Annotated in this window: 41 protein-coding genes and 1 pseudogene (1 of these 42 running past the window's edge); 19 read left to right on the top strand and 23 right to left on the bottom strand. The window is 75.3% G+C overall.

Annotated elements, in window-relative coordinates; all coding sequences use genetic code 11:
* The first annotated feature begins 462 nt into the window (after nt 1-462).
* Entirely contained in the window at nt 463-1,893 is a 1,431-nt protein-coding gene (gene rox, locus ACZ6ZI_RS34035) for a rifampin monooxygenase (protein ID WP_469527550.1), read from the top strand.
* A 39-nt stretch (nt 1,894-1,932) separates the two neighbouring features.
* On the opposite strand, the gene ACZ6ZI_RS34030 is transcribed toward rox, so the two are convergent.
* A complete protein-coding gene (locus ACZ6ZI_RS34030; RefSeq protein WP_469527548.1) occupies nt 1,933-2,682 on the bottom strand; it encodes an SDR family oxidoreductase in 750 nt (249 codons plus the stop codon).
* A gap of 116 nt (nt 2,683-2,798) precedes the next feature.
* Here ACZ6ZI_RS34030 and ACZ6ZI_RS34025 point away from each other — a divergent pair, with 116 nt between their 5' ends.
* Complete coding sequence (locus tag ACZ6ZI_RS34025; RefSeq protein ID WP_469527545.1) at nt 2,799-3,290, top strand: RrF2 family transcriptional regulator; 492 nt, start codon at nt 2,799-2,801, stop codon at nt 3,288-3,290.
* Between the two features lie 132 nt (nt 3,291-3,422).
* On the opposite strand, the gene ACZ6ZI_RS34020 is transcribed toward ACZ6ZI_RS34025, so the two are convergent.
* The 6 genes from ACZ6ZI_RS34020 to ACZ6ZI_RS33995 form a co-directional block, all read right to left on the bottom strand.
* Nucleotides 3,423-5,987 (bottom strand): acyl-CoA reductase, encoded by a 2,565-nt coding sequence (locus ACZ6ZI_RS34020; protein WP_469527543.1) that lies wholly within the window; start codon nt 5,985-5,987, stop codon nt 3,423-3,425.
* Nucleotides 5,988-5,989: 2 nt separating this feature from the next.
* The gene (locus tag ACZ6ZI_RS34015) at nt 5,990-7,138 is read right to left on the bottom strand and encodes a LuxE/PaaK family acyltransferase (RefSeq protein WP_469527541.1); all 1,149 of its coding nucleotides are present in this window, start codon (nt 7,136-7,138) and stop codon (nt 5,990-5,992) included.
* The gene (locus tag ACZ6ZI_RS34010; RefSeq protein WP_469527538.1) at nt 7,135-8,280 is read right to left on the bottom strand and encodes a GNAT family N-acetyltransferase; all 1,146 of its coding nucleotides are present in this window, start codon (nt 8,278-8,280) and stop codon (nt 7,135-7,137) included. Before ACZ6ZI_RS34010 ends, ACZ6ZI_RS34015 begins: the two co-directional genes overlap by 4 nt.
* Complete coding sequence (locus tag ACZ6ZI_RS34005) at nt 8,277-9,656, bottom strand: MFS transporter (protein ID WP_469527535.1); 1,380 nt, start codon at nt 9,654-9,656, stop codon at nt 8,277-8,279. The genes ACZ6ZI_RS34010 and ACZ6ZI_RS34005 overlap by 4 nt, the downstream gene beginning before the upstream one ends.
* The gene (locus tag ACZ6ZI_RS34000; RefSeq protein WP_469527533.1) at nt 9,653-10,936 is read right to left on the bottom strand and encodes a phenylacetate--CoA ligase family protein; all 1,284 of its coding nucleotides are present in this window, start codon (nt 10,934-10,936) and stop codon (nt 9,653-9,655) included. The genes ACZ6ZI_RS34005 and ACZ6ZI_RS34000 overlap by 4 nt, the downstream gene beginning before the upstream one ends.
* A gap of 380 nt (nt 10,937-11,316) precedes the next feature.
* The gene (locus ACZ6ZI_RS33995) at nt 11,317-12,276 is read right to left on the bottom strand and encodes a nucleoside hydrolase (protein WP_469527531.1); all 960 of its coding nucleotides are present in this window, start codon (nt 12,274-12,276) and stop codon (nt 11,317-11,319) included.
* A 243-nt stretch (nt 12,277-12,519) separates the two neighbouring features.
* On the opposite strand from ACZ6ZI_RS33995, the gene ACZ6ZI_RS33990 reads away from it, so the two are divergent.
* From ACZ6ZI_RS33990 to ACZ6ZI_RS33975, 4 genes are all read left to right on the top strand, one after another.
* Nucleotides 12,520-13,167: a HemK2/MTQ2 family protein methyltransferase gene (locus ACZ6ZI_RS33990; protein WP_469527529.1), complete on the top strand. Its 648-nt coding sequence runs from the start codon at nt 12,520-12,522 to the stop codon at nt 13,165-13,167.
* Nucleotides 13,151-13,414, top strand: coding sequence for a CDGSH iron-sulfur domain-containing protein (locus tag ACZ6ZI_RS33985; protein WP_469527524.1), 264 nt, complete (start codon nt 13,151-13,153; stop codon nt 13,412-13,414). The genes ACZ6ZI_RS33990 and ACZ6ZI_RS33985 overlap by 17 nt, the downstream gene beginning before the upstream one ends.
* Nucleotides 13,411-14,439: an iron-containing redox enzyme family protein gene (locus tag ACZ6ZI_RS33980; protein ID WP_469527522.1), complete on the top strand. Its 1,029-nt coding sequence runs from the start codon at nt 13,411-13,413 to the stop codon at nt 14,437-14,439. Before ACZ6ZI_RS33985 ends, ACZ6ZI_RS33980 begins: the two co-directional genes overlap by 4 nt.
* Nucleotides 14,440-14,541: 102 nt before the next feature.
* Complete coding sequence (locus ACZ6ZI_RS33975; protein WP_363062610.1) at nt 14,542-14,733, top strand: CsbD family protein; 192 nt, start codon at nt 14,542-14,544, stop codon at nt 14,731-14,733.
* Nucleotides 14,734-14,841: 108 nt separating this feature from the next.
* Here the strand turns inward: ACZ6ZI_RS33975 and ACZ6ZI_RS33970 are convergent, their stop codons facing one another.
* The 3 genes from ACZ6ZI_RS33970 to ACZ6ZI_RS33960 all read right to left on the bottom strand — a co-directional run bounded on the left by ACZ6ZI_RS33970 (nt 14,842) and on the right by ACZ6ZI_RS33960 (nt 17,328).
* Nucleotides 14,842-14,997: a DUF6131 family protein gene (locus ACZ6ZI_RS33970; protein ID WP_363064208.1), complete on the bottom strand. Its 156-nt coding sequence runs from the start codon at nt 14,995-14,997 to the stop codon at nt 14,842-14,844.
* A 107-nt stretch (nt 14,998-15,104) separates the two neighbouring features.
* On the bottom strand, nt 15,105-15,974 hold the full coding sequence (locus ACZ6ZI_RS33965) for a class I SAM-dependent methyltransferase (RefSeq protein ID WP_469527519.1): 870 nt from the start codon (nt 15,972-15,974) through the stop codon (nt 15,105-15,107).
* 127 nt (nt 15,975-16,101) lie between these two features.
* The gene (locus ACZ6ZI_RS33960; protein WP_469527516.1) at nt 16,102-17,328 is read right to left on the bottom strand and encodes a cytochrome P450; all 1,227 of its coding nucleotides are present in this window, start codon (nt 17,326-17,328) and stop codon (nt 16,102-16,104) included.
* Between the two features lie 251 nt (nt 17,329-17,579).
* Here ACZ6ZI_RS33960 and ACZ6ZI_RS33955 point away from each other — a divergent pair, with 251 nt between their 5' ends.
* Together ACZ6ZI_RS33955 and ACZ6ZI_RS33950 are read left to right on the top strand one after the other, a co-directional pair.
* The gene (locus tag ACZ6ZI_RS33955; protein WP_469527513.1) at nt 17,580-19,547 is read left to right on the top strand and encodes an acyl-CoA dehydrogenase family protein; all 1,968 of its coding nucleotides are present in this window, start codon (nt 17,580-17,582) and stop codon (nt 19,545-19,547) included.
* Between the two features lie 103 nt (nt 19,548-19,650).
* The gene (locus ACZ6ZI_RS33950; protein ID WP_469527511.1) at nt 19,651-20,532 is read left to right on the top strand and encodes a DMT family transporter; all 882 of its coding nucleotides are present in this window, start codon (nt 19,651-19,653) and stop codon (nt 20,530-20,532) included.
* Here the strand turns inward: ACZ6ZI_RS33950 and ACZ6ZI_RS33945 are convergent.
* The 3 genes from ACZ6ZI_RS33945 to nadE all read right to left on the bottom strand — a co-directional run bounded on the left by ACZ6ZI_RS33945 (nt 20,529) and on the right by nadE (nt 23,757).
* Nucleotides 20,529-22,046, bottom strand: a complete 1,518-nt coding sequence (locus ACZ6ZI_RS33945; protein WP_469527509.1) for a carotenoid oxygenase family protein — start codon at nt 22,044-22,046, stop codon at nt 20,529-20,531. The two genes, ACZ6ZI_RS33950 and ACZ6ZI_RS33945, sit on opposite strands and share 4 nt — an antisense overlap.
* 145 nt (nt 22,047-22,191) lie before the next feature.
* Nucleotides 22,192-22,773: a DUF4232 domain-containing protein gene (locus tag ACZ6ZI_RS33940; RefSeq protein ID WP_469527507.1), complete on the bottom strand. Its 582-nt coding sequence runs from the start codon at nt 22,771-22,773 to the stop codon at nt 22,192-22,194.
* Between the two features lie 153 nt (nt 22,774-22,926).
* Complete coding sequence (nadE, locus tag ACZ6ZI_RS33935) at nt 22,927-23,757, bottom strand: ammonia-dependent NAD(+) synthetase (protein ID WP_469527505.1); 831 nt, start codon at nt 23,755-23,757, stop codon at nt 22,927-22,929.
* A 268-nt stretch (nt 23,758-24,025) separates the two neighbouring features.
* Between nadE and ACZ6ZI_RS33930 the strand changes: the two genes are divergently transcribed.
* Nucleotides 24,026-25,066, top strand: a complete 1,041-nt coding sequence (locus ACZ6ZI_RS33930; RefSeq protein WP_469527501.1) for a zinc-binding dehydrogenase — start codon at nt 24,026-24,028, stop codon at nt 25,064-25,066.
* 122 nt (nt 25,067-25,188) lie between these two features.
* Here ACZ6ZI_RS33930 and ACZ6ZI_RS33925 read toward each other — a convergent pair whose 3' ends face one another.
* On the bottom strand, nt 25,189-26,103 hold the full coding sequence (locus ACZ6ZI_RS33925; protein WP_469527499.1) for a LysR family transcriptional regulator: 915 nt from the start codon (nt 26,101-26,103) through the stop codon (nt 25,189-25,191).
* A gap of 171 nt (nt 26,104-26,274) precedes the next feature.
* On the opposite strand from ACZ6ZI_RS33925, the gene ACZ6ZI_RS33920 reads away from it, so the two are divergent.
* Genes ACZ6ZI_RS33920 through ACZ6ZI_RS33910 form a run of 3 tightly spaced genes read left to right on the top strand, consistent with a single transcriptional unit; the run spans nt 26,275 to nt 28,802 of the window.
* Nucleotides 26,275-27,174 carry an NAD-dependent epimerase/dehydratase family protein gene (locus ACZ6ZI_RS33920; protein ID WP_469527496.1) on the top strand — a complete coding sequence of 300 codons (900 nt, stop codon included), beginning with the start codon at nt 26,275-26,277 and terminating at the stop codon, nt 27,172-27,174.
* Nucleotides 27,171-28,085 carry an aldo/keto reductase gene (locus ACZ6ZI_RS33915; protein ID WP_469527494.1) on the top strand — a complete coding sequence of 305 codons (915 nt, stop codon included), beginning with the start codon at nt 27,171-27,173 and terminating at the stop codon, nt 28,083-28,085. Before ACZ6ZI_RS33920 ends, ACZ6ZI_RS33915 begins: the two co-directional genes overlap by 4 nt.
* 57 nt (nt 28,086-28,142) lie before the next feature.
* Complete coding sequence (locus ACZ6ZI_RS33910; protein ID WP_469527566.1) at nt 28,143-28,802, top strand: maleylpyruvate isomerase N-terminal domain-containing protein; 660 nt, start codon at nt 28,143-28,145, stop codon at nt 28,800-28,802.
* Nucleotides 28,803-28,829: 27 nt separating this feature from the next.
* On the opposite strand, the gene ACZ6ZI_RS33905 is transcribed toward ACZ6ZI_RS33910, so the two are convergent.
* Together ACZ6ZI_RS33905 and ACZ6ZI_RS33900 are read right to left on the bottom strand one after the other, a co-directional pair.
* On the bottom strand, nt 28,830-29,405 hold the full coding sequence (locus ACZ6ZI_RS33905; protein ID WP_469527491.1) for a hypothetical protein: 576 nt from the start codon (nt 29,403-29,405) through the stop codon (nt 28,830-28,832).
* Nucleotides 29,406-29,521: 116 nt separating this feature from the next.
* On the bottom strand, nt 29,522-30,052 hold the full coding sequence (locus tag ACZ6ZI_RS33900; protein WP_469527490.1) for an HAD domain-containing protein: 531 nt from the start codon (nt 30,050-30,052) through the stop codon (nt 29,522-29,524).
* A gap of 148 nt (nt 30,053-30,200) precedes the next feature.
* Between ACZ6ZI_RS33900 and ACZ6ZI_RS33895 the strand changes: the two genes are divergently transcribed.
* Both ACZ6ZI_RS33895 and ACZ6ZI_RS33890 read left to right on the top strand, forming a co-directional pair.
* On the top strand, nt 30,201-30,767 hold the full coding sequence (locus ACZ6ZI_RS33895; protein WP_469527487.1) for a GNAT family N-acetyltransferase: 567 nt from the start codon (nt 30,201-30,203) through the stop codon (nt 30,765-30,767).
* A 68-nt stretch (nt 30,768-30,835) separates the two neighbouring features.
* Complete coding sequence (locus ACZ6ZI_RS33890) at nt 30,836-32,020, top strand: alpha/beta hydrolase family protein (RefSeq protein WP_469527485.1); 1,185 nt, start codon at nt 30,836-30,838, stop codon at nt 32,018-32,020.
* Between the two features lie 71 nt (nt 32,021-32,091).
* Here ACZ6ZI_RS33890 and ACZ6ZI_RS33885 read toward each other — a convergent pair whose 3' ends face one another.
* The gene (locus ACZ6ZI_RS33885) at nt 32,092-32,328 is read right to left on the bottom strand and encodes a hypothetical protein (protein WP_469527481.1); all 237 of its coding nucleotides are present in this window, start codon (nt 32,326-32,328) and stop codon (nt 32,092-32,094) included.
* Between the two features lie 190 nt (nt 32,329-32,518).
* The gene (locus ACZ6ZI_RS33880; RefSeq protein WP_469527480.1) at nt 32,519-33,316 is read right to left on the bottom strand and encodes a TIGR04222 domain-containing membrane protein; all 798 of its coding nucleotides are present in this window, start codon (nt 33,314-33,316) and stop codon (nt 32,519-32,521) included.
* 158 nt (nt 33,317-33,474) lie between these two features.
* Here ACZ6ZI_RS33880 and ACZ6ZI_RS33875 point away from each other — a divergent pair, with 158 nt between their 5' ends.
* On the top strand, nt 33,475-34,707 hold the full coding sequence (locus ACZ6ZI_RS33875) for an FAD-dependent oxidoreductase (protein WP_363058468.1): 1,233 nt from the start codon (nt 33,475-33,477) through the stop codon (nt 34,705-34,707).
* Between the two features lie 139 nt (nt 34,708-34,846).
* Nucleotides 34,847-36,067, top strand: a pseudogene (locus ACZ6ZI_RS33870) (cytochrome P450 family protein); the annotation flags it as partial.
* A gap of 116 nt (nt 36,068-36,183) precedes the next feature.
* On the opposite strand, the gene ACZ6ZI_RS33865 reads toward ACZ6ZI_RS33870, so the two are convergent.
* The 4 genes from ACZ6ZI_RS33865 to ACZ6ZI_RS33850 form a co-directional block, all read right to left on the bottom strand.
* On the bottom strand, nt 36,184-36,555 hold the full coding sequence (locus ACZ6ZI_RS33865) for a hypothetical protein (RefSeq protein ID WP_469527477.1): 372 nt from the start codon (nt 36,553-36,555) through the stop codon (nt 36,184-36,186).
* 178 nt (nt 36,556-36,733) lie between these two features.
* Nucleotides 36,734-38,074 carry a phytase gene (locus ACZ6ZI_RS33860; protein WP_469527473.1) on the bottom strand — a complete coding sequence of 447 codons (1,341 nt, stop codon included), beginning with the start codon at nt 38,072-38,074 and terminating at the stop codon, nt 36,734-36,736.
* 126 nt (nt 38,075-38,200) lie between these two features.
* Entirely contained in the window at nt 38,201-38,839 is a 639-nt protein-coding gene (locus ACZ6ZI_RS33855) for a hypothetical protein (RefSeq protein WP_469527471.1), read from the bottom strand.
* Between the two features lie 97 nt (nt 38,840-38,936).
* Nucleotides 38,937-40,166 carry a saccharopine dehydrogenase family protein gene (locus ACZ6ZI_RS33850; protein ID WP_469527468.1) on the bottom strand — a complete coding sequence of 410 codons (1,230 nt, stop codon included), beginning with the start codon at nt 40,164-40,166 and terminating at the stop codon, nt 38,937-38,939.
* A 113-nt stretch (nt 40,167-40,279) separates the two neighbouring features.
* Here ACZ6ZI_RS33850 and ACZ6ZI_RS33845 point away from each other — a divergent pair, with 113 nt between their 5' ends.
* Nucleotides 40,280-40,990: a TetR/AcrR family transcriptional regulator gene (locus ACZ6ZI_RS33845; protein WP_469527466.1), complete on the top strand. Its 711-nt coding sequence runs from the start codon at nt 40,280-40,282 to the stop codon at nt 40,988-40,990.
* A gap of 142 nt (nt 40,991-41,132) precedes the next feature.
* Complete coding sequence (locus ACZ6ZI_RS33840; protein ID WP_469527464.1) at nt 41,133-42,698, top strand: APC family permease; 1,566 nt, start codon at nt 41,133-41,135, stop codon at nt 42,696-42,698.
* 54 nt (nt 42,699-42,752) lie between these two features.
* Here ACZ6ZI_RS33840 and ACZ6ZI_RS33835 read toward each other — a convergent pair whose 3' ends face one another.
* Nucleotides 42,753-43,757, bottom strand: a complete 1,005-nt coding sequence (locus tag ACZ6ZI_RS33835; protein WP_469527564.1) for an NAD(P)-dependent alcohol dehydrogenase — start codon at nt 43,755-43,757, stop codon at nt 42,753-42,755.
* 132 nt (nt 43,758-43,889) lie between these two features.
* Between ACZ6ZI_RS33835 and ACZ6ZI_RS33830 the strand changes: the two genes are divergently transcribed.
* On the top strand, nt 43,890-44,098 hold the beginning of the coding sequence (locus ACZ6ZI_RS33830) for a TetR/AcrR family transcriptional regulator (RefSeq protein WP_469527461.1). Its footprint extends 445 nt past the window's final position; the window shows 209 of its 654 coding nt (coding positions 1-209); the start codon lies at nt 43,890-43,892; its stop codon lies off the right edge, out of view.

Genomic DNA, 44,098 nt, shown 5'->3' with positions numbered 1-44,098 from the left:
AACGAGCCCGCCACTACCAAGCCCTGGTCACCCTCGCCTGCCTACGGCTATGGCTCCCCACCTGACATTGCGGACACGCCCTAGGGCCTGTCGTCGAACTCCCGTCTGCCCCGCGGCGTCTGGCACGCGCTCTCGCCGCACCGGGCGAAAGACCGAGTACGGTCCGGTACACGGGCTTCCGCCCGGCACGCCGAGAGCACGCACCGGACGCCGCGGGCCCGCCCTCCGGGCGACGACAGGAGTGTGACGACAGACCCTGGGCGCTGTCGTCACGGTGGAGCCCGGCCCGCCGCGCGAGGCGCCCGCACGCGTACGACGACACGGCGAAGGCAAGGAGGTCGACACCCTTCGACACAGCTCCTTGCCTTGATCAACTTATAGCCCACGGGGGGCCTTGCGGCAAGGCCCCGGTCGTACCGCAGAATCAGGCGATCAAAGCCCGGACCTGCGGAAACGAGTACTGTGACAATCGACGTGATCATCGCCGGCGGTGGACCGACGGGCCTGATGCTGGCCTCGGAGCTGCGCCTGGCCGGGGTGCGGACGGTGGTGCTGGAGAAGCTCACCGAGCCCACGGCGGAGTCCCGCGGACGCGGGTTCCACGTGCGCACCGTCGAGGTGATGGCCCAACGGGGGCTGCTGGAACGCTTCCTCGCGGTCGGTGAGCCCCTCGCGATCGGCGACTTCGGCGGACTGCCCAAGCTGCGCCCCGGCGCCCTGGACACCGCCCACCCCTTCGGCCTCGCCGCCCCGCAGCCCGTCACCGAACGGCTGCTCCACGAGCGGGCCGTGGAACTCGGCGCCGAGATCCGGCGCGGCCACGAGCTGGTCGCACTGAGCCAGGACGAGGACGGCGTGGACGTCGAGCTGGCGGACGGTACGCGGCTGCGCGCCCGCTTCCTCGTCGGCTGCGACGGCGGCCGCAGCACGGTGCGCAAGCTGGTCGGCATCGACTTCCCCGGCGAGGCCGCCAAGGTCGAGACCCTGCTCGGCGACATGGAGGTGACCGCGGACCCGGAGACGGTGGCCGCCGTCACCGCGGAGGCCCGCAAGGTCCACGGACGGTTCGGCACCGTCCCGATGGGCGACGGGCTGTACCGCGTGATCGTGCCGGCGGAGGGGGTGTCGGAGGACCGTACGACCCCGCCGACCCTCGAAGAGATCAAACGACAGCTGCGGGCCCACGCCGGCACCGACTTCGGCGTGCACGCGCCGCGCTGGCTGTCGCGGGTCGGCGACGCCTCCCGTCAGGCGGAGCGCTACCGGGCCGGCCGGGTGCTGCTGGCCGGCGACGCCGCCCACATCCACCCGCCGGCCGGCGGCCAGGGCCTCGGCCTCGGCGTCCAGGACGCGTTCAACCTGGGCTGGAAGCTGGCCGCCGAGGTCAACGGCTGGGCACCGGAGGGCCTGCTGGACACCTACCACACGGAACGGCACCCGGTGGGCGCCCGCGTGCTGGCCAATACCCGGGCGCAGGGCGCGCTGTTGGACGACTCCCCGGGGGCGGTGGCCCTGCGGGAGCTGTTCTCGCGACTGTTGGACTTCGACGAGGTCAACCGGTACGTCACCGAGATGACCAGCGGCATCGGCATCCGCTACGACCTCGGCGAGGGCCACGAACTGCTCGGCCTGCGGCTGCGGGACGTACCGCTGAAGGAGGGCAGCCTCTACGGGCTGATGCACGGCGGGCGAGGCCTGCTGCTCGACCGGACCGGGCTGCTGTCGGTGCGGGGCTGGGCCGACCGCGTGGACCACGTGGTCGACGCCGTCGAGGGGTTGGACGTGCCCGCGGTGCTGCTGCGTCCCGACGGCCACGTGGCCTGGGTCGGAGCGGACCAGCGGGACCTGACCGGCCCGCTGAACCGCTGGTTCGGGGCGCCGGCCGGCGACTGACCGCTGCGGCGTCACACCCCGGGGGCGGGTCGGGGGCGCTCAGGCCCGCGAGCGGGGCCGGTCGAGCCAGTCCTCGTAGTGGGTCGGGGCGATCCGGGCTCCGGGGCCCGCGACGAGGACGTCGCCCCGGACGGCGGCGAACATGCCCGCCCCCTCGTCGGTGACGACGGTGCGGACGTCCCCCCGGGCCGCCAGGGTCAGCCCGCCGAGCTCGTCCAGCGCGAACACGTCGGGGCCGGCCACGTCGAGCGTGCCGTTCAGTGGCGGGGCCGTCGCGACGTCGGCGAGGGCGTCGACGACGTCGGCCGCCGCGACGGGCCGCACGCGCGTGGACGGCAGCCGGACGGTGTGTTCGTCGGAGGTCCAGGACAGCACCGCGTCCACGAACTCGAAGAACTGGGTGGCGCGCAGGATCGAGTGGGCGGCGGGTCCGCCGCGCAGCAGCTCCTCCTGGAGGGTCTTCGCCCGGTAGTAGTCCAGCTCCGGCACCCGGTCGACGCCGACGATGGACAGGACCACCTGGTGGCGGACGCCGGCCCGCTCGCCCGCGGTCAGCAGGTTCTCCATGGTGGTGCGGAAGAAGGCGGGGGAGGCCTCGTCGAAGGTGGGGGAGTTCGCCACGTTGACGACGGTCTCGGCCCCTTCGAGCGCCCGGTCGAGCCCCACGCCGGTCAACAGGTCGACGCCGGTCGACGGGGAGGCGGGGACCACCTCGTGGCCGCACCCGCGGAGGGTGGAGACGAGCCGGGAGCCGATCAGTCCGGTGCCGCCGATGACCGTGATCCTCATGATCGTGCCCTTTCGCGCGCTGCGGTGATCCGAGCGCCGCTGCCGCCGCTGACTCGGACATCTGATGTCCGAGATGATACTCGGATATTCTGTATCCGAGTCAAACGGGAGGGTGAGTGAAACTGTCCGGAGGCGTGGAGTGGGCGCTCCACTGCTGCGTGGTGCTGACCGCCGCGAGCGGGCCGGTCCCGGCCGCCCGCCTGGCCGAGCTGCACGACGTCTCGCCCAGCTACCTGGCCAAACAGATGCAGGCCCTGTCCCGGGCCGGCCTCGTGGCCTCCGTGCAGGGCAAGACGGGCGGGTACGCGCTCACGCGGCCCGCCGCCGAGATCACGGTCCTGGACGTCGTCCTCGCGGTGGACGGGGCGAGCCCGGCCTTCGTGTGCACCGAGATCCGCCAACGGGGCCCCCTCGGCACACCGCCCGAGGACTGTACGAAGCCCTGCCCCATCGCCCGCGCCATGTCCGCGGCCGACGCCGCCTGGCGGGCGTCGCTCCGGGGGGTCTCCGTGGCGGACCTCGTCGGCTCCGTGGAGCGCGACAGCGGCCCCGAGGCCCTGCCGGGCATCGGGGCCTGGCTCGGCGCCACGAAGGACGACCGGTCCTGACGCCCCCCGGGGCGCGCGGACCGAGGACGCGGGTGACGCGGCCGCGGCCGGGGCCGGCGACGAGGGCCGTACCCCGGCCCGTCGCCGCCCCGGCCCCTCGCCGCGCCCCGGCGGCGTCGCCCGCCGCGCCCGTCAGACGCGGGCGTCCACCACCGAGCGGAGCTTCCCGCTCGCCGCGCTGCGCTCCAGCGAGGCCCCGTCGACCGCCTCCACCGCCAGCTCCAGCAGCCCCTCGTCCACCGCCGCGCGCAGGTCGGCGTAACCGGACAGGAACACCTCCCGCAACGCCGCCGTATCCGTGGACCCCAGCCGCTCCACCCGCACCGTCAGCCGCTCCCGCGCCGGCGTCCGCTCCAACAGGACCTGCAGCTCGCCGGTGTGCCCGCCGCGCTCCCCGGCCAGGGAGACGAGGCGCCGCCGGTCGAGGAAGTACGTCGCCACGCGCATGACGTCACCGATGCGCCCCTGGAGCTCGAACCGGGGCGCCAGGCTGCCGCACGCGCAGCGCCCCGGGATCTCGCGACCCAGGTCGCCGATGACGTAGCGGCCGAGGTCCTGCCCGCGCCGCGCGTGCGTGGAGAACACCAACCGGCCCGTCTCGCCCGGCGCGACCGGACGGTCCTCGACCGGGTCGAGGATCTCCAGGGCGTGCAGGTCGGCGTGCAGGTGGTGGACGCCGCCCGTGCCGTGCACGCACTGGTAGCCCAGCGGGCCGAGGTCGGTGCTGCCGTAGGTGATCGAACGGACCACCTCGATGCCGAACTCGTCCTTCAGGACGCGCCGTTGCTCCGGCGTGAAGTGCTCGCCGCCGTAGAACACCTTGCGCAGGCCTCCGTAGGCGCGCAGCGCGTCCGCCTCCGCGTGCAGCAGTTGCCACAGGTAGGAGGGCATCCCGAAGAGGGTGTCGGCCCCGTGGTCGATCAGCGCCCGCGCCGTCGCCCGGTGGTCGGTCCCCGCCGCGAGCGGCAGCTGCACCCCGCCCAACCGTTCCAGTACGGAGAAGAAGCTGATGAAGCCGCCGTACATGCCGCCGCTGTAGAAGAGGTTGGCGGTGCGGTCACGGGCCGGGTCGTAGCCCGCGGCGAGCAGACCGCGGGCCGCCGCGCGCATCTGCGTGTCGTAGTCCTCGTAGCTGAACAGCGACAGGGCGGGCGCGCCGGTGCTGCCCCCGCTGTGGAAGTACAGCTCGGCGTCGGCCCGCGCCACCAGCCCGTTGCGTTCCCGCACCTCCTCCTTCCCCACCAGCGGGCCGGACGGGCGCGGCAGGCGGACGGGGCGTACGAGGTCGTCCAGGCAGGCGGTGGTGGCGAAGCGTTCCGGATCGGTCTGGACGGCCACCCGGCGGCTGTAGCGCTGGAGCGCGTACACCCCGTCGTGCGGTTCGCCCGCGTAGCTCGCCGCCATGGCGCCGACCGGGGTGACCCGGGTGACGCCCGCGGCCAGCACCGTACGGGACAGCTCGGCGACGTCCGTCCGGCTGCCGGCGACGCCCGCCGTCTGGAGGTAGCGGCGCATCGGGCGCAGCGTGGCCATGGCCTCCCGGCGGGGCAGCGGCTTGACCCACACGCTGCGGTGCAGCGGCGAGGCGGTGAGCGGTGAGCGGGTGTCGGCCATCACCCGCCAGGCGCCGTCGGGCGCGGCGAACACCCGGGTCAGCCCGAGGTGTTCCTCCAGCCGGGCCAGCAGGACGGTGGTGGTCAGCTCCGCCTCCCGGGCCGGGTCCTCGGCGGGGTCGATCGGGGCCGGGGGACGGGCGGCGAGCACCCCCGCGAACCGCTCGGCGAACGCGAACAGCTCGCTCTCGTCCGCGGTGTCGAGGTAGACCACCTGGGGGCTGGAACAGGCCTGCTGTTCGAACAGGCACACGTCGTCGGCGAGCGCCTCCAACGTCGCGGGGTCCGCCCACGCGTCGCCCGTCAGGTAGGCGAAGGAGATCCGGTGCCCCCACTCCACCAGCCGGCATCCCCGCGGCACATGGGCGGCGACCCCCTGGACGGCCTCCTCCCCGCCCCACACGGCGACGGCGTCGGCGGGCGCGCACATGAGGCGCAGCCACTCCTGGCGCGCCGAGGGGAACCGCAGGATCACGATCCGGTCGGCCAGGGCGCCGGCGGGATCCAGCGCGGCCAACTCGGCCACCAGGGCTTGGGTGAGGAGGCCGTCCGCGCTGCTGGTCTTCAGGACGTTGACGTTCCCGGCGAGCAGGCCCTCCACGAGGCTGAGCGTCGCGACCCCGGCGGCGTTGCCCGGGGCGATGTGGGCCACCAGGCCGACGGGAGCCCACGCCTCGTAGGCCGTCTCGCGCGGATCGGCCCGGTTCAGTCGGCCGGGTACGGCGCCGCCGAGCTCGCGGCGCAGCTTGCGGGTCAGTTCCCGACGGCCGAGCAGCCGGCCCAGCTCGGTCAGGAGGACCGGGTCCTCCCCCTCGGGCAGGTGCGCGGCGACGCGGGCGTACACCGGATGGTCCGGGTCGAGCAGGGCGGCGCCGAGGGCGTCGCAGGCCGCCAGGACGGTCTCGGTCTCCAGCGGTGTCGCCAGCGCGGCCTCGACGGCGGCGGGCCAGTCGGCCAGCCGGCGCCCGGCCTCGTCGTCGCCGACGAAGGTGCCCCGCCAGTAGTGGGGGGCGTCCGCGCCGACGCGCGTGGAGTCGACGTGCGTGGCGTCCCGGTCCGTCGTCGCGATCGTGTGCGCGCTCATGGTCACGCCATTCCCTTCATCAGTTCCGCCGCGGCCACCGCGCAGCTCCGGTTGCGGCTCACCCCGGCCCGGCCGTGGACGGTGAACCAGGGGGTTCCCAGATCGCAGCCGCAGGCGTCCCCCGGCCACAGGGAGGCCAGGTCGCCCATGACGACGCTCTGCGCCGGCACCGAGGTGATGTACGGCGAGACCAGGTGCAGGTAGCCCGGCTCCCCGTGGGGCAGCGGTTCGAGGGTGCGGGTCGAGCGGATCGTGACCCGCGACCAGACGGGCGCGTGCAGGCGGTGGCGCTCGCACTCCACGTAGGGGACGCAGTGCTCGACGGAGCCGAACGTGTCCCGGATCCGCTCGCCGGGGATCCCCAGCTGTTCGGTGATCCGCGCGTACAGCTCCTCCTTGCCGATGCTCCGGTCGGCGTTGCCCTTCCACCCGCCGCCGAGCACGACGAGGGAGCCCTCGGGAAGGCGCAGCGGGGGCAGGCCCATGGCCCGCATCCGTTCCAGGGTGAAGAAGAGGAAGGCGGGGAAGCCGAGGACGCGCACCGGGGCGTCCTGCCGCTCGAAGCGGCGCAGGGCCGCGACGCAGCCGAAGGGGTCGAACTCGTGACCGCCGGCGGTGTCGCGCAGCGCGTAGGCGACCTCCCGCGCCGGCGCGAAGTCGCACAGGTAGTTGTCGGTGAAGGCGGTGCCCAGGTCGAGGGAGGGCGCCGGTTCGTAGCTGTACAGCAGGTAGTTCACCTCCTGGTCGGGGGTGATCCAGCCGTTGCGCTCGAAGATCCGGGCGACCATGCGCTGCGCGGAGCGGATGGTCCACCGGTCGAAGAACATCTGCGACTTCTGCCCGGTGGTGCCGGAGGAGGTCAGGTGCAGGTCGACGTCCTCGCGCGGGATCGAGAGCACCTCGTGCCGCTTGAAGAAGTTCGCGTGGACCAGCGGGGTGCGGTACGGGCCGTCCGGCGCGGTGTCCTCGTACAGCGAGGCGAAGAACGGGGACCGCTCGGTGTGCCAGGCGTTGATCTCCGCCATGGCCGCCGCGAACAGCTCGTCCTCGGCGGGGCCGTGCGCGTAGGGGTCGGTCAGGTCGCACAGCCGCTGTACGTGCGGCAGGAGGTCCGGGTCGGGCACGGTGACCGGTGCGAGATGGGGGTTCATGGGGCAACCTCGGATGGTGTGGGCAGGTGTGTCGACGCCCAGGCCGACACGTAGCAGTCCAGGTAGGGCTGGAGGGGCGGCGGAGCGGCTACGCCGCGGAAGTCGATCCGTTCCGTGGAGCGGGACAGGACGGCGTAGTCGTGGAAGCCGTCGCCGTCCGCGCGCATCGCCGGGTAGACGGCGCCGGCGACGAACCCCTGGGCCAGGAAGGCCGAGAGGGCCTCGTGGTGGGCCAGCGGTACGAGGGCCTCCACGTAGCCGGCGCCGGCGCGGGCCAGCGCCCGGGTGACGGCTTCGAGGTGGTCGGCGGCGGCGGCCGGGTCGGGGTGCGCGCTCAGCAGGGAGCAGTAGCCGCCGGCCCGGTTCAGGTAGGCGTACACCTCGAAGCCGCCGTCCTCGGGGGTCAGCAGCACGTTTGGGGTGTGCAGCGGGTAGAACCAGCCCTCGCGGCCGGGGAACCGCTCGCGGAAGCGGCGCCCCACGAAGGCGGGGGCCTCGATCAGCTCCAGCCGGTCGGCCGAGGCGCGGGCCCCGGGCGCCGGGAGCGGGGCGGAGCCCGCCCGCAGGTCCGTGTAGTCGATGCCCAGCGCGGCCCCGGCGGTCCGCAGCAGCGGCAGCAGGGGGGCGGGCACCTCGGTGACGGGGATCCGGCGGTCGAGCACCCCGGCGCCGTGGCGGGCGTAGAGCGCGAGGCTCTCGCGGTCGCGCAGGTCGACGGCGTTGGGCAGGATGCCCAGCGGCCGGAACCCGTGGCGGGCGACGAGCCGCTGGGGGCCGGCGCCGGCGGTCCGCACGGTCGCGTACACCGAGTCGAGGCGGCCGCTGTCCAGCATCCCGGCGCACAGCGCCCCCGTGAGGGCGCCGGCCAGCCCCGACGCGCGGTGGTCGGGGTGTACGGCGATGCCCTCCAGGCGCCCGATCCGGCTGCCCGGTTCGCTGCGGATGGCCGCCGACGCGGTCAGCGCGCCGGTGTCGGGGCGGCGGCCGACGAGCCACAGGGAGTGCGGGTCGGCGATGAGGCGGGCCATCTCGGCGGGGTCGGTGCCGAGGGCGACGGGGTAGTGGGGCCCGTACACCGCGTAGTACAGCTGCCGCAGTTCGGCGATGTCCGTACGGGAGGCGGGGGAGATGACGGGGTTCACCGGGGGTCTCCGATCCGTTCGGTGTCGGGGTGTCCGGCGGCGGTACCCCGCGCGGCGGGCCCGGCCGACAGGGCCAGGGCGCAGGCGGCGGGCAACAGGCCGATGCCCTGGACCAGGCAGAGCGTCCGCGGTGACAGGAGGTCGCCCGCGGAGCCGAACACCAGGGACGCCACCGGCAGGGCGGAGCCCAGTACGGCCTGCATCGCGGCGAAGAAGCCGGGCTTGTCCGCGGCGGGCACCGACCGCTGGAAGAGGGCCACGAAGCGCACGCTGACGGCGCCCGCGCACCAGCCGGACACGGCCAGGCAGAGGGCGAAGACGGCGCGGTGCGCGAACAGTCCCGGCAGCGCGAGCGCCAGGGCCATCAGCCCCAGGCAGTACGCGCCCGCGACGGTCGGCCGGCCGGGCAACCGCGAACCGGTGAAGGCACCGACGAGGGCTCCGGCGCCCAGGGAGGCCTCCAGCAGGGCCACGGTGGCGCCCCCGCCGTCGAGGACGGAACGGGTGTAGAGGGGGATGACGACGAACACGGCGGCGGTGAACAGGTTCGCCGCGGTGAAGCAGACCAGGATCCGCCGCACGGTGGGCAGCTCCCCGAGGAGGCGCCGCAGCGGGCGCGGCCCGGCGGCGGCCGGCAGGTCGGACCCCGCGTCCCCGACCTCCCCCGCGTCCCCGCCGTCCCCGGTTCCCGGTACGGGGCCGGTGACGCGGAAGCGCGCGCCCGCGACGAGCAGGGCCGCGCCGAGGTAGGCGACGGCGCAGCCCGCGGCCAGGCCCGGTACGCCGGCCCGGTCCACGGTCAACGCCCCGAGCAGGGCGCCGCCCAGGCCCGCCAGGGACTGCGTCGACAGCTCGAAGCCGGTGGCCGTCTCGATGTCGGCGTCGTCCACGAGCTCGGGCACCGACGTCGTCAGGCAGGGGTCGAAGAACGCCTGGCAGGCCGCCAGGGCCAGGGCCGCCCCGTACACGGTCGGCAGCGGCGGGCCGTCACCGTACGCCCACACCGCGAGGGCCAGCGCGACGCCGCCCGCGAGCGCGGCGGAGTTCCGCAGGACCGAGCGGTGGGCGAAGCGGGCGAGCGCCCGTGCCACCACGGGCGCCAGGACGACGGCGGGCAGCGTGCTGACGGCCATGAACAGCCCGGAGGCGACGCCCGCGCCGTCCCGCACGGCATGGGCGACGAGCCACCAGGACACGCCGACCTGGAACATGCGGACGGCGGCCTGCGTGAGGACCTGCCCGAGCCATACGGCGCCGAACGCCCGGTTGCGCAGCACGAGCGGCGCGCGCCGCCCGCCCGACGGGGCGGGCGGGGACGACGGCGCGGACGCGGACGCGGGAGCGGGACCGGGAGCGGGAGCCGCAGGGCGGCTCACGCGGTCGGCCTCTCGTCCAGGACCCGGATCAGCTTGCCCGAGCGCGGGTTGACGGCGAGGTCGCGGTGGCGCACCCATTCCACGGTCGCCGGGTGCACGAACCCGGCGCGCACGCTGTCCGGGTACAACGGCCGTACGGACTCCAGCTCGGCGACGACGGCCGCGGCCAGCGACCGCCGCGCGTCCGGGTCCGCTCCCGGGGCCCCGTCGCCGGGCGCGGTGGCCAGGCGCAGCACGAGCCCGTCGCGGCCCTCGCTGCGGCGGACGACGAGCTGCGTGCCGACGACCAGGCCGGTGGTGTCCACCGCGGCCACGGCGTCCTGGACGTCCCGGGTGTACAGGGCCACGGGCCCGACCCGGACGCCCTCCTCGGCGCGCCCGAGGATCCGGAAGTGCCCGGGCCCGGTGCCGGTCCATTCGGCCCGGTCGCCGGCCGGGTAGCGGATGATCGGCATCAGCCGGCGGAACAGGCTGGTGACCACGACGCGACCGGGACGCCCCGGTTCGGTGACGGGCTCGCCCGTGGTGTCGTCGAGGATCTCGACGACCGCGTACGGGGTGAACGCCCGGTGCACGCGGGTGTCGGCGCCGGGCACGGGCCGCCCCAGCAGACCGGCGTCCACGCTCGCGTACCCGACGGAGCGGACCTCGGCGCGGGGGAACGCGCCGACCAGCAGCCGGCGTTGGTCCTCGAACAGTGCCTCGCCCCCGAACAGCAGCAGTTCCACGTCGTCCAGGCGCTCGCCCGAGGCGGCCACCCGCTCGGCGAGCCGGCACAGCGTGGTGGAGGTGCCGGTCAGGACCTGTGCGGAGAGGTCGCGCAGCGTGGGGATCGTCGACTCCGGCGGGGCCGCCCCGCCGATGGGCAGCCGGACGTTGTCCACGGGGGCGTGGGCGAGGGAATCGAGGACGAACAGGAAGCTGGCGTAGAGCTCGCCGGCATAGAACAGGTCGGCGACCCGGTGTCCGGGCCGCAGTCCCGCGTCCACGAGGCCCTGCCCGAAGGCGGTGACGAAGGTGCGCCACTCGTCGCGGGTATAGACCGAGAACTTGGGGGAACCGGTGGTCCCGCCCGTCTTGTACACGGTGGCCTCGTTGAGCGGACCGGTCAACACGCGGTTGTCGCGCGGGGTGTTGGCCGCCCAGAACGCGTCCTGGTCGACCACCGGGAGGTCGGTGAGACGGTCGGTGTCGGGCGGCAGGGACGCGTACAGGTCCCGGTAGAAGGGCGAGTTGTGCCGGGCGAACCGTATGAGGTCCGAGAGCAGGTGGGCGGACATGGGCCTTTGCCTAGGGGAACGAAGAATCCGGAACGGGAGCCACCGTGGGGCGCGGCGGGTGCGCGCCCCCGTCTCCTCGACGGACGTCAAGAGCTGACGTGCAGTCACGATGATGAAACATCAGTGCGCACGCCGCAAAATCAAGCGAAAATTTTCGGCCAGAAGGGCGTTGTTCAACAATTTTTCACACCGTGGTGGAGGTGTCGCGGCGGCGTACGCCGTACGGCCGGGGCGCGCGGGGGCACCGGCCGCGCCCGCTCGCGGAGTTGGCCGGGAACATGCGGAACCCGGGGGCCGGGTGGTGAGTCCCGGCCCCCGGCCCGCGCCCCGGCCCGCGCCCCGGCCCGCGCCCCCGGTTCCCGTCCCCGGCCCCGCCCGCGTCAGCGGCCGCCCGCCGCGCCGGCGCCCAGCGCCGACACCGCCGCCAGCAGCCGGTCCCAGAACAGGTCGGTCCGCAGCCCGACGGCCACCCGGGCGTTCGCGGGCCGGCCCAGCGTCCCGTGCAGGTCCACCACGGTCGCCCCGCGCGTGTGCCGCCCGCTCAGCTCCACGGCCACGTACGCGTCCACGCACGCGACCATCGCGGGGTCGATCACCCGGGCGACCGCCACCGGATCGTGGACCGGGGGAGCGGAGAACCCGAACAGCCGCCGGTAGGTGCCCGCGAAGAAGCGCAGCAACTCGACGCAGATCCGCCCGAGCTCGGTGTCCAGCGCCTCGAAGCGGGCGAGGACCTCCGGTGTGGCCAGGGCCTGGTGGGTGACGTTCAGCCCGCACATCGTCACGGGAACGCCGCTGCGGAAGACGATGTCCGCCGCCTCCGGGTCGGTGTGGATGTTGAACTCGGCCGCCGGGGTCCGGTTGCCCCGCTCCGTGGAGCCGCCCATCAGCACGATCTCCCGGATGCGGGGCGCCACTTCCGGGTGGCGGGTCAGCAGCAGGGCGATGTTCGTCAGCGGGGCGGTCGGCACCAGGGTGACCGGCTCCGGATGCTCCGTCAGGATCCGGCGCAGCAGGTCCACGGCGTGCCCGGGTTCGGCCGTCACCGTCGGCGCGGGGAAGCGCGGGCCGTCGAGTCCGGACTCCCCGTGCACGTCGTCGGCCACGCGCAGCGGCTGCACCAGCGGGCGGGGGCACCCGGCCGCGACCGGCACCCCGGTGATCCCGGCGACCGTGCACACCCGCAGCGCGTTGAGGGTGGTCTTCTCCAGGCTCTGGTTCCCGGCGACGGTGGTGACGGCCAGCAGGTCCACCGCCGGGTCGCCCGCGGCGAGGAGGATCGCGAGGGCGTCGTCGTGCCCCGGGTCGCAGTCGATGACGATCGGAACGGGAACGCTCACGGACCGGACCCCTCTCCCTCGGGCCGCCCGTCGGCGGCCCCACGGCTCCAGTCTGCTCACGCCGACGGCCGCCCACCCGTACGCCGCCCCGAGGAAGCGTGGATCCGGCCGGCCCCTGCCGCCCGCGCGCCCCCACCGCCGCCCGGCCCCTGCGCCTCCCACCGGCGCCCGGGCCCCCGCCGTCCCGTCCCCTCCGTGCCGCGCACCGGCATACTCACCCGCCCCGGGGGCAGCCGCTGCAACATGACCGTCCTCGCACTCCCGCCCGGGGTCTACCGCCCCCAGGCCGACACCCGCCTCCTCGCGGAGGCCCTGGAGGCCGAACCCCTCGGCCCCGGCAGCACGGTCCTGGAGATCGGCACCGGCAGCGGTGTCCTCGCCCTGTTGGCGGCCCGCCGGGGCGCCCTCGTCACCGCCGTCGACCCCTCCGCGCGGGCCGTGGCCACGGCCCGGCTCAACGCCCGCCACCACCACCTGCCGCTGCGCGTCGAGCACGCCGAGGCGGCCACCTGCGCCCCCGGCCGGCGCTTCGACCTGGTCGTCAGCAACCCGCCCTACGTGCCCTCGCCGCACCGGCTCGGTACGGGGCCGGCCCTCGCCTGGGACGCCGGCCCCGACGGCCGTGCCGTCATCGACGGGCTGTGCGACCGCGCCCCCGCCCTCCTGCGGCCCGGCGGGGTCCTGCTGCTGGTCCACTCCGCCCTGTGCGGCGCCGCCACCACCGTCGCCCGGCTGCGCGCCCGGGGCCTCGTGACCCGCATCGTGCGGCGCGGGGACGTCCCCTGGGGGCCGGTGCTGAACGCGCGGCGCGCCTGGCTCCACGAACAGGGCCTCGCGGGCCGCTCCGAGACCAGGGAGAGGCTGGTGGTGATCCGTGCCGAACGACCCTGAAACCGACCGCACGCCCGATCCCGATCCCGATCCCGGGCCCGCCCGCCCGCGACGCACCGCCCGCCGGGTCCTGCTGGACTGCGATCCGCACGGCCCCGTCCTGGTCGAAGGCCCGGTCGAGGCCGTCGCCGCCGACGGCGAGGTGCGGCGCAGCGACCGGTTCATGGTCGCCCTGTGCACCTGCCGGCGCAGCCGCGACTACCCGTGGTGCGACACCAGCCACCGTTCCAGGGAGCGTCGACGATGACCGTACCCCCGACCGCCGCGGAGGCCGCCTGGCACACCGCCCCGCGCGGCCCGCTGTCCACCGCCGTCACCACCGCCCTGCTGGGCCACGACCGGCCGCCGTCGGAGCTCTCCGCCGAGGCCGCCGACACCGCCACCGACCCCTGGGGGGAAGACCTCCACCTCGCCCTGTACCTGCTCTACGAACTGCACTACCGGGGCCTGCCGGGCGTCGCGGACGACCGTGAGTGGGACCCGGACCTGCTGCGGCTGCGGGCCGCGTTGGAGCAGCGGTTCGTCACCGCCCTGGAGGAGGCCCTGCCCCGCGACCGGAGCGTCGCCGAGGCCTTCGCCCCGCTGCTCACCGAACCCGCCGACGGCGCCGGGGGCATCAGCGCGCACCTCGCCGACGCCGGAACCCCCGAGCGGCTGCGCGAGTACGCCGTCCTGCGCTCCCCGTACCACCTCAAGGAGGCCGACCCGCACGCCTGGGCCATCCCGCGCCTGACCGGCCGGGCCAAGGCCGCCTTCGTCGCCGTCGAGTACGACGAGTTCGGCGCCGGGCACCCCGAGGCGGTGCACGCGCGGCTCTTCGCCGATCTGATGGTCGACCTCGGCCTGGACCCCGCCTACAACCACTACCTCGGTCACGTGCCCGCCCCGGCCCTGGCGACGGTCAACCTGATGTCCCTGTTCGGGCTGCACCGGGCCTGGCGCGGCGCGCTGGTCGGTCACTTCGCCTGCGTCGAGACCACGTCCTCACCGGGTTCGAAGCGCATGGTGAAGGCCCTGACCTCCTGTGGCGCGGGTCCGGCCGCCGTCCGTTTCTACGCCGAGCACGTGACCGCCGACGCCGTCCACGAGCAGGTCGTCCGGCACGAGGTCGTCGGCGGTCTGCTCGAGGAGGAACCGCACCTGGAACCCCAGGTGTCCTTCGGCTGCGACGCCACCTCGTTGCTGGAGGAGCGGCTCGCCGCACACGTCCTGGACGCCTGGGGCCGCGGGGCCAGTGCCCTGCGCGCCCCGCTCCCCGACGGGCCCGCGTGACCACGGAGCGTCACCGCTCGACGCGCGGGACGGATGCTTTTCGCCTAGTTTGCGTAAGTCGGTAACCAAACACCTCTCACCGAACACTCCAAGGAGTTCGTCATGGCGGACAAGGGCAAGATGGACCAGCTCAAGGGCAAGGCCAAGGAGGCCGCGGGCAAGGTCACCGGCGACGACCGGCTGAAGGCCGAGGGCAAGATGGACGAGGCCAAGGGCAAGGCCAAGGAACACATGGCCGACGCCCAGAAGCGGGCCCGTGAAGCCGCCGAGGACCTGCGCGACCGTCGCAAGTAGCGACGACCGCGAGGAGCGACGACGACGGCCGGCGGGCCGGGAACCCCCGAATTCGGGGGGTTGCCGGCCCGCCGGTCTCATGCGGTGACGCGAGGGGCGGCAGGGCCGCTAGAAGTAGTGCTTGCGTCCGCCGACCGCGTGTCCCATGGCGCCGATGATCCACAGGATCGCACCGACGACCAGGAGGATGACGCCTATCGTCCACAGGATGCTGATGCCGGTGACGAATCCGATGACGAGAAGGATGATGCCCAAGATGATCACGGTGTCCTCCTGATGCGGTGGGGCCCCCTGCCGACTCGGTTTTCTTCCGGCGTCTGCCCCGGATCACCGCTCGCACGCATGGCGGCGCGCATCCGATCGAAACAACGCTACGCGGGCCGCCGACCCCACACCGTGAGCATGCCGGGGGCCAGCTCGGCCAACTCCGGGGAGGCGAGGTAGGCCAGGGCCTCGTCGAGGGTGGCGGCGTCCAGCCCGCCGACCCCCAGCAGGTCCGCCCGCATCCGCCGCAGCGTCTCGATCCAGAAGGCGGCCAGGTGCCCGCCCGCCGTCAGCGGAGGGCACACCAGCTCGGCGGCGACGTCGTGCAGACCCTCGGCTCGCAGGACGCGCGGCAGGGCGAGGCCCGCGCCGGTGTCCGTGCCGATCGTCGCCGCGAGGGTGCGCCACATGGCATCGAGCGTGGTCCGGTACGCCGACCCGGTGTCGGCCGGGTCGGGGACGTCGAGGGCGTCGCTCAGGACCAGGTACCCGCCCGGGGCCAGCCGCTCCACGAGGCGGCCGACGAGCGCCCGCCGCTCGGGCAGGTGCATGAGGACGAACCGGGCGTGGACCAGGTCGAAGGCACCCAGCTCCGTCTCGTCCTCCAGCCCCGTCGGACCGGTCGGGCCGGTCAGGTCCACCAGGTCCCTCAGGTCGGCCCGCAGGACGCGCAGCCCCGGTCCCGCGAGCGGCTCCAGCCGGCTCGTGTCCCGGTCCAGGGCCACCACCTCGCCGACCCCGACCTCGTGCGCGAGCCAGCGGGCCACCGTCCCGGTCCCGGCCCCCACCTCCAGGCACCGCAGGCCCGGGCCGACCCCGAGGGCGGTCAGCCGCCGCCGGGTGAAGGGGTCGTAGACGACCGCGGCGTGGTCGATGCGGGCGCCCTCCCCGGACTCCTCGGGGCGGAAGAGCGCCTCCCCGTACCGCCCGCCGCCGTCCGCGTCGACGGGCTCGCGTTCCCCGGAAGCTGCTGTCACCGCCGGCTCCTCCCATCCGGGCGGCCCGGTGCCGGCCAGGGTCTCCAGGGTCGCCCCGGGCCCGGCGCCGCACCGTCATTGCGCCGGTCGGGGGCGCGCCCGCCGGCCGCCGGGCCGCCCCGGCCGCTCACCAGGTCACGTGCAGCGCCCGCGGCGAGCGGTGGATCAGGGTGGGCCGCATCGACGGCGCCGGGTACCGCTCGTCCAGGCGCAGACCGGGCAGGGCGCGGGTGAACAACTCCAGCGTCAGGCCCAACTGGGCGCGGGCCAGTCGCGAGCCCGGACAGTTGTGCGTGCCGTGCCCGAAGGAGAGGTGGCGCCGGTCCGGGGGGCGCCGGATGTCGAAGCGGTCGGCCCGCGCGTCGCGCCCTTCGTCCCGGTTGGCGGATCCGTACGCCACGAGCACCGCGGCCCCCTCCGGCAGCCGCGTGCCCGCGAGCGTCACCGGCCGGGTCGTGATCCGACGGAAGGCCTGGATCGAGGTGTCGAAGCGGGCGCACTCCTCCACCGCGGCCGGGGTCAACCCCGGGTCGGCGCACAGGAGCCGCCACTGTTCCCGGTCCCTGAGCAGGTGCAGCAGGGCGGTGGAGAGCAGGGCGCTCGTCGTCAGGAAGCCGGCGATCAGCAGGTTCTGCAGGTTGGCCACCAGCTCGTGGCGCTGTTCGAGGGTGAGGTCGCCGGTGCCGGGTGCCAGGGCGGCCACCAGGTCCGAACACAGGTCCTCGCGCGGATGGTCCCGCCGGTCGCGGACGTAGCCGTCCAGCAGGTGCTGGAGCGTCACGACGTCCTCGGCGGCGGCCACCTGCTCCGGCGGTGACAACGGCCGGAAGAACAACTCCTCGGCCCGGTACCCGCCGTGCACGGCCAGGGGGACGTCGGCCGCGTCCAGCCCGATCAGTCGACCGATGACCAGTCCGGGCAACCGGCGGGCGTACGCCCCCACGAGCTCGGCCGAGTCGCCGGAGGCGAAGGCGTCCACCAGGTCGCGCGCCCGCTCCCGCGCGTACGGCAGCACCGCCGCCACCCGGCCGGCGGACAGCCCCCGGTTCAGCGGGACCCGCAGGCGGTGGTGGGCGGAGCCGTCCGAGGAGACCACGGTCGGGCGCGGCCCGAAGCCGCGCGGCAGGACCCCGAGCGCCTCCTCCGACAGCGGGACGTCGGGCAGCAGGGAGTTCGCGGAGGAGAAGTCCTCGGCGCGCCGCAGGACCTCCCGTACGTCCGCGTCGCGCGCCACCAGCCAGGCGTCGACCTCCGGCACCCAGGTCAGCCCGTCGGCCCGGCGGGCGCGGGCGTAGAGCGGATAGGGGTCGCGGTAGAACGCGTCCCGCGACGCCTGCTCGTGCCCTGCTGACACGGGATCCTCCGTCTCGGGGTTCGGCGCCCGCCGCCGCTCCCCGGCGGCGCGCGGTCAGTTCCCGGTGCGACCGGCATCCTGCCGGACCCGGGGCCCGACCGGAAGGGCGCCGGGGGCGGGCGACCGGCGGAGCGGCACGGCCCGCCCGTCCGTGCGACGGGCCGGGCGAACGCAGGACCGAGGCATCAAGATCGTTGCGCGGGCGGTGGGGCGTCGTTGTCCGAGACGTGTTGATCACCCACGAGAGTCACTTGAGTCCCACGGACCCCACAGACCCCACGGCGCGGAGCGGGCGCGCGATCGGCGCCCCGGCCGGCGCCCTCGTCGCGGAACTGACCCGGGCCCTGTTCCGGGAAGGCCCCCAGGGCCCCGCAGCCGGACCGGCCGCGACGGCCGCGACGGCGGGCACCGCGTACGGGACGGCGGGCACCGCGCACCGGGCCGAGGACGGGGCCGAGGACGCGGCCGACGCCCTGGTCGGCGGGGTGCACGGCCCGTGGCGGCGCGCCCTCACCCGCCCGGTCTTCCGCCGCACCGAGGGCCTGGATCCGCGGCGGCGCCTCGACCTCGCCTACGCGCGGCTGCGCGCCCTGGGCGCCGAGGCCCCGACCGCCCTGGCCGGCGACCCCCGGGCGCTCGCCGCCCTGCACGAGTGGACGTCCGTGGTCGACGGCGCGGCGGCCACCGTCGCCGGCATCCACTACAACCTCTTCCTCGGCAGCCTCCTGGACGACACGATCTCCGCCCCGCGCGACCTCGGCCCCTACCTGAGGATGGAGCGGACCGGCACCTTCCTGTGCACCGAGCGGGCACACGGCAACGACGCCGCAGCCCTGGAGACCACCGCCCACCACGACCCGGTCCGCGACGGCTTCGTCCTGCACACCCCCGGCCCCGGCGCCCGCAAGTACATGCCCAACACCGGGCCCGCCGGGGGACCCAAGTCCGCCCTGGTCGCGGCCCGCCTGATCCTCGACGGCCGCGACGAGGGCGTCTTCCTGTTCCTCACCCCCCTCACCGGACCGGACGGCCCGCTGCCGGGCGTGCGCGTCGAGGCGCTGCCCGATCGCACGGGCACCCCGGTCGACCACTGCGTGACCTCCTTCGACCGGCTGTGGCTGCCGCGCACGGCCCTGGTGCAGGGTCCGCACGGACGCCTCGACCCGGACGGGGTGCTGCGCAGCGAGGTGGGCAGCGCCCGCCGCCGGTTCCTGCACGCGATCGGCCGGGTCACCGTCGGCAAGCTGTGCATGAGCGCGGCCACCCTCGGCGGCAGCCGCGCGGCGCTCGCCACCGCCGTCCGCTACGCCGGGCTGCGGCACGTCTCCGGGCCGGCGGCGGGCCGCCGGGTGCCGCTGAGCGCGCACCGCAGCCACCGCGACAGGCTGCTGTCGTGCACGGCCCGGGCCTACGCCATGACCTTCCTGCACCGCGCCGTCACCGAGCGGTGGTGCGCGCACCCGCCCCGGGAGCGCGCCGAGGCGGAACGGAACGCGGCCATCGCCAAGGGGTGGATCACCTGGCAGGCCCGCGACATCGCCGTCGAGGCCCGCGAACGCTGCGGCGCGCGCGGCCTGTTCCCCGTCAACGGCCTGGCCGACTACCCGCCCGACATCGAGGGCGCCATCACCGCCGAGGGCGACAACCTCGCCGTGTGGTGCAAGGCCGGCGCCGAAATGATCTTCGAGCACGCACTGCCGGAGCCCCCGCCACCCGCCGACGGCGGCGAGCGGCTCACCGACCCGGCCTTCCTGCGGCCGCTGCTGACCGCCGTCGAACACGAGGCCCAGCGCCGGGCCCGGCGCGACCTGCGCGCCGGAGACCCCGAGGACGCCCTGGGCCGCTGGAACAACGCCGCGCCCGCCGCCCTGGAACTCGTCGCGGCCCGCGCCCGCACCCTGGCCTCGGACGCCTTCACGGCCGCCGTGGAACGCACCGCCGCCCCCGCGGCCCGGCGGGTGCTGGACGACCTCCGCGCCCTTTTCCAACTCCAGGCGCTGCGCCCCGCGACGGGACCCCTGCTGGCGGCCGGCCACCTCACGGCGGCGCAGGTGCTCGCGTTCCCGGACGAGCTGCGGGCCCTGGGCGACCGCCTGGCCCCGCACCTCGCGGCGCTGACGGAGGCCTTCGCCGTGCCGGAGGAGCACCTCGCGGCCCTGCCCCTGCTGTCCGCCGCCGACCAGGGGGTCCGCGTACCCGACCCCACCGCCGGCGACTGACCGACCGCGGCCGGTGGGCCGCCGGGGTCCGGACGGAGGAACGCGCCGGCCCGGCCGGGCCGGCGCGCGGCCCGACGGGCGGGGCCGGGCCAGGATCGGGACCATGGGTTTCGTCCTCCCGGTGTTCTTCGCCCTGTTCGCCGCCTTCAGCAACGCCCTGGCCACCGTCCTGCAGCGCAGGGCGGCGCTGACCGTGCCGCAGAGCGAGGGATTGCGCCCCGGTCTGATCCTCGACCTCCTGCGCCGCCCGGTGTGGGTGGTCGGCATCCTGGCCGTGATCGCGGCCGGGGTGGGGCAGGCCGTCGCCCTGGCCACCGGCGCGCTCACGCTCGTGCAACCCCTGTTCGTCCTGGAGTTGCCGCTGGCCCTGCTGATCGCCTCGCTGCTGACCCGCGACCGGCTGCCCGCGGCGGTGTGGCTCGCCGTCGCCGGCGTGGTGGCCGGACTGGCCGTCGCCCTCGTCGCGGCCTCCCCCTCCGGGAACCGCACGCACGTGCCCCCCGACCGGTGGGCGCCGGCCCTCGCGGGCTGCGCCCTCGCCGTCGTCGTCCTCGCCGCCACGGGCCTGCGACGCCCGCCGGGCCGGGCCCGCGCCGGATGCCTGGGCGCCGCCACCGCCGTCTGCTACGCCCTGACCGCCGCCCTGATGAAGTCCTCCGTGTCCGTTCTCGGTACGCGGGGGCTGCTCGCGTTCCTGACGCGCTGGGAGACGTACGCGTTCGCCGCGAGCGGGGTCTGCGCCCTGCTGCTGCTCGAACACGCCATGCAGGGCGGCCCGTTGGTGGCCTCCCAGCCCGCGCTGACCCTGGGCGACGCGAGCGTCAGCGTCGCGCTGGGCGTGCTGCTGTACGAGGAACGGCTCCGGGCGGGCTGGTGGCTGCTGCCCCAACTGCTCGGCATCGGCCTGATCTGCGCCGGGGTGTTCGCCCTGGCCCGCTCCCGACCCGCCGACCCGACCCCCGACCCGCCCCGGGGGACGGCCTAGGCCACGCCCGGTTCCTCGGTCGGCAGCCAGGCGCCGTGCAGGCCCAGCGGCACCCGGACCGGGATCCGGACGCGGGCCTGCGGGCCCGCGGCCGGGTCCTCGTCCGGCAGGACCAGGAGCCAGCTGGTGCCGTCCGTACGGTCGGTGGCGAAGGTGAGCCAGTGCCCCTCGCCGTCGGCCCCGCCCGGGGTCGGCGCGTACACCGGTTCCCCCACCGACAGGTCCCCGGCCTCCCACAGCACGCTGCCGCCGCCCTGGACGTCGTACCAGCGCAGGGCGTCGTACTCGCCCGGCAGCAGGTCCGCCGTGCCCGCGCCGGCCGCCGCCGCGAGCCGCCGGTGGCGGCGCCCGACCAGCCGGTCGTCCACGCGCGGCAGCTCGATCCGGGCGTCGTCCAGGCGCGTGCGGCGCATGCTGCCCGCCTCCGGACTGATGACGGCGCGCGCCAGGCCGCCCGGGTTGGGGCCGGCGCCGGAGGGGCCCAACGACAGGTGGTCCCACTGGACGTAGTCGAGGACGACGTCGTACCCCCGCCCGCCGACGACGCGCCCGCCGCCGTCCGGGCCGTCGGCCGCGGGCTCGTCCTCGCCCAGGTCGTAGGCGTTCACCGTGTGCCACATCCAGTAGGCGTCGTCGGAGGCCTCCCGGACCGGGCCGCCGTCGCGCGGGATCAGCAGGATCCGGGTGCCCCGCTCCGGCCGCCAGGCGATCAACGAGCCCGTGCCGGACAGCGCCGCCTCGATGTCGAAGAACGCCGGTGCCAGGACGAGGACGACGAAACGGGTGGTGAGGGCCATGTCGTGGATCATCATCGGCTCGTCGACGCCCTCGACGGGCGTGGGACCGCGCACCACCGAGCCCGTCGGCCCGATGACCGACCAGGTCAGGAAGGGCGGTTCGAGGCCGTAGCAGAACACCACCATCTCCCCGGTGCGCGGATCGATCTTCGGGTGCGCCGTGATCCCCGCCGGCAGCGCGCCGTCGAAGGTCTCGCGGCCCAGGGTGTCCAGCTCCGGCGACAGCCGGAAGGGGCAGGCGGCCTCCGCGAGCGCCAGCAGCCGGCCCGCGTGCCGCACCACGTTGATGTCCGGCAGGTCCTTGAAGGTGCCGGCGAGGTCGGCCGGTACGTCCGGCTCCCGGGGCATCACCATGGACTGCAAGCCGCCCCACAGGGCCCGCCCGGCCCGCTCCTCGGCCAGGACTCCGGGCGTGCGCACGAACCGGTTGCGGTAGCGGGCCCTGCCGTCGGACAGCCACACGCCGTGCACCATGCCGTCGCCGTCGAGGGGGTACAGGTACGAGCCGATCGGGCTGAAGCGGGGGTTCGGCCCGTTGCGCAGGTACGTTCCGTCCAGCCCGTCGGGCAGCCGTCCCTCCACCCGCAGGTCGGCCCCGTCGACCTCCTCGGTCACGGGGGCGAAGGCCCCGGAGAGGTGGGCGACCCGGGTCGGGTCGAACGGCGCGGGCGGTGTGGACGCGGACGTGCCGTCCGCGGTGGACGCGTGCGTGCTCATGACGGCCTCCGGAGCGCGCCGGGCGACGGGAGGTCACCCCGCGCACCACCTCCCAGTCAAGCCCGACCCCGCGGGCCCGGCAACGCGGGCGGACGGGCCGGGGGGAAGGCCGGTGGACGGCTGTCACACGGCCCGGTCGGGGAGGTCAGCGGAAGGCGGAGGCGGTCACCGCGGTGCCGCACAGCGCGAAGTCGCCGCCGTCGGCCGGTGCCAACTGGAGCGCGCCGCCCCCGACCCCCACGACCATCGACGGCGCCACGGTCGGCTCGGCGCCCGAGGGGCAGTAGCCGCCGGCCTCGCCCATGACCGGCTTGAAGCCGATCACCGTCGAGGCCCTGCCGCCGACCGGCAGGTCCACGGGCCGGGCCTGTCCCCGGCGGGAGACGGACAGCGGCAGGTTCTTGTCGGGCGATCCCTGCCCGGCCAGGGCCACGGTCGGGAAGCCCTGGAGCACGCACGCCTTCGGCCCGTCGTTGATCACCGTCACCCGGACCCCGGTGGCGCCGACCCGCTGCGCGCTGTCGGCGATCAGCTGGGTGTGCCGACAGGGGGCGGCCGGCGCGGTCGGGGCGGCGGCGGACCGGTCGGCCCGTACGTCCGCGAAGGCCGCGCCGGCCGCCGGCCCTCCGGCCAGGACGACCGCCGTCAGCAGCAGGGCCGGGGCCGCGCCACGGCTCTTCGTACGCCTCGTACGCCTCGTACGCTTCGTGGGCCTCGTGCGCTCCATGCCTTCTCCAACCCCCCGGTCGGGGCGGGGCGCCGGTGCACACCGGTGCGTCCCGCGCGGGACGGCACTGCCCCCTCCACCACCATCCCAACGGCGCGTGCGCCGCGCGACCGGACCCCGGCGGCCCGCGATCGGGGCCGCCGGGGCGGGAGGTCACGGGGCGATCGGCAGCCGGCGCTTGTGGTCGGTGAGCCGGTAGCGGCGCACGATCGTCGCGAAGGCCTCCTCGGAGACGGGCTTGCCCTCCAGGAAGTCGTCGATGTCGTCGTACGTGACACCGAGCGCGTCCTCGTCGGCCTTGCCCGGGGCGAGGGTCTCCAGGTCCGCCGTGGGCGTCTTCCACACCAGCTCGGTCGGGGCGCCCAGGGCGTCCGCGACGGCGCGCACCCGGCGCTTGGTCAGACCCGTCAGCGGCACGACGTCCGCGGCGCCGTCGCCGAACTTCGTGAAGAATCCGGAGACCGCCTCGGCCGCGTGGTCGGTGCCCACCACCAGGCCGTCGTGGGCGCCCGCCACCGCGTACTGGACGATCATGCGCTGACGGGCCTTGATGTTGCCCTGCACGAAGTCCTGGTGGTGGGCGTCGCGGAACACGGTGCCGCCGGCCAGGCAGGCCTGGAGGGCGGCGTCGCTCGCCGGCTTCACGTCCACCGTGAGCACGCTGTCCGCGTCGATGAAACCGAGGGCGAGCTGCGCGTCGTGCTCGTCGGCCTGGACGCCGTAGGGCAGCCGCATGGCGTGGAACGTCGCCTCGTGCCCGGCCGCCCGGACCCGCTCCACCGCGAGCTGGCAGAGCCGGCCGGCCGTGGTGGAGTCCACGCCGCCGCTGATCCCGAGGACCAGGGAGCGCAGGCCGGTGGAGGTGAGGCGCTCGGCGAGGAACGCCACCCGGCGCTCGATCTCCAGGGCGGCGTCGAAGCTCTCCGACACCTCCAGTTCCCGGGCGATCTCTTGCTGCAGGGTGATGGACCCGGGCGGGTTCACGGGCTGCTCCTCGTGCTCGTGCGGGGTACGCGGCGGTGCGCGCTGACCCTCCGACCTTAGTCCAAGCCCCGGCGGGCCCCGCCGGGGCGGGGGAGCGCCGAACCGCCCGCCCACCGCCGGAGGTGCGTGCGGCCCGCGCCGGTGGTGTGCTGGTCGGGGGCCGTGCCCCCGGCCGGCCGGGCCGGCGGGCCGGGCGGCGGGCGCCGGGGGGCGCGGGCCCGAGGGCGGGGCAGCGTGGTTTCGGCGAGCGAAAGGCGACGGCCTCCTCATGCGAGCGACACTGATCTACGGCGCCGGCGACGTCCGCGTCGAGGAAGTCCCGGACCCGACCGTCCGGGAACCCACCGACGCGGTGGTGCGCGTCCTGCGCGCGTGCGTGTGCGGCAGCGACCTGTGGCCCTACGGGTCCATGGCCGCGCAGGGGCACGGGGACCGGATCGGCCACGAGTTCCTCGGCGTCGTCGAGGACACCGGCTCCCGGGTGAACGGCCTGAAGCGCGGCGACGTCGTGGTGGCCCCCTTCGTCTGGGCGGACAACACCTGCGACTTCTGCCGCGAGGGCCTGCACACCTCCTGCCGCCACGGCGGGTTCTGGGGCGCGGACGGGGTCGACGGAGGCCAGGGCGAGGCCGTGCGCGTCCCGCAGGCCGAGGGCACCCTCGTCGGACTCCCCGTCGGGGAGGACTCCGAGCTGCTGCCCTCCCTGCTGACCCTCTCCGACGTGTTTCCCACCGGCCACCACTGCGCGGTCACCGCCGGGGTCGACGCGCGCACCACGGTCACGGTCATCGGGGACGGGGCCGTGGGCCTGTGCGCCGTCCTGGCCGCCGCCCGCCTCGGGGCGGAGCGGATCATCCTCATGGGCCGCCACCGGGACCGCACCGATCTGGGCCGCGACTTCGGCGCCACCGACGTCGTCCCCGAACGCGGGGCCGAGGGCATCGAGAGGGTGCGCGAGCTGACGGGCGGCGACGGCACCCACACCGTGCTGGAGTGCGTGGGCCTGGAGCCGGCCATCGACACCGCCTTCGGCGTCGTGCGGGCCGGCGGCACGGTCTCGCGCGTCGGCGCGCCCCAGTACCCGACCGTGAGGATGGACTTCTCCCTGTTCTTCTGGAACATCACCCTCACCGGCGGTGTGGCACCGGCCCGCGCCTACATCGAGGAGCTGCTGCCCGACATCCTGGAGGGCCGGGTGCGGCCCGGCCGTGTCTTCGACCGCGCCGTCGGTCTCGACGGCGTGCCCGCCGGGTACCGGGCCATGGCCGACCGCGAGGCCCTGAAGGTGATGATCGACCCGTCCCGGTGAGCCGCCCGTCCCGGTGAGCCGCCGTGTCCGTCGCGCCCGTCGGGGGCCACCCCGCCGGCGCCGCTCACCCCGGCCCGTGCACTTCGGGCCGCTCACCTCGGCCCGCTCACCCCGGCCCCGCCTCACCGTTCCCGTGCCGTGAGCCGGGCCGCGAGGTCCTCGGCCAGCAGGGCGGACGCGCCTCGCCGGCGGCGGGACAGCGCCAGCCCGAGCAGGCGGCGCGGACTCGGCGCGGCCGGCCGCAGCGAGAGCAGCTCCGGGTCCCGGCTCAGGCCGATCTCGGGGATCAGCGCGATCCCGACGCCGGCCCGCACGAGCGCCTGGGCGAACCCGTAGTCCGTCGCCGTACACGAGATCCGCAGTTCCACACCGGCCAGTTCGGCGTGGCGGGCGAGCTGGTCCGCCGACTTGCGGCAGCCCAGGATCCACCGCTCGTCCGCGAGTTCGGCCAGGTGCGGGGGCTCCGGCCGGTCCCGGAAGAGGGCCGCGGCCGGGTGGTCGCGCCGCAGGACCACGTGGAGCGGATCCTCGCCCAGGGGGGTCCAGTCCAGGCCGGACCGGTCGCCGGGCCGCGCGGGCGGCGGCCCGTCGAAGTGGTAGGCCAGCGCGAGGTCGGCCCTCCCCTCGCGGACGGCGGGCAGGCTCTCCTCCGGCTCCGCCTCCAGGATCGTCAACTCCACCTCGGGATGGTCCTCGACGAAGCCGGCCAGCGCGGGGGGCAACAGCCGCCGGCCCGCGCTGGCGAACGTCGCCACCGTGAGCGACGTCCGCCGCGCCGCCAGCGCGTCGATGCGCCGCTGGGCGTCGGCCAGCTCGGCGGCGATGGCGTCCGCGGCCTCCACCAGCAGGCGGCCCGCCCGGGTCAACGTGACGCCCCGCGTGGAGCGTTCGACCGCCGGCGACCCGAGCGCGCGCTCCAACGCCGCGATCTGCTGCGAGACGGCCGAGGGGGTGCAGCGCAGCGCCGACGCCGCGCGGTTGAAGCTGCCGTGGCGGGCGACCTCGCGCAACACGGCCAGACGTTGGACGTCGATCAACAGTTCTCCTTGTGGCGAGGTGCGGTGATCGACACTACCGCTGCCGACCCGGGCCGCCGAGACTGATCACCGAGGCCCTCCCGGAGCGGACCGGGCCGAAGGGGCCGTCACCGGGCCGCGAGGGCCGACGGCGGAAGACGAGCAGCGATCCGAAGGAACGGGGTACGCGCCATGGACGTGTGTGTGATCGGGGGCAGCCGCTACTTCGGGCGCCGGCTGATCGAGGACCTGAGGGACGCGGGGGCGCGCGTGACGGTCCTCAACCGGGGCTCCACACCGGCCCCGCCGGGCGTGACCCACCTGCGCGCCGACCGCGACGACGAGGACGCGCTGCGCGCGGTCCTCGCGGGCCGCTCGTTCGACGTCGTCGTCGACCAGGTCTGCTACTCGCCGCGCCAGGCGGCCGTCGCCGCCCGCGTCTTCGCCGGGCGCACCCGCCGCTACGTGATGACCTCCACCGTCGAGGTCTACGCGGCGCTCGCCCGGCCGGGGGCGGCCGCGGGCCCCGCCTTCGCGGAGGAGGCCGTCGACCCGGCCGCCGTCCCGGTGGACCCGCACCTGCCCTGGACGGACGCCGCCTTCCTCGACGAGCACTACGGCGAGGGCAAGCGCCAGGCCGAAGCCGTGTTCACCCGGCGGGCGGCCTTCGACTTCGCCGCCGTCCGCACCGCGCACGTCCTGGGCGGCGACGACTTCACCGGGCGCCTCGCCCACTACGTCGAACGGATCGAACGCGGCCTGCCGATCGTCGTCCACGCCGCGCCGCGCCCCGCCTCCTTCGTCCACGAGCCGGAGATCGCCCGCTTCCTCGCCTGGACCGCCGCGGCCACGTTCACCGGCCCCGTCAACGCGGCCTCGCGCGGGACGCTGGACGTCCACGAGCTGAGCGCCGAGATCGGCCGCGCCGCGGGCAGGGCGCCGCAGACCGTCGTACGGCCGGGCGAGCCCGTCTCCCCGTACTCCTTCGACCGCGGCTACGCGATGGACACCGGCCGGGCCGCCCGCCTGGGCTTCCCGTTCTCCTCGGTGACCGACTGGCTGCCCCGCGTCGTACGGGAGGCCCGCCGATGACGCACGACCCGACGGCCCGTGCCCGTACCGTCGGCTCCGTCGCCGTGGGCCCGGTGGGCCTCGGCGCGATGCCGCTCTCCGTGGAAGGCCGCCCGGACACCGGGCAGGCCCTCGCCACGCTCCACGCGGCGCTCGACGCGGGAGTACGACTGATCGACACCGCCGACTGCTACCAGTGGCACGCCGACGAACGCGGCCACAACGAACGGCTGATCGCCCGCGCCCTCGCCGGCCACCCCGCCGCCGACGAGGTCCTGGTGGCCACCAAGGGCGGCCGGGGCCGGCCCGGCGACGGCTCGTGGACCGTCGACGGCGACCCGCGCCGGCTGCGCCGCGCGGCCGAGGACTCGGCGGCCCGGCTCGGCGTGGAGGCGATCGGCCTCTACCAGCTGCACAAGCCGGACCCGGCCGTCCCCTTCGCCGAATCGGTCGGCGCCCTGCGGGACCTGGCCGACGCCGGGACGATCCGGATGGTCGGCCTGTCCAACGTGGACACGGCGCGGATCCGTACGGCGCACGAGATCCTCGGCTCCCGCCTGGTGTCGGTGCAGAACCGGTTCTCTCCCGCCCACCCCTCCACCCGCGACACCCTCGACCTGTGCACCGAACTGGGCCTGGCCTTCCTGCCGTGGAGCCCGCTCGGCGGCCTCTCGCCCAGCGCCGTCGACGACCCGGACGACCCCGTACCACCGGTCGGCGGCCCCTTCCGCGCCCTGGCCCGCGCCCGCGGCGTCAGCCCGCAACGGGTCTGCCTGGCCTGGCACCTGGCCCAGTCGCCCGTGGTCGTCCCGATTCCCGGCGCCCGTCGCCCGGCCTCCGCGCGCGACTCGGCGGCGGCGGGCACGCTCACCCTGTCACCGGCGGAGCTCGCGGTACTGGGCGCCGCGGACACGCCGGTCCGCGCCGGGTGACCGTGCTTGTCCGCCGTGCGGGTGCCGCACTACGGTGCCGCGATGGACCTTGCCGAGGTGGACCTCTTCTCCCGCTCCTGGGCGGCGCTGCGCACGGCGGTCGCCGAGACTCCGGACCCGGACTTCGCCCGGCCGTCGGGCTGCGCGGGCTGGCTCGTCCGGGACCTCGTGTGCCACCTGGTCATCGACGCCCAGGACGTCCTGATCACCCTGGCCACCCCCGCGTCGACGCAGCCCACCGTCGACGCGGTCGGCTACTGGCACGTCGAGGACCGGCCCCCGACCGGCGAGGACCCGCTCGACGCCCTCACCGTCCGACTGGCCGCCGCGTACGGGGACCCCCACCTGCTCAGGTTCCACCTCGACGACGTCGGCTCCGCCGCCGGGCGCGCCGCCGAACTCGCCGATCCGCGGGCCCGGGTGGCCACCCGCGACGAGGTCCTCACCACGGGGGACTACCTCGGCGCCTACGTCCTGGAATGGACGCTGCACCACCTCGACCTGATCGCCCACCTCCCCGAAGCGCCGATCCGGCCGCCGGCGGAGGGCCTGGCGCGGGCCCGCGCCCTGCTGGAGCGGATCGGCGGGGCGGCCTTCCCCCCGTCGTTCACGGACCGGGACGTGCTCCTGATCGGCACCGGCCGCGGCGCGCCCACCGACGCCCAGCGGGCCGAACTGCGCGACGCGCGGGTGCGTTTCCCGCTCGTCCTGGGGTGAGCCTGGCGGGCCGGCCCGCCCCGCCGCTCAGGAGCCGTAGCGGCTCAGCCGGCTGCGGGCCGCGCCGGGGCTGATCCCGAGGCCGGTGGCCACCCGCTCGACCGGAACCTCGTCCTGGCCCAGGTAGTGCGCGGCCGTCCCCGCGACGCGAGCGCCCGTGCGCTCCAGCGCGGCGACGGCCCGCAGCGCCGCGAGGGGACCCGTGTCGGCGAGGGCCTCCAGCTCCGCGGTGACCTGTTCCAGCAGGTCCCGTACGTGTTCCGGCAGCGGCACCGCCCGGGCCTCGACCCCGGCGACGTGCTCCCGCCACTCGCCCAACGGGCCGTCCGTGTCGAACGAGAAGGGCAGCGGAAGGTCGTTGCCGACCCGAGCCCAGTCGACGGCGTGGAGCCGGTCGCCGCGCCACCCGCAGGAACAGGCCGCCCGCACGCTCTCGGCGAGGGGCGTGCCGTGCGCGCCGTCGTAGTCCCACCAGTCGGTGCTCGTGTCGAAGTCGGCCCCGCTGCCCAGGTCGAAGAGGAGCGGCTTCGGTTCGCTCCCGTCGGCCAGGACCGCCGCCGGCCGTCCTTCGTGCTCGCCCGCGAACTCGCTGGTCTGCCACATCGGATGCTCCCAGGGGTACGTAGCGCCGTGGTCCTCCGCTGCGACGATGCCCCGCGCCCGCACCCCGAAACCGGCGGCCCCCGTTCGCACGATCGGTCGAACGGGCGGCCCGGGTGTCAGGCGCGCCCCTCCAACCAGGCGTCCACCACCGCGAAGTCGCCCCCGGTCAGCCCGCGCACGGGGTCGACGCGGTGCAGCAGGGCGGCCCCCGGATGGTGCGCCGCGACCCAGGCCCGGTCGGTGTCGGTGACCTCGTCGTCCACCCAGACGAACGGCGCCCCCGCGGCCCACCCGACGAGGGTGCGCGTCTTCCAGTGCAGCCCCGCCCGCCGGTCCCGGGCCTCGGCCTCGGGATCGTCCGGCCAGTGCACGACGGCCAGGGGTGGCAGGCCGAGGCGGGGCGCGACGCACGCGTTGGCGTCGGCCGTCCACGTCGTGGCCCAGACCAGCTCGCACCGCAGGGCCGCCAGGCGGGGCCCGTGGGCCGGATCGATCCTGCTCAGCAGGGGGTTGGCGGGCGGGTCGAGGACATCGCCCGGCAGGCGGTGGGTCGGGTACGTCCCGGAGGGCGCGCCGAAGGGGATGAGGGGCCCGTCCACGTCGAGGAAGAGCCGGGGGAGGCGCGGTGGCGGTACGGAAGCGGTCATCGGGTCACCCCGCCGGCGGCCAAGGCAGCGAGGTGGTCGTCCGGGAGGCGCGCGTGACGCGCCGGGGGGCAGGTCGGGGGCTCGGTACGTGGCATGCTGCGACGGTACAGAACCGTATCTCTCGTCATGTGTGCGAAGGGTGGGTCCGATGTTCTCCCTCCCCCTGCGTCGCGGGGCCCTGCTCCGCCCGCTCGAAGTCCGGCACGCCGAGGAGTTCGCCGCCCACATGGACCGGGCCCGTGAGCACATCCGCCCGTGGGTCGGAGCCGGTTTCGTGACCGAGGGGGTCGAAGGGGCGCGGGGCACGCTGAGCCGCTACGCCGAGCGCCAGGCCGCGGACGGCGCCCGGCTGTACGGGATCTGGCTCGCCGACGGCACGCTCGTCGGCGGTGTGATGTTCACCGACTTCGACGCGGCCGCGGGCACCTGCGAGGTCGGCTGCTGGACGGAGCCGGCCGGCGAGGGGCGCGGCCTGGTCACGCAGGCCTGCGGCGTGTTGTTGGACTGGGCGTTCGGTGAGCGGGCCGTGCACCGCGCGGAGTGGCACTGTCGCGCGGACAACGAGCGGAGCGCGGCGGTCGCCGGGCGGCTGGGCATGACGCTCGAAGGCGTGCGGCGCGAGGCGTGGACCGTCGGCGGGGTCCGCCACGACGCGCAGGCCTGGGCGGTCCTCGCCCCCGAGTGGCGGGCCCTGGAGGGGCGCCGCGACCGGTGAGTCGGCGGTTTCCGGCCATTCGGAAATTGATTAGGTGAGGCTAACCTAACGTGCCTTAAGGTGCGTTCATGAAGAAGATCATCCGCATGGCCGCGGGCCTGGCGGCGGGCCTGGTGCTGGCGGGCGGCCAGGTCGCCGTCGCCGAGCCGCCGGCCGCGCCGGTCGGCGTCGAGGGCACCCCCGGCAGCGCCGTACGCCTCGAACTCCCGCGCCCCACCGGGCCCTTCGGAGTCGGCCGCGACACCCTGCACCTGGTCGACCCGGCCCGCAAGGACCCGTGGGTGCCGACCGCCGACCGCGAACTGATGGTGTCCCTCTACTACCCGGCGGTGGCGGGCACCGGGAGCCCGGCGCCCTACACCACCCTCGACGAGGCCAGGGCGCTCCTGGTCGACCGGGGCGAACTCGGCCGGCACGTGACGCCCGAACAGGTCGCCGCGACCCGGACCCACGCCCGCGAGGGCGCCGTACCGCGCCGGGCGCGCGCACCCTACCCGCTGATCGTCCTCTCGCCCGGATTCACCCTGCCCCGCTCCTCCCTGAGTACGCTCGCCGAGGACCTGACCTCGCGCGGCTACGTGGTGGCCGCCCTGGACCACGCCTACGAGTCCGACGGCACCACCTTCCCCGGCGGGCGGCTCCTCGGCTGCTCGGCCTGCACCCAGGTCTTCCCCGACCGCTCGCTCGGCAGGGTCTCCGACGCCCGCGCCCTCGACGTGACGTTCCTGTTGGACCGGCTCACGGGCGACCGTCCCGCCTGGCGCCACTCCCGGATCATCGACGCCCGCAAGGTGGGCATGGCCGGCCACTCCATCGGCGGGGCCTCGGCCGCGGCGGCCATGGCCGCCGACCGGAGGGTCGACGCCGGGGTCAACATGGACGGCACCTTCTTCACCCCGCTCCCGGAGACCGGACTCGGCGGGCGCCCCTTCCTGCTCCTCGGCGGCGACCCGGCCCTGCTGCCCCCCGACCTGGAGGACGACAGCTGGGCGAAGGCCTGGCCCCGGATGGACGGCTGGAAGCGGTGGCTGACCGTCACCGGCATGGGGCACCCCGGCTTCACGGACTGGCCCGTCCTCGGTGACCAGGTCGGCTACGCGCACCCCGAGACCCCGCTGTCGGGCACCCGCTCCGAGCGGATCACGCGCGCGTACACCGGGGACTTCTTCGACCGGCACCTGAAGGGGCTGCCCGCGCCCCGCCTGGACGGCCCGACCGCCGCCGACCCCGAGGTCGTCTTCGAACGGCGCTGAGTCGACGGCGCCGAGTCGACGGCGCCGAGTCGACGACGCCCCCCGCCCCGCTCCGGCGGTGCCCCCGCCCGCTACCCGCGCTCCCAGTACGCGCACCCGACCCGACGGGCTTCGGGGCCGGGGGAGGGGGAGGGGCAGGGGGTGGGATCGGGGGCGGCGTCCGGCGGCGTACCGCGTTCCCAATAGGCGGTCGAATCCGGGGAGTTCGCCGCGTCGGAGGAGTTCTCCAGGGCGAGCGTGGCCCCGCCCGAGACCAGGACGAGCCCCGCCCAGCCGACCGCCACCCGTCGCCGGATCGATCCCGACACGCCCCTCACCCGTCCCCGCTCGTCACTCCGGGCGCTCACGCCACCCCGATGACATTCTCGGGCTCGAAAGCCGCGATTCCCCTCGAAATACGAACAAATGTCCTAAAAGTGGGGGGCTGTCGACCGATCCCGCACCTCCGCGCGCCCGCCACCCGCGTGCCCCCTGTCGCCCCGGCCGCACCGGACGGGTTCAGCCGCCACACCCGCCGCAGTTTGCCGACGCGTCCCCCGAGCCCCCTCCCCGGTCCGGAGCCCGCCTCGGCGGACGGGTCAGCAGCCCGCTCTCCCCGGTGAAGCGGGGCAGCCCGGCACGCAGCGCCGGAGCGCCGAACAGGGCCACCCGCAGCAGCAGTTCGTCCGCTCCCGCCCCGGCCGGCGCCCGTACGCCGGGCCGCTCGCGGCGCATCCGCGCGAGGAGGCGCGCACCGCGCCACGTCCGCCGCGACCCCACCCACAACGCCGCCGCGGCGGCGTCGGCGAGCAGCGCGAGACAGAGCGCCGGCGCCGCGACGGTGCTCGCGCACGCCCCGGCCGTCGCCGCGCCGAACACCCCGATCAGCAGGACCCGTACGGTCCACGTCCGCCCGGCGGACACCATCAGCCCCGCCCGCTCCAGCTCCCGCCGCAGACCTCGGACGGCCCCCTCCACCCGATCGGCGCGCCGGAGCGCCGCCGGGTGCCGTTCGCCGTACAGCACGCGGTGCTGCGCGCGGGCCACCTCGGAACACCCCTTCGGCGGGTGGGAGGTGACGCAGCGTACGGTCCGGCGCCACCCGGGCTCCACCGCCCCGGCCAGGTACAGCTCGACCCACGCGGTCCGCGACGCCCCGAGCGGACCCCCGCGCAGCAACCCCACCGCGACCGGGGACGGCGTCCCGCCGAGCGGCCCCGGCCCCGCCGACCGGGCGCCCCGCACGCGCAGGGCCGCCGCGAGCGCCAACAGCAGCCACGCGACCGCGATCGACACCGACCCAACCGCCCCGCCCATGTGGACCCTCCCTCCCCGGGCCGCCCAGATTGCCCCGAACGGCCCCCCGCCACAAGGCGATCGCGCGCCGCGTGTCGTCGTGGCTGCCTCCCTTCGCCGCGCCCGGTGCGGTATACGTCCTCGGTGGAGTGCCCGACGTCGCGAAGGGAGTGGTCGCCGTGGAACGAACGGCCTGCTGTGTGGTGGGAGGCGGGCCCGCCGGCATGGTGCTGGCCCTGCTGCTGGCCCGGGCCGGGGTGGAGGTGACCGTACTGGAGAAGCACGGGGACTTCCTGCGCGACTTCCGCGGCGACACCGTCCACCCCTCCACCCTGTCGCTGCTGGACACCATCGGCCTCGCGGAACGCTTCGCGCGCCTGCCCCAGCGACGGGTGACCTCCGTACAGCTGCCCATCGGCCCGGACCGGTCCCTCGTCACCGTCGGGAACATCGGGGCGCTGCGCGGCCCGTACAACTACATCGCGATGGTCCCCCAGTGGGACCTGCTCGACCTGCTCGCCGACGAGGCGGCCCGCGAGCCGTCCTTCAGCCTGCGCATGAACACCGAGGCGACGTCCTTCCTGATCGAACGCGGAAGGGTCACCGGCGTGCGCTACCGCACCGCCGACGGCGACACGGGCGAGATCCGCGCCGCGCTGACCGTGGCCTGCGACGGCCGCGGCTCCCTGGCGCGGGCCCTGCCCGGACTGGGGCTGGAGAGCTTCCCCTGCCCCATGGACGCCTGGTGGTTTCGGATCCCGCGCCACGAGGACGACCCCAGCGGGCTCGTGGGAGGCCTGGGGGAGCGTTTCTTCGCCGCCCTCATCGACCGGGGCGACTACTGGCAGTGCGCGGGCCTCATCCCCAAGGGGACCGACGTCGAGCGGCGGGCCGAGGGCCTGGACCGCTTCACGGCCCAGTTCGCCGACGCCGTCCCCTGGCTCGCCGACCGGACCCACGCCCTCACCTCCTGGGACGAGGTCAAACTCCTCGACGTACGACTCGACCGGTTGCGCCGCTGGCACCGACCCGGGCTGCTGTGCATCGGCGACGCCGCCCACGCCATGTCGCCGGTCTTCGGCATCGGCATCAACCTGGCCGTGCAGGACGCGGTGGCGGCGGCCCGCCACCTCGTGCGCCCGCTCCTCGCAGGCACCGTGGGGCTGCGCGACGTACGCCGCGTGCAGCATCGTCGCCTCCCCACGACCGTGGCCACCCAGGGCCTCCAGCGCCTGGCGCACACCCAGGTCATCGAGCCTCTGCTGGCCGGCCGCGTCGCCTTCGACGATCCGGCGCGGGCCAAACGGCTGACCGAGCTCATCACCGAGTCGCGGTGGCTGAACCGGGTGCCCGCCTACTTCCTCGCCTACGGCGCCCTGCGCGAGCGCCCCCCGAAGGAATCGCTTCGCTGACCAGGGCGCCCCCGGACCCGGGACCCGACAATGGAACCCGACAAGGGAATCCGCCAAGGGAACCGGACAAGGGAATCGGACGAGCGAACCGAACCCACGCGCCCGTCCCCACCGGGGACGCTCCACTCCGGGAGGCCACATGAGCGAGCAGCCGACCGTCCTGCCCTACGCCGACCGGGCCTTCGTCGCCGACCCGTTCCCGCTCTACAGACGCCTGCGCGAGGAGGGCCCCGTCCGCCGGGCCGTCCTCGCGGGCGGCCTGGAGGCCTGGCTCGTCACCCGCTACGAGGACGGACTCGCGGCCCTCTCCGACACCCGCCTCAGCAGCGACGTACGGGACGCCTCCGACCCCAGGCTCCTGGCACAGCTGCCCGCGTCGGAACGCGCGTCGATGCTGAGCAACATGCTCCGCAGCGACCCGCCCGACCACACCCGCCTGCGCCGCCTGGTCGCGAAGGCCTTCACCGCCCGCCGGGTGGCCGACCTGGCACCCCGGATCCGGGCCATCGCCGACGGGCTGCTCGACACGGTCGTCCCGACCGGCCGCGCCGACCTCGTCGAGGAATTCGCCCTGCCGCTCCCGATCACGGTGATCGGCGAACTGCTCGGCGTCCCCGCGGACGACCGCCACGCGTTCGGACGCTGGACCAACCGCATGCTCATGCGCGGCGCCGAGCCCCCCGACCCCGCCGTGGTCGACGAGGCGTGGCGGCACATGCGCGCCTACATCACCGACCTCATCGGCGCCAAGCGGGCCCATCCCGGAGACGACCTGCTGAGCGACCTCATCGCAGCCCGGGACGAGGAGGCGCGACTGTCCGAGGACGAACTCGTCGCCATGGTGTTCCTGCTGCTGGTCGCCGGCCACGTCACCACCGTCAACCTGATCGGCGGCGGCATCGCCCTGCTGCTCGCCCACCCCGACCAGCTCGCCCTGCTGCGCCGTGACCCCGAGCTGATGCCGGGGGCGATCGAGGAGTTCCTGCGCTACGACGGCCCCGTCAGCCCCGGGATCGCCCGCTTCGCGCGCGAGGACGTCGAGATCGCCGGCGTACGCGTCCCGCGCGGTGCGACCGTACTGATCGGAGCGGCCCTCGCCGACCGCGACCCGGCGCGCTTCCCCGAACCCGACCGGTTGGACATCACCCGGCGGGACAACGCCCACCTCGCGTTCGGGCACGGGATCCACTACTGCCTGGGCGCCCCCCTGGCCCGGCTGGAGGGGCGGATCGCCATCGACGCCGCCCTGCGCCGGCTCCCCGGGCTCGCCCTCGCGGTGCCGCAGCGGGAGATCCCGCACCGCGCCGGCGGGCTGCGCGGACCCGAGAGCCTGCCGGTGACCTTCACCCCGGGGGACGGGGCGCCGCGCCCGCCGACTGACGCCGTCACGGGGAAGTCGCCCCGCCGCGGTGGCGGGGCGACACAGGGTCGTGCGGTCGTGGGTGTGTGGGGCTGTGGGTGTGTGGGGCCGTGGGGTCAGATCGTCACGCAGATGCCGTCCTCGATCACCCGGCCGTCACGCTCCAGGCCGCCGCAGACGAGCTTGGCCCCGGCCTGCTCGTAGCCGACCGCCCACCGGTGGCTCGCCGCCCTCACCTTCGAGGAGTGGAAGTCGCCCCAGTAGGAGCGCAGCGTCCCGGGGAGGCCGTCCTTGGTCTGGACGGTGATGTCCTGCACGAACCGGTTGTGGTGCGCGGTCATGACACAGATGTACCGACCGCACTGGCTGTGGACCTCGGCGAACGCGGGCGCGGCGGCGAAGAGGGTGACCGCACAGGCGGCGATCAGGAGAGCGGGCTTCTTCAGGTCGAACTTCTTGATGTCGATCATGACCTGCTGAACGATCAAGGCCCCCGTCGGTCACCCCGCTGCGGGGTCCGAGTCCCAAACCCGCGCCGGGGCAACGGTGTTGTGGACGCCGGCCGTCGTCGCGCGCCGCGTCGGGTCCGGACCGTGACCCGCCACCACGCCCGTGAGGGCGTACCGGTCCGATCCGGTACGCCCCCGCGGCCGACCGGTCGGGCGGTCAGTCGTCCAGGGCGTCCAGGACCCGGCCCAGGTCCACGAACTTGAAGCCCGTCGCGGTGCGCGGTCCGTCCTCGGGACCGTCGTGGCCGTCCTGGACCACGAGGAGGCCGCGGGGGAAGGCGCGCCCGAGCGGCCGGTTCAGGGCGGCGGCCCCGTCGCACTCCTCGGAGCCGTCGAGGTCCCGGGAACGGGCGGTGATCCGTACGCCGCCCTCGTACGCGTTGCCCTCCTCGCGGTCGCGGTCGTAGAAGGCGAAGGTGTCGTCACCCTGGCTCGACACCATCAGCCGGCCCTCGCCGCGCCCCTCGTCGACGATGGTCAGCCCCTCGACGTCCGCGGACAGCCGGCGCCCGCCGAAGCCCGGGTCGGCGCCGGGCACGCACTCCTCGAGGGCCTCGTCGTAGACGGCCGGGACCCCGTACGCGCGGACCCGGTCGACGAGCACCGGCTTCGAGGTCAGATCGGCCCGCACCCGCCAGACGCCGACGTCCTCCTGGCCGGCGTAGAGGGTGCCGTCGGCGGGGTCGACGACCATGCCCTCGACCTGCGGGCCCTCGCCGGGATCGCCACAGGGGGTCCAGGAGGAGCCGTTCGGCAGCCGGAAGGAGGAGGGCAGGTCCAGGGTCCGCACCGGGCGGTAGTCCACCGTGCCGCCGGGCGCGGCGATCAGTTCGAGCAGGGCGATCCGGGTCTCGTGGCGCCGGCTGACCAGCGCCCAGGAGCGGCCGGTGGCCCGGTCCGTCCAGGTCGCCAGGCCGTACGCGGTGCGCTGCCCGTCGATCTCCTCCTGGGAGGCGGAGAACACCGGGGCGGCGGTCGGCGCGGTGACGTCCGTCAGCGGGCCGCCGGGACGGTCGCGGTCGATGCGGTAGAAGCGGAGCCGGTCGTTGCCCCGGTCGGTGACGACGGCGAGGTCCGCCCGACCGGTGGACAGGCGCATCCGGTGGACCAGGTCGACGTTGTTGAACCGGCCCGGCGCGTGGTCGGGACCCGGCGCCGCCGGCGCGGGAAGCGCCTGCACCTGGCGTGCGGCCAGGTCGTAGACCCGCAGCCCGCCCTCCTTGGCCGTGGCGACGACCAGGCTGCGGTCGGGGTCGGCGTCGTCACGCCAGATGGCGGGGTCGTCGGCGTTGGCGTTGCCGCCCTCGGGGTCGTCGAACAGCGTGGCGGTCTCCGCCACCGGGGTGACGGCGGGCAACCGGTCGCCCCCGGGGCCCTGGGCCGCGGCGGGGGCGGCACAGACGAGGCCGGCGAGCACCGCGAACGCCGCCGTCAGGGCGAGGGCGGCCGCGACGGGGCGAGCGGGGCGGGACGGGTGATCGGGACGATGAGGGTCCACCAGGGGTCTCCAGCGGTCGGTCGGACACGTGTGCGGCAATGGCGGCTGAAGACTCGACCCCCCGCGTGAAGGGCGCACCGTCGCCGGGCGACGGACAGCCGTGCACGACGTGAACACGCCGTTCCCTCAACCGGATCGCGGCGTCCCGCCCTCCCTTCCGAGCCAGTACAGCGCGGTGTCGACATCCCGCACGGTCCATCCGAGGGAGCGTTCCCCGCCGTGCTCCAGGAGTTCGTCCAGAAGCCGCAGGTAGCGCCCGTACCGACCGGGGGCGGGGGTGAGGAGCAGCCCGAGCGCGTCGAGGGCCCGCTGGACGCGGCGGTCGTACACGGCCATGCGACCCGGCGCCGCCGCGGTCAGGACGGCCGAGGCCAGGGCGTCCCCCGTACGGAAGCCCGGCAGCTCCCCGAGGGCGGCGCGCCCCGCGCGGGCGGCCTCGGCGCGGGACCGGCCGGTGTCACGGACGGCGGAGACGGCCCGCTCGGTGACCGCACGGACCGCGGAGTCGGGCTGGGACATCAGCTCGGCGGCCCACGGGGTCCGTGCGGAGAGCCTCTTCCAGACCACCAGCGCCGCGATGTCCGCCTTGCCGAGGCTGCCCGAGCGCGCGGCCCGCTCCGCCACCTCGTGGAGGACCTCGTCGTAGTGCGGCGGCACGCCGGCCAGGTAGCCGGCGCGGGCCGGCGTCAACGCGTCCCAGGCCCGGTCGCTCGGGGCCGCGGGTGCCTCGGGGGACGGGGCCGGGGGAGCCTTGGGTGTGTCCACGCACCCATGATGCCCGGGTGGGGCGTCGGGCGGTACGGGGGACCGGCCGGCGCCCCCGGGGCGGGGGCGCCGGTCCGGTGTCGGGCGAGGGGGAGGGTCAGCCCTGTTCGCGCAGGCCCCAGGGGGAGTCGTAGGCGGTCAGGAGGTCCAGGAACGGGCGCGGCGCGAGGGCCTCCGGGCCGAGCACGCCCGATCCCGCCCACACCCCGCCGGCCATCAGTTCGAGCGCCACGACCGGGTTGACCGCGGTCTGCCACACCACGGCCTGCGAACCGTACTCGCGCATCGACCACCCGTTGTCCACCACGTGGTACAGGTACACCTCGCGCGGCCGGCCGTCCTTGGTGCCCTTCACCCAGGTTCCCGCGCAGGTCTTGCCCGACATCCGGTCGCCCAGCGTGGCCGGGTCGGGCAGGCACGCGGCGACCACGTCGCGCGGGGAGACCCGTACCGGGGTGCCGTCCGCGCCGCGCACCGTGACCGGCTCGGTGGAGTCCAGACCCAGCGCGTGCAGGGTCTTCAGCTTGCCGATGAAGTCCTCGCCCAGGCCGTACTTGAAGGTGACCCGGTCGGCGTCCACCCAGCGCGGGACGAGCAGCACCTCCTCGTGCTCGACGTTCACGCACTCGACCGGTCCGATGCCCTCCGGGAAGTCGAAGACCTCCGGCTCGCTGAACGGCTCGGTGGTGAACCAGCCCCGGTCGCGCTCGTGGACGACCGGCGGGTTCAGGCATTCCTCGATCGTCGTCCAGATGTTGAAGGACGGGGCGAAATCGTGTCCCTCGACCGTCAGGTCGGCCCCGTCGCGGATGCCGATCTCCTCGATCGTGTCGAAGAGTTCGTCGGCCGCGTACCGGGCGAAGACGTCGGACAGGCCCGGCTCCACGCCCATGCCGACCAGGGCCAGCCGGCCCGACTTCTCCCACGCGTCGGCCCGCGCGAACTGCTCGTCGCCGAGCTTGACCCCGCACCGCGCGTAGGGAAGCTCGGGGTGGGGCCGGGACAGCGACATCGCCATGTCCACGTAGTGGCTGCCCGCCGCGAGCGCCGCCTCGAACAGCGGCATCACGAAGCGCGGGTCGGTGGCGTTCAGCAGGACGTCGCACCCCTCCTCGGTGAGGAGCGCGACCACCGCCGCCTCGTCCGAGGCGTCGACGCGCCGGGCCCGGAACCGACCGCCGCCGGCCTCGCCGAGCGCGGCCACGGCGGCCTCGGCGCGGGCCAGGTCGTAGTCGGCGACCACGAAGCCGTCGAAGAACTCCCGGCGGGCCGCGATCCGGGTGATCGCGGTACCGACGCCACCGGCGCCCACAAGCAGAACACGCATGACGAAAAACCTCTCTCGACGAGGTCCGCGGAGATCCGCGCCTCATGGGAGGGATGAAAGCCGGGGCCGCGAGATAAGGTCAATGGTGTTGGCATAAGGGAGGAAGGCACCTGATGGCGAAGCCCGTGGTCCCCGAGGAAGCCCGCCGGCGGCGGCGGCCCACCCGACAGGGCACCGTCCTGTCCGAGCGACTGATCGTCGACACCGCCCTGCGCATGCTGCGCGAACACGGCAGCGCCGGCCTGTCCGCGCGCCGGCTCGGCGCCGCCCTCGGCGCGGATCCCAGCACCCTCTACCGGTACTTCGACGGCATGGACGGCCTCACCCTCGCCATCGGCGAGGAGCTGATCGGCCGGGCCCTCGACGGCTGGGAGGCCACCGGCCGCTGGCGCCACGACCTGCGGGAACTCGGGCTGCGCATCCACGGCGCCTACCTCTCCCACCCCCAGGCCGCCGTGCTGACCGCGGGGCGCGTCACCGGCCGGCCCCGCGAGATCGCCGCCGACGAGGCGGTCCTCGGCATCCTGCGCACCGCGGGCTTCCCCGACCCGGAGGCGGTCCTGATCTACCACGCCTTCATCGACCAGAGCCTCGCCTTCGCGGCCCTCGACGCCGGCTCCCTCGCCCTGGCCGAACCCTCCCGCACCTCCGACGAGGGCCAGTGGGAATCCACCTACGCCCACCTCCCGGCCGAGGAGTACCCGCACATCGCCGCGACCAAGAGGCTGCTCGCGGCCCGGATGAACCACAGCGCCTACCCCGTCGCCCTGGACATGCTGCTCGCGAGCGCGGAGGCCCGGCTCCAGGGCCCGCGGCCCCGCTGACCGGCCCCGCCGTCCGGACCCTTACGCCAACACCATTGACCCCTTGGCGCCCGCGCGGGTTTCCTCTTCGCAGTTCACGCCCTGTTCACACCGCGCCCGCCACGGCGCGGCCCGCACACCGCACCCAGCACAGCGAGGGACGATGGCCGCAGACACCCCGCCGGAGACGACCCCCCGAGCCGCCACGGCCACGGCCACGGCCGCACCGGCCGACCCGGCCGACCCGGGCGGTACGACCGTCACCGCCGCCCCCACCGCCCCGGCGGGCACCCTCAAACCCGACGCGATCGGCTTCCTCGACGCCCTCGCCATCGGCCTCAACGCCACCTCGCCCGCCTACTCGCTGGCCGCCGTCATCGGACCCCTCGTCGCCCTGGTCGGCGTACACGCCCCCGGGGTGATGCTCGCGTCCTTCGTCCCGATGCTGCTCATCGCCTCCGCCTTCCACTTCCTCAACCGGGCCGACCCCGACTGCGGCACGACCTTCTCCTGGGTCACCCGCGCCCTCGGCCCCACCACCGGCTGGCTGGGCGGCTGGGCCATCGCGATGACCGGAGTGCTCGTCGTGGGCTCCCTCGCCGACGTGGCCGTCGGCTTCGGCCTGCTCGCCGTCGGGGCCGACGGCCCGGCCGAGGACCCGTGGGTCCGCGAGGCCCTCACCGTCGCGCTGATCCTGCTCATGTCCTGGCTCTGCGTACGCGGCACCGAGGTGTCCGCCCGCGTCCAGAACGTGCTCGTCCTCCTCCAGGTCGTCTGCCTCGTCGTGTTCGCCGCCGTCGCCGTCCACCGGGTGTACGCCGGTACGGGTTCCCTGGACGCCGTCCGCCCGTCCGTCGGCTGGCTCGACCCCTTCGGGGCGGGCGGATCCGCCCTCACCGGAGGCCTGTTGCTCGGCGTCTTCGCGTACTGGGGCTGGGAATCCGCCGTCAACCTGACGGAGGAGACCAAGGACCCCGCCAACGCCCCCGGCCGGGCCGGCATCTGGTCGACCGTGGTCCTGCTCGTCACCTACCTGGCCGTGGCCTTCGCCGTCGTCGCCTACGCCGGCACCGCCTACCTCGCCGGACAGGCCGACGCCGAGGAGGACGTCTTCGCCGCCCTCGCCCGCGAGGTCCTCGGCGACTGGGACTGGGTCCTGCTCCTCGCGGTCGCCACGTCCGCCCTGGCCTCGACGCAGACGACCATCATCCCGGCCTCCCGTACCGCCCTCTCCATGGCCCGCCGCCGCGCCCTGCCCGCCGCGTTCGCCCGCGTGGACGCCCGCCGGGGCACGCCCGGCACCGGCACCTGGTGGGTCGCCGCCGCCGCGACCGTCTGGTACGTCGTCATCCACCGGATCAGCGAGAACGCCCTCGCAGACTCCCTCACCGCGCTGTCGCTGCTCATCGCCTTCTACTACGCCCTCACCGGCATCGCCTGCGCCGTCTGGTACCGACGTCGACTGCTGCGCGGCCCGGGCCCCTTCCTGCTGCTCGGCGCGGGCCCGCTGCTCGGCTCGGCCCTGCTGCTGTGGCTGCTGGTGGAGTCCGTCGTCGACATGGCCGACCCGGGCAACGCCTCCAGTGCGACCGCCTGGTTCGGCCTGGGCGCCCCGCTGGTCATCGCGCTCTTCCTGACCGGCGCCGGCGTGGTCCTGATGCTGGTGCGCCGAGCGACGTCCGGGGCGTTCTGGCGCGAACGCCCCGGCGTGGCCCCCGAGGTGCCGTAGGCCCTGTCGTCACAGCGGCGCCGATCGGGCGGCGCGGCGGGGGAGCGGATCCCGTCAGACGGTGATGGCGATCTTGCCGCGCGCCCCGCCGTCGGTCAGCAGGGCCAGCGCGTCCGGGACCCGCTCCAGCGGGAACACCGCCCCCACGACCGGGGCGCACGAGCCCGCCTCGATCAGGGCCGCCAGGTCGTCGAGGCCGGCCCGGCTCTGCCGGCTCATCAGCATGGTGAGCCGCTGCCGGGTGAACGGCGACAGGGCGAGCGCCCGGAACTGCCGGCCGAGGCCCAGCCAGTCGCCGTCGTCCTCGCCGCCCGCCACGACCAGCGTGCCGTCCGGCTCCAACACCCGGCGCAGCCGGGCGACCGGGGCGCTCCCCGCGAGGTCCAGGATCAGGTCGAAGCGCCGCCCGCCGGCGGTGACGTCCTCGCGGGTGTAGTCGAGGACGTGGTCGGCGCCCAACGAGCGCACCAGGTCCGCCTTGGCGGGGCCGCAGACTCCGGTCACCTCCGCCCCGAAGGCCTTGGCCAGTTGCACGGCGTACGTGCCCACCCCGCCCGAGGCGCCCGTCACCAGGACCCGCCGCCCCGCCCGCACCCGCCCCGCGTCGCGCAGTCCCTGGAGCGCGGTGAGCCCGGACACGGCGACCACGGCCGCCTCCTCGAAGCCCAGCCGGGCCGGCTTCGGCGCGATCCGGTCGGCGCGGGCCGCGACGTACTCGGCGAACGCCCCGCGCGCCGTGCCGAACACCGCGTCGCCGACGGAGAACCCGGACACCCCCGGGCCCAGCGCGACCACCTCGCCCGCCACGTCCAGCCCCGTCGCCGGCACGCGCGGGCGGCGCGGGCCCAGCGCCGCCCGTACCGCGTACGGGCGGCCCGCCGTGAGGTGCCAGGTGCCCCGGTCCACTCCCGCCGCCCGCACCCGCAGCAGCACCCGGCCGGGGCCCGCCTCGGGTCGGGGGACCTCGGTGGGCACCAGCACCTCCGGGCCCCCGTAACCCACCTGCACGACCGCTCTCATCATCGCGCCGCCCGTCGCGCCGCCCGTCGCGCCGCCCATCGCCACCACCCGATCCTCACGGTCCGCCCGGCCGCCCGGGCCGGCGTCGATCTCTACCGTACTAAGTACGACTTACTTAGTACGGTAGCCTGGGCCCGGAAGTCAACCCACCCCCCGACGGGACGGAGAGCAGTGAGCGCGCAGGTTCCCCTCAGCCGCGACCGGGTCCTGGGGACGGCGGTCGCGCTCGCGGACGAGGGCGGCGTCGCCGCACTGACGATCAGGGCGCTGGCGACGCGCCTCGGCGTGAAGCCGATGTCCCTGTACCACCACGTCCCGAACAAGGAGGCGATCCTCGACGGCATCGTCGACGCCGTCTTCGCCGAGATCGAGCTGCCGCC

The organism is Streptomyces sp. NPDC103540 (assembly GCF_055584445.1).
Note: the sequence above shows the minus strand (reverse complement) of the source record. Positions and strands in the feature narration are given on the sequence as shown.

Coding starts and splice junctions, on each gene's coding strand:
- ACZ6ZI_RS34030 (WP_469527548.1), bottom strand. CDS start 2,682: ATGAGGATCACGGTCATCGGCGGCACCGGACTGATCGGCTCCCGGCTC.
- ACZ6ZI_RS34020 (WP_469527543.1), bottom strand. CDS start 5,987: ATGAGCGCGCACACGATCGCGACGACGGACCGGGACGCCACGCACGTC.
- ACZ6ZI_RS34015 (WP_469527541.1), bottom strand. CDS start 7,138: ATGAACCCCCATCTCGCACCGGTCACCGTGCCCGACCCGGACCTCCTG.
- ACZ6ZI_RS34000 (WP_469527533.1), bottom strand. CDS start 10,936: ATGTCCGCCCACCTGCTCTCGGACCTCATACGGTTCGCCCGGCACAAC.
- ACZ6ZI_RS33990 (WP_469527529.1), top strand. CDS start 12,520: ATGACCGTCCTCGCACTCCCGCCCGGGGTCTACCGCCCCCAGGCCGAC.
- ACZ6ZI_RS33980 (WP_469527522.1), top strand. CDS start 13,411: ATGACCGTACCCCCGACCGCCGCGGAGGCCGCCTGGCACACCGCCCCG.
- ACZ6ZI_RS33975 (WP_363062610.1), top strand. CDS start 14,542: ATGGCGGACAAGGGCAAGATGGACCAGCTCAAGGGCAAGGCCAAGGAG.
- ACZ6ZI_RS33950 (WP_469527511.1), top strand. CDS start 19,651: ATGGGTTTCGTCCTCCCGGTGTTCTTCGCCCTGTTCGCCGCCTTCAGC.
- ACZ6ZI_RS33945 (WP_469527509.1), bottom strand. CDS start 22,046: ATGAGCACGCACGCGTCCACCGCGGACGGCACGTCCGCGTCCACACCG.
- ACZ6ZI_RS33940 (WP_469527507.1), bottom strand. CDS start 22,773: ATGGAGCGCACGAGGCCCACGAAGCGTACGAGGCGTACGAGGCGTACG.
- ACZ6ZI_RS33930 (WP_469527501.1), top strand. CDS start 24,026: ATGCGAGCGACACTGATCTACGGCGCCGGCGACGTCCGCGTCGAGGAA.
- ACZ6ZI_RS33920 (WP_469527496.1), top strand. CDS start 26,275: ATGGACGTGTGTGTGATCGGGGGCAGCCGCTACTTCGGGCGCCGGCTG.
- ACZ6ZI_RS33915 (WP_469527494.1), top strand. CDS start 27,171: ATGACGCACGACCCGACGGCCCGTGCCCGTACCGTCGGCTCCGTCGCC.
- ACZ6ZI_RS33905 (WP_469527491.1), bottom strand. CDS start 29,405: ATGTGGCAGACCAGCGAGTTCGCGGGCGAGCACGAAGGACGGCCGGCG.
- ACZ6ZI_RS33900 (WP_469527490.1), bottom strand. CDS start 30,052: ATGACCGCTTCCGTACCGCCACCGCGCCTCCCCCGGCTCTTCCTCGAC.
- ACZ6ZI_RS33895 (WP_469527487.1), top strand. CDS start 30,201: ATGTTCTCCCTCCCCCTGCGTCGCGGGGCCCTGCTCCGCCCGCTCGAA.
- ACZ6ZI_RS33890 (WP_469527485.1), top strand. CDS start 30,836: ATGAAGAAGATCATCCGCATGGCCGCGGGCCTGGCGGCGGGCCTGGTG.
- ACZ6ZI_RS33880 (WP_469527480.1), bottom strand. CDS start 33,316: ATGGGCGGGGCGGTTGGGTCGGTGTCGATCGCGGTCGCGTGGCTGCTG.
- ACZ6ZI_RS33850 (WP_469527468.1), bottom strand. CDS start 40,166: ATGCGTGTTCTGCTTGTGGGCGCCGGTGGCGTCGGTACCGCGATCACC.
- ACZ6ZI_RS33845 (WP_469527466.1), top strand. CDS start 40,280: ATGGCGAAGCCCGTGGTCCCCGAGGAAGCCCGCCGGCGGCGGCGGCCC.
- ACZ6ZI_RS33840 (WP_469527464.1), top strand. CDS start 41,133: ATGGCCGCAGACACCCCGCCGGAGACGACCCCCCGAGCCGCCACGGCC.
- ACZ6ZI_RS33835 (WP_469527564.1), bottom strand. CDS start 43,757: ATGGGCGGCGCGACGGGCGGCGCGACGGGCGGCGCGATGATGAGAGCG.